Annotated in this window: 45 protein-coding genes and 1 pseudogene; 23 read left to right on the forward strand and 23 right to left on the reverse strand. The window is 72.4% G+C overall.

The genetic code is table 11. From position 1 onward, the window contains the following. Positions 1-2 precede the first annotated feature (2 nt). Entirely contained in the window at positions 3-440 is a 438-nt protein-coding gene (locus RIN80_RS08150) for a hypothetical protein (RefSeq protein WP_003992141.1), read from the reverse strand. Positions 441-947: 507 nt separating this feature from the next. Between RIN80_RS08150 and hemL the strand changes: the two genes are divergently transcribed. From hemL to ccsB, 7 genes are all read left to right on the forward strand, one after another. After that, positions 948-2,264 (forward strand): glutamate-1-semialdehyde 2,1-aminomutase, encoded by a 1,317-nt coding sequence (gene hemL / locus RIN80_RS08155; RefSeq protein WP_309094836.1) that lies wholly within the window; start codon positions 948-950, stop codon positions 2,262-2,264. Further along, entirely contained in the window at positions 2,261-2,983 is a 723-nt protein-coding gene (locus RIN80_RS08160) for a histidine phosphatase family protein (RefSeq protein WP_309094837.1), read from the forward strand. The genes hemL and RIN80_RS08160 overlap by 4 nt, the downstream gene beginning before the upstream one ends. Before the next feature lie 169 nt (positions 2,984-3,152). Continuing rightward, complete coding sequence (locus tag RIN80_RS08165) at positions 3,153-4,421, forward strand: hypothetical protein (RefSeq protein WP_309094838.1); 1,269 nt, start codon at positions 3,153-3,155, stop codon at positions 4,419-4,421. Positions 4,422-4,487: 66 nt separating this feature from the next. Continuing rightward, positions 4,488-5,111, forward strand: coding sequence for a TlpA disulfide reductase family protein (locus tag RIN80_RS08170; RefSeq protein WP_309094839.1), 624 nt, complete (start codon positions 4,488-4,490; stop codon positions 5,109-5,111). A 1-nt stretch (position 5,112) separates the two neighbouring features. Further along, positions 5,113-5,886, forward strand: a complete 774-nt coding sequence (locus tag RIN80_RS08175) for a cytochrome c biogenesis protein CcdA (RefSeq protein WP_309094840.1) — start codon at positions 5,113-5,115, stop codon at positions 5,884-5,886. Positions 5,887-5,889: 3 nt separating this feature from the next. Then, the gene (locus RIN80_RS08180) at positions 5,890-7,620 is read left to right on the forward strand and encodes a cytochrome c biogenesis protein ResB (protein WP_309094841.1); all 1,731 of its coding nucleotides are present in this window, start codon (positions 5,890-5,892) and stop codon (positions 7,618-7,620) included. Beyond that, positions 7,617-8,696, forward strand: a complete 1,080-nt coding sequence (gene ccsB / locus RIN80_RS08185) for a c-type cytochrome biogenesis protein CcsB (RefSeq protein ID WP_309094842.1) — start codon at positions 7,617-7,619, stop codon at positions 8,694-8,696. Before RIN80_RS08180 ends, ccsB begins: the two co-directional genes overlap by 4 nt. Positions 8,697-8,708: 12 nt before the next feature. Here the strand turns inward: ccsB and RIN80_RS08190 are convergent, their stop codons facing one another. Next, positions 8,709-10,121: a condensation domain-containing protein gene (locus RIN80_RS08190; RefSeq protein WP_309094843.1), complete on the reverse strand. Its 1,413-nt coding sequence runs from the start codon at positions 10,119-10,121 to the stop codon at positions 8,709-8,711. 228 nt (positions 10,122-10,349) lie between these two features. On the opposite strand from RIN80_RS08190, the gene RIN80_RS08195 reads away from it, so the two are divergent. Further along, entirely contained in the window at positions 10,350-11,150 is an 801-nt protein-coding gene (locus RIN80_RS08195; protein WP_309094844.1) for a GNAT family N-acetyltransferase, read from the forward strand. A 22-nt stretch (positions 11,151-11,172) separates the two neighbouring features. Here RIN80_RS08195 and RIN80_RS08200 read toward each other — a convergent pair whose 3' ends face one another. The 5 genes from RIN80_RS08200 to RIN80_RS08220 all read right to left on the reverse strand — a co-directional run bounded on the left by RIN80_RS08200 (position 11,173) and on the right by RIN80_RS08220 (position 16,558). Beyond that, on the reverse strand, positions 11,173-12,438 hold the full coding sequence (locus tag RIN80_RS08200) for an ArgE/DapE family deacylase (RefSeq protein WP_309094845.1): 1,266 nt from the start codon (positions 12,436-12,438) through the stop codon (positions 11,173-11,175). 123 nt (positions 12,439-12,561) lie between these two features. Beyond that, entirely contained in the window at positions 12,562-13,986 is a 1,425-nt protein-coding gene (locus tag RIN80_RS08205) for a HAMP domain-containing sensor histidine kinase (protein WP_309094846.1), read from the reverse strand. After that, a complete protein-coding gene (locus RIN80_RS08210; RefSeq protein WP_309094847.1) occupies positions 13,987-14,709 on the reverse strand; it encodes a response regulator transcription factor in 723 nt (240 codons plus the stop codon). 117 nt (positions 14,710-14,826) lie between these two features. Next, entirely contained in the window at positions 14,827-15,903 is a 1,077-nt protein-coding gene (locus tag RIN80_RS08215) for an LLM class flavin-dependent oxidoreductase (protein WP_309094848.1), read from the reverse strand. A gap of 22 nt (positions 15,904-15,925) precedes the next feature. Further along, positions 15,926-16,558: a TIGR03086 family metal-binding protein gene (locus RIN80_RS08220; protein ID WP_309094849.1), complete on the reverse strand. Its 633-nt coding sequence runs from the start codon at positions 16,556-16,558 to the stop codon at positions 15,926-15,928. A 62-nt stretch (positions 16,559-16,620) separates the two neighbouring features. On the opposite strand from RIN80_RS08220, the gene RIN80_RS08225 reads away from it, so the two are divergent. Both RIN80_RS08225 and RIN80_RS08230 read left to right on the forward strand, forming a co-directional pair. Beyond that, positions 16,621-17,535, forward strand: a complete 915-nt coding sequence (locus tag RIN80_RS08225) for an AraC family transcriptional regulator (RefSeq protein WP_309094850.1) — start codon at positions 16,621-16,623, stop codon at positions 17,533-17,535. 39 nt (positions 17,536-17,574) lie between these two features. Further along, positions 17,575-17,910 (forward strand): YnfA family protein, encoded by a 336-nt coding sequence (locus RIN80_RS08230; protein WP_309094851.1) that lies wholly within the window; start codon positions 17,575-17,577, stop codon positions 17,908-17,910. A 21-nt stretch (positions 17,911-17,931) separates the two neighbouring features. On the opposite strand, the gene RIN80_RS08235 is transcribed toward RIN80_RS08230, so the two are convergent. Beyond that, a complete protein-coding gene (locus tag RIN80_RS08235) occupies positions 17,932-18,366 on the reverse strand; it encodes a nuclear transport factor 2 family protein (RefSeq protein WP_309094852.1) in 435 nt (144 codons plus the stop codon). Positions 18,367-18,484: 118 nt separating this feature from the next. On the opposite strand from RIN80_RS08235, the gene RIN80_RS08240 reads away from it, so the two are divergent. Then, positions 18,485-19,261, forward strand: a complete 777-nt coding sequence (locus RIN80_RS08240) for an SDR family NAD(P)-dependent oxidoreductase (RefSeq protein ID WP_309094853.1) — start codon at positions 18,485-18,487, stop codon at positions 19,259-19,261. A gap of 14 nt (positions 19,262-19,275) precedes the next feature. Here RIN80_RS08240 and RIN80_RS08245 read toward each other — a convergent pair whose 3' ends face one another. Then, complete coding sequence (locus tag RIN80_RS08245) at positions 19,276-20,469, reverse strand: RtcB family protein (RefSeq protein WP_309094854.1); 1,194 nt, start codon at positions 20,467-20,469, stop codon at positions 19,276-19,278. A gap of 171 nt (positions 20,470-20,640) precedes the next feature. On the opposite strand from RIN80_RS08245, the gene RIN80_RS08250 reads away from it, so the two are divergent. The 3 genes from RIN80_RS08250 (at position 20,641) to RIN80_RS08260 (ending at position 23,835) form a co-directional block, all read left to right on the forward strand. Continuing rightward, positions 20,641-21,459 (forward strand): DUF3558 domain-containing protein, encoded by an 819-nt coding sequence (locus RIN80_RS08250; RefSeq protein WP_309094855.1) that lies wholly within the window; start codon positions 20,641-20,643, stop codon positions 21,457-21,459. 119 nt (positions 21,460-21,578) lie between these two features. Further along, positions 21,579-22,454, forward strand: a complete 876-nt coding sequence (locus RIN80_RS08255) for a DUF3558 family protein (RefSeq protein ID WP_309094856.1) — start codon at positions 21,579-21,581, stop codon at positions 22,452-22,454. Positions 22,455-22,578: 124 nt separating this feature from the next. Further along, on the forward strand, positions 22,579-23,835 hold the full coding sequence (locus tag RIN80_RS08260; protein WP_309094857.1) for a DUF2637 domain-containing protein: 1,257 nt from the start codon (positions 22,579-22,581) through the stop codon (positions 23,833-23,835). Between the two features lie 60 nt (positions 23,836-23,895). Here the strand turns inward: RIN80_RS08260 and lysS are convergent, their stop codons facing one another. Continuing rightward, the gene (lysS, locus tag RIN80_RS08265; RefSeq protein WP_309094858.1) at positions 23,896-25,641 is read right to left on the reverse strand and encodes a lysine--tRNA ligase; all 1,746 of its coding nucleotides are present in this window, start codon (positions 25,639-25,641) and stop codon (positions 23,896-23,898) included. 149 nt (positions 25,642-25,790) lie between these two features. On the opposite strand from lysS, the gene argS reads away from it, so the two are divergent. From argS to RIN80_RS08280, 3 genes and pseudogenes are all read left to right on the forward strand, one after another. Beyond that, complete coding sequence (gene argS, locus RIN80_RS08270; protein WP_309094859.1) at positions 25,791-27,554, forward strand: arginine--tRNA ligase; 1,764 nt, start codon at positions 25,791-25,793, stop codon at positions 27,552-27,554. Positions 27,555-27,745: 191 nt separating this feature from the next. After that, a pseudogene (locus tag RIN80_RS08275) lies at positions 27,746-27,913 on the forward strand (DUF2690 domain-containing protein); the annotation flags it as partial. A 184-nt stretch (positions 27,914-28,097) separates the two neighbouring features. Then, a complete protein-coding gene (locus RIN80_RS08280) occupies positions 28,098-28,883 on the forward strand; it encodes a DUF4253 domain-containing protein (RefSeq protein WP_309094860.1) in 786 nt (261 codons plus the stop codon). A gap of 10 nt (positions 28,884-28,893) precedes the next feature. On the opposite strand, the gene RIN80_RS08285 is transcribed toward RIN80_RS08280, so the two are convergent. Next, positions 28,894-30,123, reverse strand: coding sequence for a PLP-dependent aminotransferase family protein (locus RIN80_RS08285; RefSeq protein WP_309094861.1), 1,230 nt, complete (start codon positions 30,121-30,123; stop codon positions 28,894-28,896). Positions 30,124-30,319: 196 nt separating this feature from the next. Between RIN80_RS08285 and RIN80_RS08290 the strand changes: the two genes are divergently transcribed. Next, complete coding sequence (locus RIN80_RS08290) at positions 30,320-31,012, forward strand: hypothetical protein (RefSeq protein WP_309094862.1); 693 nt, start codon at positions 30,320-30,322, stop codon at positions 31,010-31,012. Between the two features lie 9 nt (positions 31,013-31,021). Here RIN80_RS08290 and RIN80_RS08295 read toward each other — a convergent pair whose 3' ends face one another. Together RIN80_RS08295 and RIN80_RS08300 are read right to left on the reverse strand one after the other, a co-directional pair. Beyond that, entirely contained in the window at positions 31,022-31,924 is a 903-nt protein-coding gene (locus tag RIN80_RS08295; RefSeq protein WP_309094863.1) for an SAM-dependent methyltransferase, read from the reverse strand. Positions 31,925-32,033: 109 nt separating this feature from the next. Further along, positions 32,034-33,497, reverse strand: coding sequence for a helix-turn-helix domain-containing protein (locus RIN80_RS08300; protein ID WP_309094864.1), 1,464 nt, complete (start codon positions 33,495-33,497; stop codon positions 32,034-32,036). A gap of 228 nt (positions 33,498-33,725) precedes the next feature. On the opposite strand from RIN80_RS08300, the gene RIN80_RS08305 reads away from it, so the two are divergent. Further along, a complete protein-coding gene (locus tag RIN80_RS08305; protein ID WP_309094865.1) occupies positions 33,726-34,448 on the forward strand; it encodes a DUF4232 domain-containing protein in 723 nt (240 codons plus the stop codon). 19 nt (positions 34,449-34,467) lie between these two features. On the opposite strand, the gene hemB is transcribed toward RIN80_RS08305, so the two are convergent. Next, complete coding sequence (gene hemB / locus RIN80_RS08310; protein WP_309094866.1) at positions 34,468-35,466, reverse strand: porphobilinogen synthase; 999 nt, start codon at positions 35,464-35,466, stop codon at positions 34,468-34,470. 211 nt (positions 35,467-35,677) lie between these two features. Here hemB and RIN80_RS08315 point away from each other — a divergent pair, with 211 nt between their 5' ends. Beyond that, positions 35,678-37,066 (forward strand): FAD-binding oxidoreductase, encoded by a 1,389-nt coding sequence (locus RIN80_RS08315; protein WP_309094867.1) that lies wholly within the window; start codon positions 35,678-35,680, stop codon positions 37,064-37,066. Between the two features lie 23 nt (positions 37,067-37,089). Here RIN80_RS08315 and RIN80_RS08320 read toward each other — a convergent pair whose 3' ends face one another. From RIN80_RS08320 to RIN80_RS08340, 5 genes are all read right to left on the reverse strand, one after another. Beyond that, positions 37,090-38,796, reverse strand: a complete 1,707-nt coding sequence (locus tag RIN80_RS08320; protein ID WP_309094868.1) for a bifunctional uroporphyrinogen-III C-methyltransferase/uroporphyrinogen-III synthase — start codon at positions 38,794-38,796, stop codon at positions 37,090-37,092. Next, positions 38,793-39,752: a hydroxymethylbilane synthase gene (gene hemC / locus RIN80_RS08325; RefSeq protein ID WP_309094869.1), complete on the reverse strand. Its 960-nt coding sequence runs from the start codon at positions 39,750-39,752 to the stop codon at positions 38,793-38,795. Before hemC ends, RIN80_RS08320 begins: the two co-directional genes overlap by 4 nt. Then, a complete protein-coding gene (locus RIN80_RS08330) occupies positions 39,749-41,503 on the reverse strand; it encodes a glutamyl-tRNA reductase (protein WP_309094870.1) in 1,755 nt (584 codons plus the stop codon). The genes hemC and RIN80_RS08330 overlap by 4 nt, the downstream gene beginning before the upstream one ends. After that, positions 41,500-42,264, reverse strand: a complete 765-nt coding sequence (locus tag RIN80_RS08335) for a redox-sensing transcriptional repressor Rex (RefSeq protein ID WP_309094871.1) — start codon at positions 42,262-42,264, stop codon at positions 41,500-41,502. The genes RIN80_RS08330 and RIN80_RS08335 overlap by 4 nt, the downstream gene beginning before the upstream one ends. Positions 42,265-42,576: 312 nt before the next feature. Further along, positions 42,577-42,846 carry a glutaredoxin family protein gene (locus RIN80_RS08340; RefSeq protein ID WP_309094872.1) on the reverse strand — a complete coding sequence of 90 codons (270 nt, stop codon included), beginning with the start codon at positions 42,844-42,846 and terminating at the stop codon, positions 42,577-42,579. A 169-nt stretch (positions 42,847-43,015) separates the two neighbouring features. Between RIN80_RS08340 and RIN80_RS08345 the strand changes: the two genes are divergently transcribed. From RIN80_RS08345 to RIN80_RS08355, 3 genes are all read left to right on the forward strand, one after another. After that, a complete protein-coding gene (locus tag RIN80_RS08345) occupies positions 43,016-43,933 on the forward strand; it encodes an HAD-IB family hydrolase (protein WP_309094873.1) in 918 nt (305 codons plus the stop codon). Positions 43,934-44,282: 349 nt separating this feature from the next. Next, positions 44,283-45,053, forward strand: a complete 771-nt coding sequence (locus RIN80_RS08350) for an ECF subfamily RNA polymerase sigma factor, BldN family (protein WP_031117141.1) — start codon at positions 44,283-44,285, stop codon at positions 45,051-45,053. Positions 45,054-45,288: 235 nt separating this feature from the next. Further along, entirely contained in the window at positions 45,289-46,536 is a 1,248-nt protein-coding gene (locus RIN80_RS08355; RefSeq protein WP_309094874.1) for a DUF5667 domain-containing protein, read from the forward strand. Positions 46,537-46,605: 69 nt separating this feature from the next. On the opposite strand, the gene RIN80_RS08360 is transcribed toward RIN80_RS08355, so the two are convergent. The 4 genes from RIN80_RS08360 to RIN80_RS08375 form a co-directional block, all read right to left on the reverse strand. After that, positions 46,606-47,664, reverse strand: coding sequence for a lysophospholipid acyltransferase family protein (locus RIN80_RS08360; RefSeq protein ID WP_309094875.1), 1,059 nt, complete (start codon positions 47,662-47,664; stop codon positions 46,606-46,608). A gap of 14 nt (positions 47,665-47,678) precedes the next feature. Continuing rightward, on the reverse strand, positions 47,679-48,740 hold the full coding sequence (locus tag RIN80_RS08365) for an NAD-dependent epimerase/dehydratase family protein (RefSeq protein WP_309094876.1): 1,062 nt from the start codon (positions 48,738-48,740) through the stop codon (positions 47,679-47,681). A 201-nt stretch (positions 48,741-48,941) separates the two neighbouring features. Beyond that, positions 48,942-49,040, reverse strand: a complete 99-nt coding sequence (locus RIN80_RS08370) for a 30S ribosomal protein bS22 (protein WP_003948845.1) — start codon at positions 49,038-49,040, stop codon at positions 48,942-48,944. Between the two features lie 156 nt (positions 49,041-49,196). Continuing rightward, positions 49,197-49,409 (reverse strand): helix-turn-helix domain-containing protein, encoded by a 213-nt coding sequence (locus tag RIN80_RS08375; RefSeq protein ID WP_004984898.1) that lies wholly within the window; start codon positions 49,407-49,409, stop codon positions 49,197-49,199. Between the last annotated feature and the right edge of the window lie 28 nt (positions 49,410-49,437).

The following is a 49,437-nucleotide window of genomic DNA, read 5'->3' on the forward strand; positions in this document are numbered from 1 at the left end:
GCTCAGGGCCACACCAGGCAATAAGCCTGATGCCCCGCCTCATGCAACCGGTGGCTGAAGTCCTGCCACTCGTGCAGCAGTTGGTACACGTTGAACGCGTCCCGCGGTCCGCCGCGGTCCGGGACCGTCGACCAGATGAAGGCCGCCGCTCCGACCGCCTCCTCGCCGATGCCGCGCAGGGGGTCGACGACCGTCATGGGGAGTTTGACGACGGCGTAGTCGGGGTGCAGGACGACCAGTTCCAGCGGCGGGACCTTGTGCAGGGGGACGCCCTCGATGCCCGTCAGGACCATCGCGGCCATGGTCTCCGGCTTGATCTTCGTGAACATCCCGTTCATGCCGAGCTCGTCGCCGCCGAGTTCCTCGGGACGCATCGAGATCGGGACGCGGGCCGCGGTGGCGCCGTCGGGCGCGCCGAAGTACTTGTACGTCACCCCCACCCGACCACCATTCCCGCTCCCGGCCCGAAGATCGCCCATTCGGCGTTCAGTACGTCCGTCGAGGCGCTCCGGTTCACTCGGCCGACCCTGTGCCTGACGTGTCTCCTGCGTGTCCTCCGCTTCGCGCCGGTGCCTTCCCCGCCGGGCACGTCGAGGACCCAGGTCATCAGTCCCCTCGCCCAGTCCGCCACCGCGATGCATATCTCCACCCGACTGCTTTTCTAGGACGCGTCGCCCCCGCCGCGCAACCCGATCATCGTGTCAGTGACCTCCCCCACGGCCGCCCGCCGAAACGTGCGCTGAAACATCTGTCCGCAGGGATCTTCGCAGCCTCCGACCAGCCTGGGGCCGCTCGAGCTGTGTGTATCAGGTCCCAGTCTCGCAGACGCCGGGAGCCGGGGGTCCGGTTGTCCCACGCCCGTGCCCGCGGCCCCCTGGCCTACCCTGAACAGGTCACTGGCACCCGGAGCCCGACTACGTCGGAGAAGGTCGGAGAAGTCGCAGGTCATGAGCGAACTGTCATATCCGTATGAAGCACCGGCCTCGCAGGCTCTGTTCGACCGCGCGGCCGCCGTCACGCCCGGCGGCGTGAACTCCCCGGTCCGGGCCTTCCGGGCCGTCGGCGGCACCCCCCGGTTCATGGTGTCCGGGTCGGGCCCGTATCTGACGGACGCCGACGGGCGGGAGTACGTGGACCTGGTGTGCTCCTGGGGTCCGATGATCCTCGGGCACGCGCACCCCGAGGTGATAGCCGCCGTGCAGGACGCCGTCGCCCGCGGCACGTCCTTCGGCACGCCCGGCGAGGGCGAGGTCGCGCTCGCCGAGGAGATGATCGCCCGGGTCGCGCCGCTGGAGCGGGTGCGGCTCGTGTCCAGCGGCACCGAGGCGACCATGTCGGCGATCCGGCTCGCGCGCGGGTTCACGCAGCGCACCAAGGTGATCAAGTTCGCCGGGTGCTACCACGGCCACGTCGACTCGCTGCTCGCCGCGGCCGGCAGCGGCGTCGCCACCTTCGCGCTGCCCGACACCCCGGGCGTCACGGGCGCCCAGGCCGGCGACACGATCGTCCTGCCCTACAACGACCTCGACGCCGTGCGCGAGGCCTTCCGGGCCCACCCCGGCGAGATCGCCTGCGTGATCACCGAGGCCTCCCCGGGCAACATGGGCGTCGTACCGCCCGCCGAGGGGTTCAACCAGGGCCTGAAGGACCTCTGCTCGGACAACGGCGCCCTGTACATCTCCGACGAGGTGATGACCGGCTTCCGGACCAGCCGCGCGGGGTGGTTCGGGGTCGACGGCGTGGTCCCGGACCTGATGACCTTCGGCAAGGTGATGGGCGGCGGCTTCCCGGCCGCGGCCTTCGGCGGACGCGCGGACGTGATGGCGCACCTCGCCCCGGCCGGGCCCGTCTACCAGGCCGGCACCCTCTCCGGGAACCCGGTCGCCACCGCCGCCGGCCTCGCCCAGCTGCGGCTGCTCGACGACGCGGCGTACGCGAAGGTCGACGCCGTGTCGAAGCAGATCCAGGGCCTGGTCACCGAGGCCCTGGCCAAGGAGGGCGTCGCGCACCGGCTGCAGACCGCCTCCAACATGTTCTCGGTGTTCTTCACCGACCGGCCGGTGCGCGACTACGAGGACGCCAAGGCGCAGGAGTCCTTCCGCTTCACCGCGTTCTTCCACGCGATGCTCGCGCACGGCGTCTACCTGCCGCCGTCCTCCTTCGAGTCCTGGTTCGTGTCCACCGCGCACGACGAGCGGGCCCTGCAGAAGATCGCCGACGCCCTCCCGGCGGCGGCCCGCGCGGCGGCGGAGGCGACGGCATGAGCGACGTGACGAACCCCAACAGCGACAAGAGCAGCAGCAAGAGCGACCAGGACATCACCGTCGTCCATCTCATGCGGCACGGCGAGGTCGCCAACCCGGACGGCATCCTCTACGGCCGGCTGCCCGGCTACCACCTCTCCGACCTCGGCCGCCGCATGGCCGACCGGGTCGCCGAGCACCTGGCCCCGCGGGATGTGACGTACGTCGTCGCCTCGCCGCTGGAGCGCGCGCAGGAGACGGCCGAGCCGATCGCCAAGGCGCACGGGCTGGACCTCGCGACGGACGAGCGGCTGATCGAGGCCGAGAACATCTTCCAGGGCAAGACGTTCGGCGTCGGGGACGGGGCGCTGCGCAGGCCCGGCAACTGGCGGCACCTGGTCAACCCGTTCCGGCCGTCCTGGGGCGAGCCGTACGTGGACCAGGTCGTGCGGATGATGAGCGCGCTGGGGGCGGCGAAGGACAAGGCCCGCGGGCACGAGGCGGTCGTGGTCAGCCACCAGCTGCCCATCTGGATCGTGCGGTCCTACGTCGAGCGGCGGCGGCTGTGGCACGACCCGCGCAAGCGGCAGTGCACCCTCGCCTCGCTGACGACCTTCACGTACCGGGGCGACCGGATCGTCTCCGTCGGCTACAGCGAGCCGGCCCGCGACCTCGTCCCGGCGCATCTCCTCGCGGGCGCGAAGCCGGTGAAGGGCAAGGACAAGGCGTTCGGCGCCTAGGGTCTGCCGGCCCACGACGGGCCTGACCCTTTCCGATCGCTTTTGACTCCTTCGTTACGGAATCTGCGCATTCAGACGGAACCTTCCCGACCGTCACGTCCTCTGACCGGGTGACCACCAGAGAACGTGACGGATCGGGGAAGCAATGCGCCCTTACTCCCGCAGGGGAATGCTCTCACTCGGCGCGGGAGCCGCCGCCGCTGTCTCGCTCGCCGGGTGCGCCGGCCTCACGGGGTCGGACGACGCGAGCCACGCCGACGGTTCCGGCGGTGACAGCGCGCAGGGCCGGCCGAAGCCCGGGCCCACCGCCCGCCCCATCGGCGACGGCTCCACCGCCTACACCGGCAAGCAGCCCCACCAGCCCGCCGCGCCCGAGCCGCTGGAGCCGGGTCAGGCGCCCCCGCAGTTCGTCGTGTTCTCCTGGGACGGCGCCGGCGAGGTCGGCAACGGCCTCTTCCCGCGCTTCCTGGACCTGGCGAAGGAGCACGGCGCGAGCATGACCTTCTTCCTGTCCGGGCTGTACCTGCTGCCCGAGGCGAAGAAGCGCCTCTACGACCCGCCGAACAACCCGCGCGGCGCCTCCGACATCGGCTACCTCACCGACGCGCACATCAGGGACACCCTGAAGAACGTCCGCCGCGCCTGGCTGGAGGGCCACGAGATCGGCACGCACTTCAACGGTCACTTCTGCGGCGAGTCCCGCGGCTCGGTCAAGAACTGGACGTCGCGGCAGTGGCGCAGCGAGATCGACCAGGCGAAGTCGTTCGTGAAGCAGTGGCGCACCCACACCGGCTGGACGGACCTGCCGGCGCTGCCGTTCGACTACGACAAGGAACTCGTCGGCGGCCGGACGCCCTGTCTGCTCGGCCAGGACAACCTGCTCCCCGCCGCCCGCGCGCTCGGCTGGCGCTACGACGCCTCCTCCCCGGGCGGCCGCCAGGTGTGGCCGGTGAAGCGGCAGGGCATCTGGGACCTGCCGCTGCAGCAGATACCCTTCCCCGGCCGCCGCTTCGAGGTCCTCTCCATGGACTACAACATGCTGGCCAACCAGTCCCTGAACTCCACGAAGGCCCCCGCGCACAACTACCCCCGCTGGCGCGAGCAGGCGGCCCAGGCTTACATCCAGGGATTCAAGCGGGCATACGAGACGAACCGGGCGCCGCTGTTCATCGGCAACCACTTCGAGCAGTGGAACGGCGGCATCTACATGGACGCCGTCGAGGAGGCCTTCAGGTACATCGCGCGCGAGAAGGACAAGGGCGGGGATGTGCGCCTGGTCTCTTTCCGGCAGTACGTCGACTGGATGGACGCGCAGCGGCCCGAGGTGCTGGCGAAGCTGCGGACCCTCGACGTCGGGCAGCAGCCGGCGGGCGGCTGGCGGGAGTTCCTGGGGGCCACCCCCACGGGCTCGGGTTCGCCCTCCTCCAACGCCGCCTGAAATGCGGTTTTCCGCCCGCAAGGGGGGTGGGCGAGATCCCCGGAACGGACATGCGAAACTTTTCACATGAGTGCCGCCAGCCGCGCCCCCCAGCGCTCGACCCGCACCCGCAGCCGCGCCGCCCTGCTCACCGCCGGTGCCGCGGCCGCCGCGCTGACCCTGTCCGCGTGCAGCTCCGGCGGGACGTCGGGCGGGGGCGGTGACACCAACTTCGTCCTGGGCAAGGACGGCATCGCCACGGCCGACAAGGGCGAGCGCGCGGACGCCCCGGACCTGTCCGGCAAGACCGTCGACGGCAAGCAGCTGGACGTCGACGACTACAAGGGCAAGGTCGTCGTCGTCAACGTCTGGGGCTCCTGGTGCCCGCCCTGCCGCGCCGAGGCCCCCGGCTTCCAGAAGGTCTCCCAGGACCTGAAGGACGAGGGCGTGCAGTTCGTCGGCATCAACACCCGCGACACCAGCACCGGCCCGGCCCTCGCCTTCGAGAAGGCCTACGGGGTGACGTACCCGAGCCTGTACGACCCGACGGGCAAGCTGATGCTCCGGTTCGAGCGCGGCACCCTCAACCCGCAGGCGATCCCCTCCACCCTCGTCTTCGACCGGGAGGGCCGGATCGCCGCCCGCTCCCTCCAGGCGCTGAGCGAGGAGAAGCTGCGCAAGATGATCGCCCCGGTCCTCGCGGAGAAGTGACGTGACCTCCGCAGTCACCACGCTCGCGGCGACGGGCTACAACGGCACGGTGCTCAACGGCGCCCTGCTGGCGGCCCTGCCCATCGCGCTGCTCGGCGGTCTCGTCTCCTTCTTCTCCCCGTGCGTCCTGCCGCTCGTCCCCGGCTACCTCTCCTACGTGACCGGCGTCACGGGCACCGACCTGGCCGAGGCCCGGCGCGGCCGGATGGTCGCCGGCGCCTCCCTGTTCGTGCTCGGCTTCACGGCCGTGTTCGTCTCCTCCGGGGCGCTGTTCGGCTACTTCGGCGACACGCTCCAGGCCAACCGGGGCGTGCTGTCCAAGGTCCTCGGCGGGCTCATGATCCTCATGGGCGTGTTCTTCATGGGGCTGATGCCCTGGATGACCCAGCGCGAGTTCCGCCTCCACAAGCGGCCGGTGACCGGCCTGGTCGGGGCGCCGCTGCTGGGCGCGCTGTTCGGCATCGGCTGGACGCCCTGCATCGGCCCCACCCTCGCCTCCGTGCTGGCGCTCTCCTCCAACCAGGGCAGCGCGGGGCGCGGCGCCATACTGACGGTGGCGTACTGCCTCGGTCTCGGGGTGCCCTTCGTGCTTGCCGCGGTCGCCTTCCGCAAGGCGCTGGGCGCCTTCGGCTGGGTCAAGCGCCACTACGTCTGGGTGATGCGCATCGGCGGCAGCATGATGATCATCACCGGTCTGCTGCTGCTGACCGGCGCCTGGGACCGCATCGTGCAGGAGATGCAGACCTGGTCCAACGGCTTCACTGTGGGGATCTGACCGATGAGCAAGACCAGCACCACCGACCCGGCCCCCGCCGGCGGCCCCGAGGACACCGACCTCGGCGACGCCGGAGCCCAGCTGTCCACCGCGCCGAAGGAGGAGTCGCCCAGCCTGCCCTCCCTCGGGGTCGTCGGCTGGGCCCGCTGGTTCTGGCGGCAGCTCACCTCCATGCGGGTCGCGCTGCTGCTGCTGTTGCTGCTGTCGCTGGGCGCGATCCCCGGCTCGCTGATCCCGCAGACCGGCATCGACGCCACCAAGGTCGCCGAGTTCCGCGAGAAGAACCCCACCCTCGGTGACGTCTACGACAAGCTCGGGCTGTTCCACGTCTACAGCTCGGTGTGGTTCTCCGCTATCTACATCCTGCTGTTCGTCTCGCTCATCGGCTGCATCGTGCCCCGCACCTGGCAGTTCGTCGGCCAGCTGCGCGGCCGCCCGCCGGGCGCGCCCAGGCGGCTGACCCGGCTGCCCGCCCACACCACATGGCGCACCACGGCCGAACCCGAGCAGGTCCGCGCCGCCGCGCTCGCCCTGCTGAAGAAGCGCCGCTTCCGCGCGCACCTCGCCGGTGACGCGGTCGCCGCCGAGAAGGGCTACCTGCGCGAGGTCGGCAACCTCGTCTTCCACCTCGCCCTGATCGTGATGCTGATCGCCTTCGCCTGGGGCCAGCTGTTCAAGGCCGAGGGCTTCAAGCTGGTCGTCGAGGGCGACGGCTTCTCCAACACCCTCACCCAGTACGACGACTTCAAGTCCGGCAACCTCTTCACCCAGGACGACCTGAACCCCTTCAGCTTCCGCCTGAAGGACTTCGAGGGCACCTACGAGATGAGCGGCCCCAACCGGGGGACCCCGCGCACGTACCAGGCGACCGTCGACTACAGCGAGGGCGCCTACGGCAAGGACCGGCACAAGACCATCAAGGTCAACGAGCCGCTCACCATCGGCGACACCAAGGTCTACCTCGCCGCCCACGGCTACGCCCCGGTCGTCACCGTCCGCGACGGCAAGGGCCGCGTCGTCTACCGCGACGCCGTGCCGCTGCTGCCGCTGGACGGCTTCGCGACCTCCTCCGGCGCCATCAAGGTCATGGACGGCTACCGCAACGCCAAGGGCGAGAAGGAACAGCTCGGCTTCCAGGCGTTCTTCGTGCCCACCTACAACGGCGGCGCGATGGTCTCCCAGTTCCCGGCACTGATGAGCCCGGTGCTCGCGCTGAACGCGTACCACGGCGACCTGGGCGTCGACTCGGGCCTGCCGCAGAGCGTGTACCAGCTCGACAAGAAGAACATGAAGGAGTTCAAGAACTCCGAGGGCGAGTTGCTGAAGAAGCTGCTCAAGCCCGGCCAGACCATGCAGCTGCCGAACGGCGCCGGCTCGATCACCTTCGAGAAGGACGTCAAGGAGTGGGCGCAGTTCCAGATCACCCAGCAGCCCGCCAGCGGCTGGGCCCTGGGCGGCGCCGTCGCCGCGATCTTCGGACTGGCCGGCTCGCTGTTCATCCAGCGCCGCCGCGTCTGGGTCCGCGCGGTCCGGGGCGCCGACGGCGTCACCGTCGTCGAGATGGCCGGCCTCGGCCGCAGCGAGTCCGCGAAGGTCCCCGAGGAACTGGGGGACCTCGCCGGGACCCTGTACGACCAGGCGCCCGCAGCGCCCGACCCCGCAGATTCCCCCGACCCCGACCAGGAGCCGGGCACCACGACCCCCGTACCTGCCGAAGGGGCTGAGAAGCAGTGACGCTCGCCGCCGCGACGAACGAGAACCTCGCCAACATCAGCAACACGCTGATCTACTCCGCGATGGCCGTCTACACCCTGGCCTTCTTCGCGTACATCGCCGAATGGCTCTTCGGCAGCCGCAGCAAGGTCGCCCGCACCGCGGCCGCGCTCACGGCGACGCCCGCGGCGAAGAAGGCGCCCGCCGTCACGGTCAGCCAGGCGGGAGGCACCGCCGTCCTGGAGCGCCCGAAGGTCACCGTGCGGGCCGCGGCCGGCCAGCGGGACGTGCCGGACGGCCCGGGGGCGCACGGCGGTGACGAGCAGGGCGACCTGTACGGCCGGATCGCCATCTCCCTCACCGTGGTCGCGTTCCTCGTCGAGCTCGGCGGCGTCATCGCCCGCGCGGCCTCGGTGGAGCGGGCCCCGTGGGGCAACATGTACGAGTTCAACATCACGTTCTCCACGGTCGCCGTCGGCGTGTACCTCGGCCTGCTGGCGCTGAAGAAGAACGTCCGCTGGCTCGGCCTGTTCCTGACCACCACCGTCCTGCTGGACCTGGGCCTCGCCGTCACGGTCCTGTACACGGCGAGCGACCAGCTGGTCCCGGCCCTGCACTCGTACTGGCTGTACATCCACGTCTCCACCGCGATCTTCTGCGGCGCGGTCTTCTACGTGGGCGCGGTCGGCACGATCCTGTACCTGTTCAAGGACTCCTACGAGAACAAGCTCGCCAGCGGCGGCCGTCCCGGCACCTTCGCGACCTCCGTGCTGGAGCGGCTGCCCTCCGCCGCCTCCCTGGACAAGTTCTCGTACCGCGTCAACGCCGCCGTCTTCCCGCTGTGGACCTTCACGATCATCGCGGGCGCGATCTGGGCGGGCGACGCCTGGGGCCGCTACTGGGGCTGGGACCCCAAGGAGACCTGGTCCTTCATCACCTGGGTCGCCTACGCCGGTTACCTGCACGCCCGCGCCACGGCCGGCTGGAAGGGCCGCAAGGCCGCCTACCTGGCCCTGCTCGCCTTCGCCTGCTGGCTGTTCAACTACTACGGCGTGAACATGTTCGTGTCCGGCCTGCACTCGTACGCGGGCGTGTAGCCCGGGGGCGGCTCACCGCCTGGTGTGGGGGGCGCGGTCCGCGACCGACAGGATGATGTCGCGCAGCCGGTCGGCGTACAGCCGCAGGTTCTTGTGCGCGACGTCGGTGTCCGGGAGGCGGGCCGCGAACCACAGCCCCTCGTGCAGCCGGGTCACCCAGGCGCAGACCTGGTCGCCGTAGGACACCCGGATCAGGCCGTAGGCGTGGCGCTCGGTCCAGGTCGTGGAGTCCGGGATGTCCCGGGTGTCGGTGTACGACACGATCGAGTACATGTCGGGGGAGGTCGGCCGGAAGTCGGCGCCGAGCAGCCGCAGCACCCGGGCGAGCGGCATGCGGGCCAGCGGCCGGGCGGCGTGCAGCGCGTTGCGCACGGTCGTCAGCGCGGCCGGGAAGTCGGGCGTGCGGGCCACGGGCACCTCGATCGGCGCGCCCCCGACGTACCAGCCGACGGAGTCCGAGTACGCCGACCTCGCCCGCGTGTGGAAGGGCACCACGGTGCGGTAGACGGGCTCGCCGCCGATCTCGTGGACGATCAGGGCGGTCGCCGCCAGCAGCCCGACCAGGGTGCCGCCGCACGGACGGCAGTACGCCTCGAACGCGGCGGCGGCGTCCGCGTCCACGAGCATCTCCCGCATCAGCTTCTGGGTGGGCAACCCGCCCTCGGGCTCGAGCCCGAGGTCGACGGGGAAGCCGGGCAGCCGCCCGTCACAGCGCCGGATGAACTCCCGCCAGCGGGCGACGATCTCGTGATCGGCGTCGATCCGGTCCGCGTCCGCGCGCTCGGCCTCGCAGAAGTCGACGTAGCTGCTGACCGGCGCCCGGTCCGGGGTGCGGCCGGTGCGGTGGGCGGCGTACAGCTCGCGGATCTCGGCCGGCATGCGGTAGATCGAGAACGCGTCGACGTTGCTGTGGTCGAAGGCCATGTACACGCTGGTGCTGTCGTCGCGGACGACGGCCGTGTAGATGAGGTTGGGCCAGCGCAGGGCGTCCGCCGTGGTGTCGAAGCGGTCCTGGAGGTGCTGGGCCAGGGCCGCGGGGTCGGTGAAGTCGCCGACGTCCTCGCGGTGCAGGGACACGGAGTCCGCGTCGAGCGTGAAGCGGCGGATCGAGTCGCCGGGCCCGCCCGCCCAGCGGAATCCGCTGCGCAGCGTCTCGTGCCGGAGCGTCCAGCCGCGCAGCGCCGCGCCCAGCGCGTCGAGGTCGGCCCGGCCGGGCAGGTCGAAGGCCGCGCCGATCCAGGTCGGCACGAACAGGCCGTCCTCGCGCACCGACCGCGCCGTCCGCAGGTGGGACTCCTGGATGTAGGCGGGCGGCCGGGAGTCCTCCGGCAGCGCCTTCGCCGTCGCGACGGTGGCCGGACTGAGGGTCCATTCGACAAGTCGTCCAGGCCGGACCTCGCAGCGCTGGATATCAGACATTCGCACAGGGCGGCTCCGTTCGCGGTTGGGACAGACCCGACCAGCACAATGGCGAGCCGGCTGCCGGACACACGGCCTGGCGCCGTATTTCAGGGGAACGGATGGCATCTCGAACGGCGATCCGAGACCGTGCCGTTGCCCCCGGTTGACGATCTGGCCGGTACCCGTCCCCGGGCCGTGGCGGGCGTGTACTGTCCGTGCGGCTCGCGCCCTTCCGACAACCTTGGGGGTCTCATGCACCGTCGCGCGGACTCGGTCGAATCGATGGAACAGCTCGCCCTGGTCTGGCGGGCGATGGTGCTCGACCGTGACCCGCGCTCCGACGTCCGCGACCTGCCGGGGATCGCCGTGCGGTGGGCCGACTGCCGGTTCGCGTTCTGGAACTGCGTCACGCTGACGGACGTCGGCGCGGACGCCGCGCTGATGAAGCAGCGGCTCGACGAGGCGGCGCAGGTGATGCGGGCGAAGGAGCGGCCCGGGTTCCTGTGGGTCTTCGAGGACCTCCTCGACGAGCAGGCCCGTGCGGGGCTCGGGGAGGCCGCCGACGCGGCCGGGCTCGCCTACGCCTTCCCCGGCACCGGCATGGCGGCCGACCTGCCGTCCCTGCCCGAACCGGCCCACCCCGAGCTGACGTTCACCCGCGTCACCGACGACGAGCGGCTGCGGGCCTACGCGGACCTCAACGCGCGGGCCTACGGCTTCCCGCTGGAGGACGGCCGCGACGGCCTGGCCGGCTCCGCGCTGTGGAAGAGCGGGGTGCACGCCTATCTCGGCCTGCGCGACGGCGTCCCCGTCACCTGCGCCGCCACCGTGGCGGCCCAGGGTCGCCTTTTCGTCATCCTCGTGGCCACCGACCCGGCCTGCGAACGCCGGGGCTACGGGGAAGCGGTGACCCGCAAGGCCCTGTACGAGGGGGCCCGGGCCACCGGGCTGACCCGGGCGACCCTGCACGCGACGGCGGTGGGAGCGCCGGTGTACCCACGGATCGGTTTCGAGCCGAACTCACCGATCCGCTTCTACGGGCTCAAGGGGTAGCCGGCCCGCGCCCGGCTGTCGCTCACTTCGTCCCCACCGTCCGCAGCACCGCCACCACCAGCGCCCGGGCCACCGCCAGCGTCTCGCGTATCGACACCCGCTCCCCCGCGCTGTGCGCCACCTGGATGTCTCCGGGCCCGAACTGCAGCGTGGGGATGCCGGCGGCGGCGTACAGGCGCAGGTCGCTGCCGTAGGTCGCGCCGCGTTCGCGCAGGGCGGGGCCGCCCGCCGTGTCGGACCAGGCGCCGCGCAGGACGCCGGGCAGCCGGTGGCCGTCGGGCAGGCGGCCGGGGGCGAACTGGCCGCCCGGCCAGGTCACGGCCGGCGGGTGGGCGCGCAGCCACGGGTCGGCGGCGCAGGCCTCGGCCACGCACTCCTCCAGGGCGCGGCGCGCGTCGGCCGGGTCCTCGTCGAGGCGCACCCCCAGCCGGCCCTCGGCGACGAGCAGGTCGGGGACGCTGCTCGCCCAGTCGCCGGAGCGCACCGTGCCGACGGACAGGGCGTAGGGGAGGGGGTACTCCGCCAGCAGCGGGTCGGGGTCGGTGTTGCGTACGGTCTCCAGGCGGGCCAGGGCCCGGTGCAGCGGCAGGTACGCGTCGATCGCGCTCACGCCCCGCTCCCGGGAGCCGGCGTGGGCGGCCCGGCCGGGCACGGTGAGGCGGAACGTCAGGGCGCCCGCGTTGGCGGTGATCAGGGTGCCCGCCGTGGGCTCGGCGATGACGCAGGCGTCGCCGCGGTGACCGCGCCGCAGGGTGCCGAAGGCGCCGAGGCCGCCGTCCTCCTCGCCGACGACGAAGTGCGCGGCGACCCGGCCGCGCAGGCGGATCCCGGCCGCGCGGATCGCGCCCAGCGCGGCGAGCTGCGCGGCGATGCCGGCCTTCATGTCGCAGGCGCCGCGCCCGTGCACGACGTCCCCGGTCACCCGGGGCACGAACGGGTCGCCGTCCCAGGCGGTGAGGTCGCCGGGCGGTACGACGTCGACGTGGCCCTGGAGGATCAGGGTGGGCCCGTCGCCGCCGTCGGGTGTCGTGCCGACCAGGCCCCACGCCTCGTCGCGGGGCGCCTCCGTGCCCGGGAAGTCCGGCTCGGCCCGCAGGGCGGGCAGGTCCATGGACCACAGGTCGGTCTCCAGGCCGAGCCACTCCAGCCGGCCCGCCAGCTGGTGCTGCAGCTCCGACTCGGCGGCGCTGCCGGTCACGCTGGGCACGGCGATGAGTTCCTGCACGGTCCGGGCCAGGGCCGCCTCGTCGATCTCCGCCAGGGCGGCGGCCTCCTCGTCACTCAGCACGCTGCCGGTCCTCCCCTCGCCCCGGGGCGCGCCGCTCGCGACCCCACCCCCGGATATCTGCTCGGGCGGGGACGTCCGTGAACACGCGTGCGGGGAACGGCTGTGCCGGCGTCGCGTCGGCGGTCAGCCCTCCGGGGTCAGCCCGCCGACCGTGAACCCGATCACCGTTCCGCCCCCGTCCCGGCGCAGCGCGAACGGCGCGCCCCCGTGCGCGAGGGCCACCTCCCGCACGATGGACAGGCCCAGTCCGGAACCCGGCAGGGAGCGGGCGTCGGCGGCGCGGTAGAAGCGGTCGAAGACGCGGACGAGGTCGCTGTCCGCCATGCCGGGTCCGCGGTCGAGGACCTCGACGCGGATGGTGCCGGGCCGGGCGGGTCCGGCGACGACGATCTCGATGGGGGCCGCACCGCCCTGGTCGAACTTCACGGCGTTCTCGACGAGGTTGGACAGCGCCCGGGTCAGCATCCCGGGCCGCCCGTCGGTCGTGGTGTCGCCGACGGCGCGCAGCAGGATCCGCCGGCCGCTGCGGCGGCGGGCGTGGGCCGCCACCTCCTCCGCGAGGTCGGCGATGTCCACCCGCCGCGGCGGTTCCGTGTCGGACTGCCCGGCCGCGAGGTCGACGAGCTCGTTGACCAGGTCGGTCAGCTCGCGGGCCTCCTGGCCGAGGTCGGCGACCAGTTCCTCGCGGGTGGCGGGCGGGAGTTCGTCGATGCGGCGGAGCAGGGAGATGTTCGTCCGCAGGGAGGTCAGCGGCGTGCGCAGCTCGTGGCCGGCGTCCTGGACCAGGCGGCGCTGGTCCTCCTCGGACTGGGCGAGCCGGCCCAGCATGCGGTCGAAGGCCCGGCCCAGCCGCCCGACCTCGTCGTGTCCGGCCACGGGCACCTGGACGCCGAGGCGGCGGGTGCGGGCGACGTCCTCGGCGGCGTCGGTGAGCACGACCAGCCGGCGGGTGATCCGCCGGGCCAGCCACCAGCCGAACAGCCCGGCGCCGAGCACCACCGCCGCCATCAGCACCAGCGTGCGCTGCTGGAGCGCCCGCAGCAGGTCCTCGACGTCGCTGAACTCCTGCGCGACCTGCACGGCCCCCCGGCCGTCGCCGAGGGAGACGGTCGCGACGCGGTAGACGTCGTCGCCGACGTCGACGTCCTTGTGCTGCACCACCCGGCCGGATTCGGCAGCGGCGGCGATCCGCACGTCGGCGCCGACGACCGGCAGCCCCGGGCTGCCCCGGTCGACGACCCGCCCGTCCGGGCCCAGCACCTGCACGTCCGTGCGGGCGGGCCGCACCAGGTCGTGTCCGGGCGCGGCGGAGGAGAAGTCACCGGGGGTCATCCGGTTCTCGCTGACCTCGTCCCGCAGGTCCTGCACGACCTCGTCGAACACGGTCTGCTGGTCCACCCGCACCAGCCGCGCGGCCGCGCTGTACGACAGGATGCCGACCAGGATCGTCACGGCCGCCGTCACCGCCGCGAACGACACCGCGAACGTGGTGCGCAGCGAGACCAGCTTCGGCCGGCGTCCGGCCCACAGCCGGCCGAGGCGGCCCACTCAGTCCTCCCGCAGCACGTAACCCACGCCGCGCACCGTGTGGATCAGCTGCGGCGCGCCCGGCTCGTCGAGCTTGCGGCGCAGGTAGCCGACGTAGACGGCGAGGTTCTTGGAGCCGGGGCCGAAGTCGTAGCCCCAGATGCGGTCGTAGATCATGGAGTGGTCCAGGACGATGCCCGCGTTGCGGACCAGCAGCTCCAGCAGCTCGAACTCGGTGCGGGTCAGCTCCAGCTCGCGCGTGCCCCGCCAGGCGCGGCGGGCCTGCGGGTCCATGCGGATGCCGGCGGCCTCGATGAACCGCTCCTGCACCGGCCGGGGCGCCTCGGCGGGCGGGGCGGCGCTCACGGCGGCGACCGGGCTGGTGCGGCGCAGCAGGGCGCGCAGCCGGGCGAAGACCTCCTCCACGTCGAAGGGCTTGACGACGTAGTCGTCGGCGCCCGCGTCCAGGCCGGCGATCCGGTCGGCGGTCTCCACGAGCGCCGTCAGCATCAGGATCGGCGTCCGGTCGCCCTCGGCGCGCAGCACGCGGCACACCTGGAGCCCGTCGATGCCGGGCATCATCACGTCCAGGACGAGGACGTCCGGGCGGTTGCGGTGGGCCTGCGCCAGGGCCTCGACCCCGTCGGCGACGGCCATGACGCGGTAGCCCTCCAGGGTCAGGGCGCGTTCCAGGGCGTTGCGGATGGCGCGGTCGTCTTCGGCGAGCAGCACTGTGTGGGGCACGCGTCCAGTGTGCCCCGCCGCCGGGTCCGCGGGAGGGGACGAGCTGCGCCGGGGCGTCCTTCTTACTGCCCTCTCACCAGGGGCGGCACGGCCGCGGACCGGGTGCCCACCGCCCTCTCACCCCCGGGTCCCGGCGAGCCGGGAGGCGTGCGTCGGGGCGTCGGGCACGTCCGCCGGGCGGCCCACGGCGAACTCCTTGCGGAGCACCGGCACGACCTCCTCGCCCAGCATGTCGATCTGTTCCAGCACGGTCTTCAGCGGCAGCCCGGCGTGGTCGATCAGGAACAGCTGGCGCTGGTAGTCGCCGGCGTACTCGCGGAAGGCCAGCGTCTTCTCGATGACCTGCTGCGGCGAGCCGACGGTCAGCGGCGTCTGGTCCATGAACTCCTCCAGCGAGGGCCCGTGCCCGTAGACCGGCGCGACGTCGAAGTAGGGCCGGAACTCGCGGACGGCGTCCTGGGCGTTCCTGCGCATGAACACGTGCCCGCCGAGGCCGACGATCGCCTGCTCGGGCGTGCCGTGGCCGTAGTGCGCGTACCGCTCCCGGTACAGCTCGACCATGCGCCGGGTGTGGTCGGCCGGCCAGAAGATGTTGTTGTGGAAGAAGCCGTCGCCGTAGAAGGCGGCCTGTTCGGCGATCTCCGGGGAGCGGATCGAGCCGTGCCAGACGAAGGGGGGCACGCCGTCCAGCGGGCGGGGCGTGGCGGTGAAGCCCTGCAACGGGGTGCGGAACTTCCCCTCCCAGTCCACGACGTCCTCGCGCCACAGCCGGCGCAGCAGGGCGTAGTTCTCGATGGCCAGGTTGATGCCCTGGCGGATGTCCTGCCCGAACCAGGGGTAGACCGGACCGGTGTTGCCGCGGCCCATCATCAGGTCGACCCGGCCGTCGGCCAGGTGCTGGAGCATCGCGTAGTCCTCGGCGATCTTCACCGGGTCGTTGGTGGTGATCAGGGTGGTGGCCGTGGACAGGATCAGCCGCTCGGTGCGGGCGGCGACGTAGCCGAGCATCGTGGTCGGGGACGACGGCACGAAGGGCGGGTTGTGGTGCTCCCCGGTGGCGAACACGTCCAGGCCCACCTCCTCGGCCTTCAGCGCGATCGCGACCATGGCCTTGATCCGCTCGCGCTCGGTCGGCGTCCGGCCGGTGGTGGGGTCGGGCGTGACGTCCCCGACGCTGAAGATCCCGAACTGCATGGTCGCTCACCCTCCAGGTTGTTTATGGTTCAACTATACCTGGGGAGCGCCGGAGCGCGCGGGATTGTTCCCAGGACGGATTCCTGCCGGTCCGCGCCAGCAGCCGCTCGAACGCCGACGCGCCCGCGGCCTCGGGCACCGGCTCCCCGAAGACGCCCATCCTCCGGGCCGTCGGCGCCAGCTCCTCCACCGCGCCGGCCAGCTCCGCCACCACCGCCTCGTCGGCACCCGGGTCGTCCTGGCCCGTCGCCCGCGCCAGGTCCCACACGTGCACGGTCAGATCGAGCAGCGCCATCGAGCCGACCAGCCGCGCGGGCATGCCCATCCCGCCGGTCGTGCCCTCCTCGGCACCGGGCGCGGACCAGGCCGCCACCAGCCGCTCCGCCTCCCCCGCCAGCCGCTCCCGCCACTGGGGGTCCGCCGCGACCACGTCGGCCGGCTCCCCGAAGTCCGACGCCTCCTTCGCGGCCAGCCGCTGGAACTGCACGACCACCTGGAACAGATGGTTGACCAGGGCTTGCACGTCATACTCGGCGCACGGCGTGGGAGCGGCGAGCGCCTCGTCCCCGATGCCCCGCACCACCGGAACCGCCCGCTTCCGGGCCAGCTCCAGCAGCTCTCCGATGCCGTACGTCCGCATGTCGTTGGTGTCCATGCCCCGACCGTAGGAAGACCCGGGGCTGCCCTTCTTGAAGAAACGCGACGTACGATCCGGCCATGGAGGCACCCCGCCACGACACCCGCGGGATCGTCGACCCGTCCGGCCTGCTCAGCCGCGTGCGATTCCGCCGCCACGAGCCCGCCGAACCGCTGCGCCGCCACGTCGAGTGGTACTGGCTGATCGACTGGGACCTGCCCGCGCCCTACGCCTCCCACATCGTCCCGCACCCGGCCGTCAACCTCACCTTCCAGTGGGACGAGGACGAAGGACCCCCCTACGCCGAGGTCACCGGCATCGCACTCGGGCTCTACACCCGGAAGCTGACCGGCCGCGGCCGGGTCTGCGGGGCGAAGTTCCGCCCGGGCGGCTTCCGGCCGTACACGCCCGAGACGCCGGCGTCCCACTGGACGGGCCGCGCCCTGCCCGCCCAGGAGGTGTTCCGGCAGATCACCGAGGACACCGCCCGTTCCATCGTCACCGGCGCCGACGACCGCGCCCGGGTGGCCGCCCTCGACGCCTTCCTGCTCTCCCTGCCCTGCGCCCCGGACCCCCAGGCCGACCTCGCGATCGACCTCGTCCGGCGCATCCGCGCCGACCGCACCGTGCGCCGCGTCGGCGACTTCGCCCGCGCGCAGGGGCTGTCGGTGCGCGCGCTGCAACGCCTCTTCGCCGCCCAGGTCGGCGTCAGCCCCAAGTGGATCATCCTGCGCTACCGCATCCACGAGGCCCTGGAACAGGCCGGCACCCGCAGCGACGTCGACTGGGCCGCCCTCGCCGCCGACCTCGGCTACGCCGACCAGGCCCACCTGGTGCGCGACTTCACGACGACGGTGGGAGTACCGCCCACGGCCTACGCGGCGGAGACCGGAACCGGGCGCTGGAACCGTCCCGCACCGAGGCCCGGGGCCACCCCCGGCCCCCGCACCACAGCGACCTCGGCCGCACCGGCCGCACCGGCCACCGGGACCTGACGCCGGACGGCACCACACCGACATGGGAAGCTGACCGCCATGTCCGTGCTCCGCTCCGCCGCCCTCTTCGTCCTCGCCGCGCTGCTGGAGATCGGCGGCGCCTGGCTGGTCTGGCAGGGCGTACGCGCACACAAGGGCTGGCTCTGGGCAGCCGGCGGCGTCCTCGCACTCGGCGCCTACGGGTTCGTCGCGACGTTCCAGCCCGACGCCCACTTCGGCCGCGTCCTCGCCGCCTACGGCGGGATCTTCGTCGCCGGCTCGATCCTGTGGGGCGTCGTCGCGGACGGCTACCGCCCGGACCGCTGGGACATCGCGGGCGCGCTGATCTGCCTCGCGGGCATGGCGGTCATCATGTACGCCCCGCGAGGGAACTGACCGCGGCCCCGGCCCGGTGCCTCAGAACGGCTCGTCCGGCAGCAGACCCAGCTGCCCCAGGAAGTCCATCTCGTCGAAGTACAGCCGGTAGTCGACGATCCGCCCGTCCTTCACGGTGGCGATGTCCACCCCGCGGATCCGCACCTCCTTCTGCGTCGGAGGCAGCGTCTCACCGTTGGGCAGCTCCAGCGGCCCCGTGTTCCGCCCGCTGTAGACGCCCTCGTCGATGGCCGTGTCCCCGGCCTCGTAGGAGTGCAGCGTCCGGTACGTCGCGCCGGGAACCGCCTCCGTCATCGTCCGCCAGTACGCGACGATGGCGTCGCGCCCGCGCAGCTCGCCCTCGTCGGGGGTGAAGGCGACCGCGTCCTCGGCGTACAGATCGGCCACGACCTCCAGATCCGGGTGTGTGGTGACCGCGTCCGTGAGCCGGTCCATGACCTCACGTGCCTCGCCCATGATCCACCTCCAGGGAAACAGGGGATCACCCGCCCTCATTCTCCCACCGCGGGCCCCTTCTATCCTGGCCGCACACCCGGCGCAGAAGCCGGCCGGCCCGCCCACCCGAGGAGCTCCCATGGCCACCGCCGCCCCGTCCGCAGCCTCCCGCATCGCCGTCGTCACCGGTGCGAGCAGCGGCATCGGCGCCGCCACGGCACGCCGACTCGCCGCCGCGGGTTACCGCGTGGTCCTCACCGCGCGCCGCAAGGACCGCATCGAGGCACTGGCCGAGGAGATCAACCAGGCGGGCCACCAGGCCACGGCCTACCCGCTGGACGTCACCGACCGCGCGGCCGTCGACGAGTTCGCCACGGCCTTCAGGACGATCGGCGTCCTGGTGAACAACGCGGGCGGCGCACTCGGCGCCGACCCGGTCGCGACCGGCGACCCGGCCGACTGGCGGGCGATGTACGAGACGAACGTCATCGGCACGCTCAACCTCACCCAGGCGCTGCTGCCCAAGCTGATCGCGAGCGGCGACGGCACGGTCGTGGTCGTCTCCTCCACCGCGGGCCACGCCACCTACGAGGGCGGCGCCGGCTACGTCGCCGCCAAGCACGGCGCCCACGTCCTGGCCGAGACCCTGCGCCTGGAGATCGTCGGCCAGCCGGTCCGCGTCATCGAAGTCGCCCCCGGCATGGTCAGGACGGAGGAGTTCGCCCTGACCCGCTTCGGCGGCGACGAGGAGAAGGCGGCGAGGGTCTACGCGGGCGTGGCCGAGCCCCTCACCGCCGACGACGTCGCCGACACGATCACCTGGGCGGTCACCCGCCCCGCCCACGTCAACATCGACCTCCTGGTGGTCCGCCCCCGCGCCCAGGCATCGAACACGAAGGTGCACCGGGAGGCGTAGGGCCGGCCGTCCGGTCAGCCCTTGACGCAGACGACCTGCTTGATCTGCGCCACGACCTCCACGAGATCGCGCTGCTGGTCGATGACCTGCTCGATCGGCTTGTAGGCGCCCGGGATCTCGTCCACGACGCCGGAGTCCTTGCGGCACTCCACGCCCCGCGTCTGCTCCTCCAGGTCCTTCGTGGAGAACCGGCGCTTGGCCGCGGTGCGGCTCATGCGCCGGCCCGCGCCGTGCGACGCCGAGTTGAAGGACTTGTCGTTGCCGAGGCCCTTCACGATGTACGAACCCGTGCCCATGGAGCCCGGGATGATCCCGTACTCGCCGGAGCCCGCCCGGATCGCGCCCTTGCGGGTCACGAGCAGGTCCATGCCCTCGTACCGCTCCTGGGCCACGTAGTTGTGGTGGCAGGAGATCTCCGGCTCGAAGGTCGGCCTGGCCTTCTTGAACTCCTTGCGGACGACGTCCTTCAGGAGCGCCATCATGATCGAGCGGTTGTACTTCGCGTACTCCTGCGCCCAGAACAGGTCGTTGCGGTAGGCCGCCATCTGCGGGGTGTCCGCGACGAAGACGGCCAGGTCCCGGTCGACCAGACCCTGGTTGTGCGGGAGCTTCTGGGCCACGCCGATGTGGTGCTCGGCCAGTTCCTTGCCGATGTTGCGGGAACCGGAGTGGAGCATCAGCCAGACAGAACCGGTCGTATCCGTACAAACCTCGACGAAGTGATTCCCACCGCCGAGCGTTCCCATCTGCTTTGTGGCGCGTTCGGAACGGAACTTGACTGCCTCCGCCACCCCTTCGAACCGCCCCCAGAACTCGTCCCACCCCGCCGTGCCGAACCCGTGCAGCCGCCCGGGGTCGACCGGGTCGTCGTGCATGCCGCGGCCCACCGGGATCACCTGCTCGATCCGCGACCGCAGCCGGGACAGGTCTCCGGGCAGGTCGTTGGCCGTCAGGGACGTCTTCACCGCCGACATGCCGCAGCCGATGTCGACGCCGACCGCCGCCGGGCACACCGCGTCCTGCATGGCGATGACCGAGCCGACCGTCGCGCCCTTGCCGTAGTGCACGTCGGGCATGACGGCCAGGCCCTTGATCCACGGCAGCGTGGCCACGTTCCGCAGCTGCTGGAGCGCCGAGTTCTCGACGGTGGCCGGATCGGCCCACATCCGGATCGGTACCTTCGCACCAGGTATCTCTACATACGACATAGCGTCCTCAATCCCCCGTAAACGAACAGAAGTCCTCAAGAGCGAATACCGGCGCCAAGGTCGACGAAAGGGATTCCGGACCGGCGTCCACGGCAGTGCGTGCGATACACATTGTGTTCATCGGCCGCCCCACGGCGGCAAGCCGATTTCCGCGTCGTAAGGAGCCACCACGTGCAACGGAAGGCGTACGCGTCCGGTATCGCCGCGCTCCTCGCGGCGTTGCTGGCCGGCTGCACCGGCGGTTCGGGCGACGGTGACGTCACGGACGGCTCCAACCCGGGCGACACCGGCACGGCCTCCCCCGCCGCCGAGCCCGGCCGCTACCGCACCCTGCCCGAGCCCTGCACCGCGGTCGGCGAGGGCACACTCGACGAACTCCTGCCCGGCATCCGGCAGATCGCCGACGCCGAGCAGCGCGAGAAGGCCTACGAGGGCGAGCCGACGACGACGTTCGACACCGACCGCAAGGTCGGCTGCCGCTGGAAGGTCGACTCCCGGGACGCCACGGACCACCTGCTCGTCGACTTCGAGCGGGTCGTCTCCTACGACAACGCCGTCAGCGACGACAGCCAGGCCGAGCAGCTGTTCGCGGAGCAGGAGGCGGCGGCCCACCTGCCCGAGCCGACGACCACGGAGTCGGCGGTCACGGGCAGCACCCCGGCGGGCGGTGCCTCCGAGGCCCCGAGCGGCTCCCCCTCCCCGTCCGGCTCCTCGTCGCCCCCGGCGTCCGCCTCCGCGACCCCGACGGAGCTCCGGCCGCGCGTCCTGGAGGACCTCGGCGACGAGGCGTTCCTCGACGACGAGCTGTCCAGCTCCGGTTCGACCGCCAAGCAGCGGACGGTGACTGTGGCGTTCCGCACGTCCAACGTCATCGTGACCATCGAGTACGCGGAGCAGCCGGCCACCGTGGGCGCGGTCCCGGACAGCAAGGAAATGCAGGACAGGGCCCAGAAACTGGCCTCCCGGCTGGCGGATTCGCTGAGCGCCTGAGGCCCTTTCACAGCCCGTTCACGGGTGCCCGCGAAGCGTCCGAAGGAAGAACACACCGTCGGCTCACCGCGTACCGTGACCACTCGGACCCGTTCCGACCGCAGGGAACCACGAGCGTCATGAGTGAAGGAACCATGCAGCGACGAGAAGAGCGACAGCAGCGAGCGAAGCGCCTGAACCGCGTCCTTGTCTGCGCGGCCGCCGTCCCCGTGATGCTGGTCGCCGCCGGCTGCTCCTCGGACTCCGGCTCCGGCGACAGCACGGACAAGGCCGAGAAGGCCGCGGCGTCGGCGTCCGCGAGCCCGTCGCCGACCGTGGAGGCGGCGGCGTACGGCAAGCTCCCGGAGCCGTGCAAGGCGTTGTCGAAGAAGACGCTGGAGGACCTCGTCCCGAAGGACAAGTCCGGCAAGGAGGGCAAGTCGGACGACATCTCCACGCGGGCCGGCTGCTCGTGGAACAGCCTGGACAACAACGGCGTCAAGGGCTCGCAGTTCCGCTGGCTGAACGTGTCGATGCTGCGCTTCGAGTCGGACGTCACCCGCGGCCCGGCCGACAAGCAGGCCCAGGAGTACTACGAGAAGCAGGTCCAGGACGCGCAGGCGGCCGAGGGCGCCAAGGGCGTCGAGTCGGAGCCGGTGCCCGGGACGGGCGACCAGGCGACGGCCGTCCACTACGACCTGAAGAAGAAGGAAGGCACCTTCAAGCAGCAGACGGTCGTGGCGCGCGTGGAGAACGTGGTCGTCACCCTCGACTACAACGGCGCGGGTCTGGCCGGCGACAAGACGCCGAGCGCCGACGAGCTGCTGAAGGACGCGAAGAAGGCCGCCAAGGAGGCCGTCGCGGCGGTGTCCGAGGCCAACGGCGCGGGCGGCGGCAAGGCGAGCGGCTCCCCGTCGAAGTCCCCTTCCCAGTCCCCCTCGAAGCCGGCGTCCAAGGGCGCTTCGGACGAGCCCTCGAAGGGCGCGTCGAAGTCGCCGTCCAGGAAGAGCGCGTAGCGGAGCCGGACAGGCCCGGCGGGATCCGGCCACCCGTTCCCCGTACACATGTGCCACCCTGTTGCGCGCAACAACACGCAAGGGGAGGGGAGTACGGGTGGCCGCGCCACTGCAGCTGACTCGGATGCACCGCGTTCTCATCGGCGTGGTCGTGGCCGGTGCCGTGATCATCGCCGGCATCGGCTTCGCCGGTTCGTACGCGGCGGTCCGCGAGTTGGCCCTCAAGAAGGGCTTCGGGGACTTCTCCTACGTCTTCCCGATCGGCATCGACGCGGGCATCTGCGTCCTGCTGGCCCTGGACCTGCTCCTGACGTGGATCAGGATCCCGTTCCCCCTGCTGCGCCAGACGGCCTGGCTGCTGACGGCGGCGACGATCGCCTTCAACGGCGCCGCGGCCTGGCCGGATCCGCTCGGCGTGGGCATGCACGGGGTGATCCCGATCCTCTTCGTCGTCTCGGTCGAGGCGGCCCGGCACGCGATCGGCCGCATCGCCGACATCACGGCCGACAAGCACATGGAGGGCGTCCGCCTCACCCGCTGGCTGCTCTCCCCCATCCCGACGTTCCTGCTGTGGCGCCGGATGAAGCTCTGGGAGCTCCGCTCCTACGAGCAGGTGATCAAGCTGGAGCAGGAACGCCTGGTGTACCAGGCGCGGCTGCGCTCCCGCTTCGGGCGTGCCTGGCGCAGGAAGGCGCCGGTGGAGTCGCTGATGCCGCTGCGGCTGGCCCGCTACGGCGTGCCGCTGGCGGAGACGGCCCCTGCGGGCCTGGCGGCGGCGGGCATAGAGCCGGCGCTGATCCCTCCGCCCCCGCCGCAGGCGGAGGTGGGACCGGACCGGCGTGGGGCGGGGTCGGCGCCCGACCCGCGCAGGGCGGCGCCGGCCGGCGAGCAGCGTCTGGAGCTCGACAGCGGTCCCGAGGCCGAGTACCCGGACCAGGAGCCCGAGCCGGAGCAGAGCCCGTGGTTCAACACCCCGCGCGAGGTCGAGTACCAGGGCGGCTACGACCCGGACTACGACCCGGCCGAGCACTACGCGCAGTGGATCGCGGAGCAGCAGGAGGCCGAGCGGTACCAGCCCGAGTACGACCGTGAGCCGCCCTCCGCGGAGGACACCGGCAGCTTCCCGATACCGGTGGGCCCGAACCGTACGCGCGAGCTGGGCGAGGGCGGCGGCACGCCCCCGGCCCCGGAGCCGGACGAGGAGGCGTACTACCAGGTGTTCCGCCAGTCGATCGACGGCAGCTACCCCACCCCCCGGGGGCTGGGGGACAACATCCAGGCCACCTACGGCACGACGCTGAGCCCCGGTGAGCTGAAGTCCCTCGTGGAGCGCTTCCAGAAGCGTCACTCGGCGGAGCTGGAGGAGGACCACATCGCCTGACGGCGGGGCGAGACGCGAAGGAGGGGCCCTCGTCGAGGGCCCCTCCTCACTGTCCGCCCGTCACGCGCCGAGCAAGGTCCGCACCCGCTCCTGCCCCACCGCCAGCAGCAGCGTGGGCAGCCGCGGCCCGGTGTCCCGCCCGACCAGCAGGTGGTACAGCAGCGCGAAGAAGGACCGCTGGGCGGTCTTGATCTCCGGCGGCAGTTCCTTCGGGGTGGCGTCGGCGGAGAACCCGGCCTGCACCTTGGGCACGCCGTAGACGAGGTGGGTCAGCCCGTCGAGCGACCAGTGGTCGGCGAGTCCGTCGAGCAGCAGCCGCAGCGACTCGCGGCTCGGCTCGTCGAGCGACTTCAGCAGCTCGGCGTCGGGCTCGTCGCGCACGATGGTGCGCTGGTCGGCCGGGACGTGCGCGTTGATCCACGCCTCGGCCTTGTCGTAGCGGGGGCGGGCCTCGTCCAGCGAGGTCAGCGGCTGCTCCGGGTCGAGCTCGCTGAGGATGCGCAGCGCCTGGTCCTCGTGCCCGGCGGTGATGTCCGCGACGGACGCGAGCGTGCGGTACGGCAGCGGCCGGGGCGTGCGCGGCAGTTCGCCGGCGGCGGTGCGCACCGCTCGGGAGTGCGCGGCCATGTCGGCCGGCAGGGCGCTGCCGTCGGCGACCTTGGCGTCGAGCCGGTCCCACTCGTCGTAGAGCCGCTGGATCTCCTGGTCGAAGGCGACCTTGAAGGACTGGTTGGGCCGGCGGCGGGCGTAGAGCCAGCGCAGCAGCTGCGGCTCCATGATCTTCAGGGCGTCGGCCGGGGTGGGCACGCCGCCCTTGGAGGAGGACATCTTCGCCATGCCGGAGATGCCGACGAAGGCGTACATCGGGCCGATCGGCTGCTTGCCGCCGAAGATCCCGACGATCTGCCCGCCGACCTGGAACGACGAGCCGGGCGAGGAGTGGTCGACGCCGGAGGGCTCGAAGACGACGCCCTCGTACGCCCACCGCATCGGCCAGTCGACCTTCCAGACCAGCTTGCCGCGGTTGAACTCGCTGAGCCGGACCGTCTCCGAGAAGCCGCACGCGGTGCAGGCGTAGGTCAGCTCGGTGGAGTCGTCGTCGTAGGACGTGACGGTGGTGAGGTCCTTCTCGCAGTTGCCGCAGTACGGCTTGTACGGGAAGTAGCCGGCGGAGCCGGAGCTGCCGTCGTCCTCGGCGGCGGCGCCGGAGCCCTCGGCGGCCTCCAGCTCGGCCTCGTCGACCGGCTTCTGCCCCTGCTGCTTCTTGGCGGGGGCCTTCTTGGTGCGGTACTGGTCGAGGATGGCGTCGATGTCGCCGCGGTGCCGCATGGCGTGCAGGATCTGCTCGCGGTACGCGCCGGAGGTGTACTGCTCGGTCTGGCTGATCCCGTCGAACTCCACGCCGAGCTCGGCCAGCGACTCGATCATCGCGGCCTTGAAGTGCTCGGCCCAGTTCGGGTGCGCGGACCCCTTGGGCGCGGGCACGGACGTCAGCGGCTTGCCGATGTGCTCGGCCCAGGAGTCGTCGACGCCCGGGACGCCGGCCGGGACCTTGCGGTAGCGGTCGTAGTCGTCCCAGGAGATCAGGTGGCGCACCTGGTGGCCCCGGCGGCGGATCTCGTCGGCGACGAGGTGCGGGGTCATGACCTCGCGGAGGTTGCCGAGGTGGATGGGGCCGGACGGGGAGAGACCGGACGCGACGACGACGGGTTTGCCCGGGGCCCGGCGCTCCGACTCCTCGATGACCTCATCCGCGAAACGGGAGACCCAGTCGGTGGTCTCGGTGCTCTGAGCCACGATCGGCACGTCCTTCTTTCTGCATCGGGCAGCCGGTACGGTCGCACGGCTGACCGCATCATTGTCCCAGACCGCCTCGCGCCCGGAAAAACGGCTTTACCCCCATGGGATACTGGCCGTGTCTATCGATTCCCTCGAGGAGAACGGCACCCTTACCTATGGCCTCGGTCACGTCCCTCAGCGACTCCGTCCACCAGCGCCTCGCGGCGGCCCTGTCGGCGGCCCTGCCGCAGGCCGGTTCCGCGGACCCGCTGCTGCGACGAAGCGACCGGGCCGACTTCCAGGCCAACGGGATCCTGGCCCTCGCCAAGAAGGCGAAGGCCAACCCGCGGGAGCTGGCGACCCAGGTCGTCTCCCGGGTGGAGTCGGGTGAGCTGATCGGGGACGTCGAGGTCTCCGGGCCCGGCTTCCTGAACATCACGGTCACCGACCGGGCGATCACGGAGAACCTCGCGGCGCGCTGGGCCGACGACACCGGCCGCCTCGGCGTGCCGCGCGCCGAGCGGCCCGGCACCACGGTCATCGACTACGCCCAGCCGAACGTGGCGAAGGAGATGCACGTCGGGCACCTGCGCTCCGCGGTGATCGGCGACGCGGTGGTGCAGCTGCTGGAGTTCACCGGCGAGCACGTGGTCCGGCGCCACCACATCGGCGACTGGGGCACCCAGTTCGGCATGCTCATCCAGTACCTGGACGAGCACCCGCACGAGCTGGACCACGGTTCGGCCGAGGTGAGCGGCGAGGAGGCGATGTCGAACCTCGACCGCCTCTACAAGGCCTCGCGCAAGCTGTTCGACTCCGACGAGGCGTTCAAGACGCGCGCCCGGCGCCGGGTGGTGGACCTCCAGGCGGGCGACGAGAAGACCCTCGCCATCTGGCAGAAGTTCGTCGACGAGTCGAAGATCTACTTCTTCTCCGTCTTCGAGAAGCTGGACATGGAGATCCGCGACGCGGACATCGTCGGCGAGTCGGGTTACAACGACATGCTCGCGGAGACCTGCCGCCTGCTGGAGGAGTCGGGCGTGGCGGTCCGCTCCGAGGGCGCGCTGTGCGTGTTCTTCGACGACGTCAAGGGCCCGGACGGCAAGCCGGTCCCGCTGATCGTGCAGAAGTCGGACGGCGGCTACGGCTACGCGGCGACCGACCTGTCGGCGATCCGCGACCGCGTGTTCGACCTCAAGGCGGACACGCTGGTGTACGTGGTGGACGCGCGTCAGTCGCTGCACTTCAAGATGGTCTTCGAGACGGCGCGCAGGGCGGGCTGGCTGAACGACGACGTGAAGGCGTTCCAGCTGGCCTTCGGCACGGTCCTCGGCAAGGACGGCAAGCCGTTCAAGACGCGTGAGGGCGAGACGGTCCGCCTGGTCGACCTGCTGGACGAGGCGATCGACCGTGCTTCGGCGGTGGTCCGGGAGAAGGCCCAGGACCTCTCCGAGGAGGAGATCGCCGAGCGGGGCGCCCAGGTGGGTGTCGGCGCGGTGAAGTACGCGGACCTGTCGACGTCGGCCAACCGGGACTACAAGTTCGACCTGGACCAGATGGTCTCGCTGAACGGCGACACGTCGGTCTACCTGCAGTACGCCTACGCCCGTATCCAGTCGATCCTGCGCAAGGCCGGCGCCTCCCGCCCGGCCGCGCACCCGGAGCTGCAACTGCACGCCGCGGAGCGGGCGCTGGGCCTGCACGTGGACTCCTTCGCGGAGACGGTGGCGGAGGCGGCCCGGGAGTACGCCCCGCACAGGCTGGCGGCGTACCTGTACCAACTGGCGTCGCTGTACACGACGTTCTACGACAAGTGCCCGGTGCTGAAGGCCGAGACGCCCGAGCAGGTCGAGAACCGCCTGTTCCTGTGCGACATCACGGCCCGCACCCTCCACCGGGGCATGGCGCTGCTGGGCATCCGGACGCCCGAGCGGCTCTGAGGCCCGGCCGGGACGGACGGACCGAGGGCGGCACTCCCCCGTGAGTGTCGCCCTCGGCGTTTTCGGAAGTCTGGGTGGACCAGGAGCAGTTGGCGCACGTGTGGGACTTCATGTAGCGGCTCACGCTGCCGGTCTCCTTCCCGGCGCCCCGCTGCCGGGGGAGCGCCTGCGGGGGCGGGAGCCCGATGCTCATGACGTGCGGCACGGACCCGTTCACCCTCGCCTCGCACCGCACGTCGACCGGGGCCCACCTCGAACTGCGCCACGGGGCCCGGTGCGGGGCCGGGTGGGCGCGGACGTGGAGCACGCGCATCGGCGACCGCCTGGAGCTGGAGGCAGCCGGTGGCGGCCGGCCGTCCACCGCCGGGATCACCGACGGCCTGGCCGCGCAGTCGTACCTCTACACGCCCATGGCGGCGGCCCGTTGCGGCACGGTGCTCCGCGCCTGCTGCCGCCCCGTGACGGGAGCCGGCGCGAGTGCTTCGAGGCACGCCCGTGAACCGGCCGGCCGCGTTGTCAGTGGCCGGCCCTACAGTCACCCGCATGGCGACTCTCCCGAACCCCCTGCCCGCGCTGGCCGCGGACCCCGGCGGCCGCGCGCTCGGACTGCGCCTCCCCGCCGGCGCGCTCGTCGACACCACGGCCGCGGGGCCCTGGCACGAGCCGTTGCTGTGGTGCGCGCGGGAGCGCGCCCGGCCGGGTGAGCGGGAGCTGCTGGAACCGGCCAGGCGCCGGGGCCTGCTGCCGGTCGTGCTCGACGTCGGCGACGGTCACGGCGGCCCGGACCGCTGGGAGCTGGCACCCGCCGACGTGTCGTACCCGGGGGACCACGACGCCGAGGAGGTCCTGGCGGAGTACTGGCAGGAGCACGCGGTAAACGGCGCCCCCTGGCCGGGCGCGGACACCGCGCCGCCCGCCGGCCGGGACCCGGACACGGTGGCCGCCGATGCCGCGGACGCCCTCCTGGACGACGGCGGCCCCCTCAAGGAGCCCCGCCTGGCGCTCGTCCCGGCCCGCCGCAGCGCCGACATACCGGCGGCGATCGGCTGGACCGGCGCGGTGCACCACGAGGCGGACCCGGCCCGGCTCGGCGCGGTGCTGCGCGACTGGGAGGACCGCTTCGGCATACGCGTCACGGCGCTCGGCTTCGACCACCTGCTGGTGTCGGTCGCCGCCCCGCCCGTCACGCCCGCCGACGCGGAGGCCGTCGCCGCGGAACACTTCGCGTTCTGCCCGGACAACCTCCGGCACGGCGCCGGCCCGTCCCTGCGGGCCTACGCCGAGCACCAGGTCCTCGGCCGCAGCTCATGGCACTTCTGGTGGGACTGACCCGGGCGGCCTAGAGGGTGTCCGGGGCACCGTCCCGCAGCCCCTCGCCCAGTCTGCGCAGCCCTTCGGCGATCTCCTGCGGGGCCTGCGTCACGAAGCACAGCCGCAGGGTCGTCCGGTCGGGCCGGCCCGCGTAGAAGGGGGCGCCGGGGACGTAGGCCACGTCGTGGCGCACCACCCGCGGCAGCAGCGCCGTCGTGTCGTACGGCTCCGGCAGCCGGGCCCAGAGGAACATGCCGCCCTCGGGCCGGTTCCACACCGAGCCCTCGGGCAGCGCCCCGGCCAGTCCCGCGAGCAGGGCGTCCCGGCGGGTGCGATAGACCCCGGCGACGCGTGCGACGTGGGCGTCCAGGTCGTGGTCGGCGAGGTACCGGGCGGCGGCGAGCTGGTTGACGGTCGGGGTGTGCAGGTCGGCGGCCTGCTTGGCGACGGCACAGGCACGCCGCAGTTCGCCGGGCGCCCGCAGCCAGCCCAGCCGCAGTCCGGGTGCCATGACCTTGGAGAAGCTGCCGAGCAGCACCGTGCGGTCCTCGGCGCCCGGCCGGGAGGCGATCCAGGGGACGCGTTCGCCCTCGTAGCGCAGTTCCCCGTAGGGGTCGTCCTCGATGATCCACAGTCCGCGCCGGGCGGCGACGGCGGCCACGGCCGCGCGCCGTTCGGCGGGCAGCGTACGGCCGGTGGGGTTCTGGAAGGTGGGCACGGTGTACAGCAGCTTGGGCCGTTCGCGCACCACCAGGTCCTCCAGCGCCTCCGGATCGAGCCCCTGCTCGTCGCCGGGCACGGGCACGACCCGGGCTCCGGCGAAACCGAAGGCCTGGAGCGCCGCCAGGTAGCAGGGGTTCTCGACGAGGACGGTGTCGCCGGGTTCGAGCAGGGCGGTGGCCAGCAGGGAGAGGGCCTGCTGGGAGCCGGTGGTGACGAGCAGGTCGTCGGGCCCGGTGGGCAGTCCGCGGGCGGTGGTCCGGGCGGCCAGGGCGGCCCGCAGTGCGGGCTCGCCCTCGGTCGTGGAGTACTGCAGCGCCCGCGCGGGCTGCTCGGCCAGCACCGCCCGGTAGGAGTGGGCGATGCCGTCCGCGTCGAACAGCTCCGGCGCCGGCAGCCCGCCCGCGAAGTTGATCACTTCCGGTCGCGCGGTGACGGCGAGGATGTCCCGCACGGGAGAACCACCGACCGCCCGCGCCCGCGCGGCGAGCGGCGGCACGGACGCGTGGACGGCGGCAACGGGCTCGGCGACGGTCATGACACGGCTCCTTCGACAGCGGCGACGACGTGCCCCGCAGCCTAGAGACATACATGCTGTCTACAAGGAAGACTTCCGGGATACGGACACGGCACCCACCGGGCGGCAGCCGACCGGCGAGACCCGGCCGACCGGTGCGGCTCCCGCGCCCGTACGCTCGTCCGTCGGCAGGCCGGTGTCGACGGAGAGGGAGCGCATGGCAACGGGCAGGGACGGACACGGGCCCACGCCAGGAGCCGCCCGAGCGGCCCGGCCCACCGGGACCACTCCGCTCCGGCGCCGTACGGGCCCGGTGCACTGGTTCCTGTTCACCGGCGCGTGCGTGACGGCCTCCGTGACCCTGGTGTGGTGCGCTCCGGTGGTGCCCCTGCCGGGCTTCCTGCGCGGCCCGGTCTTCGTCACCTGCGCACTGGTGATACCGCTGGCACTCGTCCTGGTGCCCGGCGTCGCGCTCCGCCACGTCCGGCACAGGAAGACGCCGAAAGCGGCCATCGGGGCGCTCGTCGTCACCGTCCCCGCCGCCGTCGTGCTGGCGATCGTCACCCAGCAGGCGGCCGAGGAGCGTGCGCTGCGGGATCGGGGCCGGTGGACCGAGGCGGTCGTCGTCGACGTCCACCGCGGCAAGACCGACGAGTGTGCGCTGCGCACCCGCGGCGGCCGGGACATCTCACCCGAGATGACGGACGGCTGCGACCCGCAACGGCTCGATCCGGGCGACGCACTGCGCGTGCTGTACGACCCCGAGGGCGCGTCCGCACCGTTGGAGGACGAGGACACCGCCGTGGACCTGGATCCCGGCGCGTACGCGGGAGTGGCCGGCGGCCTGGCGGCGCTGGTCCTCGTGGCGGGCACGTGGGGCTGCGGACGGCTGAGCCGGGGGGAGACGTAGGGCCCGGTCTCAGCCCTTGGCCCCGACCGCGGCGTAGACGTTGATGTCCGCGTCCGTGACGTCGTCGATGTCGCGGTAGCGCACCTTCTCGATGTCGTCGAGCCCGGCGAGGAAGGCCTCCTCCGGCTGCTCGGGGACCGGGGCCGCGTGGTCGGGCCGCCAGCGGTGCGCGGGGACGACGCCCGGGTCGGCGATCTCCAGCCCGTTGCCGGTGAAGAACCGCTCGACCTCGGCCCGGGAGCGCAGCACGAAGGTGAACCCCCGCTCGGTGAAGGTCCGCTGGACCGCGCGGATGTTCTCGGGGTTGAGGTCCTCGGTGAGATGACTGAGCACCAGCCGGCTGCCGGCGGGCAGCGCGTCGAGCACCTCCCCCACCAGCGGATACGCCTCGTCGTCCGCGACGAAGTGCAGGACGGCGACCAGGCAGAGCGCGACCGGCCGGTCGAAGTCCAGGGTCTTGGCGGCCTGTTCGAGGATCCGGCCCGGGTCCCGCAGGTCGGCGTCGATGTAGTCCGTGCGCCCCTCGGGCCCGCTGGTCAGCAGGGCGCGCGCGTGGGCGAGCACGACGGGGTCGTTGTCCACGTACACGACCCGCGAGCCGGGCGTGATCCGCTGTGCGATCTGGTGCACGTTCTCCGCGGTCGGCAGCCCGGTCCCGATGTCGAGGAACTGCCGGATGCCGTCCCGCTCGACCAGCTGCGTCACCGCGCGGCGCAGGAAGTCCCGGTTGTGCCGCACGTCGAGGTACCCGCGCGGGTTGGCGGCGAGCGCCGCGGCGGCCGCGTCCCGGTCCGCCGGGTAGTGGTCCTTGCCGCCGAGGAAGACGTCGTAGACCCGCGCCGGGTGCGCCTTGCTGCTGTCGATCCTCCTGCGCAGCTCGGCGGGGTCCTGACTGAGGGCGTCACCGGACATGGACGTCTCCTGGGGGCTGGGTGGTCGTCGGCGACCACTTGGTCGGCCAACGACGTAACGACCTGCGTGACGTGCGGGTGCCCGCGGCCTCACGGGCACCCGCCGGCCGTCAGGACGCGCCGGTCGTCCCGGCCTTCACCCACTTCTCGCCGCCCAGCGGGAACTCGTAGGCCGGGCGCCCGTTGTTGCCGCTCGTGCGGAAGGGCCGGCCCCTGTCGTCCACGGTCAGCGTGCCCTGCCGGCTGCCGCTGGACCACCGCAGCTCCAGGTACCAGCTGACGTCGTAGGCGGAGGCGTCGGCCCGGATGTAGTAGACCTCCGGGTCGGACTCGCTCACCTTGAACGGGAAGTCGTCGTGGCCCGCCTCCGGCACGACGGCCGGCCGCGCCGCGTCGAGGGCGACCGTGAACAACCGGGTCGGCACACCACCGCCGCAGCCCACGCCCGGATAGCCCATGGCGTAGTCGTTCCAGGCGAGCGGGGCGCGTTTGCCGGCCATGCGGACCGTCAGCCCCTTGAGGACCACCGTCTCGTCCCCGGTCCCCTGCACGGTGACCTTCAGCAGTTGCTCCCCCGACGGAACGGCGTCCATCGCCGCCACCCAGCCCGGCGCGTCCTGCTCCAGCGGCGGCGGCACGACGCGGTCCGGCGGCAGATTCACCAGGTAGCGCTGGGAGCAGGGGTCCTCCCAGGCGTGCGGCTCGGTGTCGACGGAGAGCGGAGCCGGGCCGGAGGCGGGGGCGGTGTCGCGGCCGGGGCGTGCGGCGCCGGTGGCCGGGGCCGAGGGGCCGGAGGACGCGGCGGCCCCCTTCGCCTTGTCCTTGTCCTTCCCCTCTTCCCTGGCCGGGCCGGAGGGGGAGGAGGAACGGCCCGGGGGTGACACGGAGGCGACAGCGGAGCCGCCGGGCCGCGCGGCCGAGTCCGGCGCGGTCGCCGACCCGTGCCGCTCGTCCCCGTCGGTCCCGCCGGACGGCACGGCCACGGCGAGCCCGACCCCGCCGAGCACGACGGCCAGGGCCACACCGGCGAGCACGGCGGGACGCGGCCGACGCGGACGCCGGCCGGCGGACCCGCCCGACAGCACCTCGCCCGCCCGTTCCGACCGCCCCTCGTCCGCAGCGCCCTCACCTGAACCGCCCGGGTCCGGACGGCCCCCGCCCGAGCCGTTCTCCTCCTGGACGCCCTGCTCCAAGACCGGCTCCGGATCCCCCTCTCGATCCGGACCCCGAGCTGGATCCGGCTCCCCCGGCGACGGACGGTTCTCCACGGGCTCCTCATCCGCGACGGACCCGGAATCGTCGGCGCCCGCTCCCCCCTTCCGCCCCCGCCCCGCATCCGCCAGCACCCACCGCCGGTGCAGCTCCACCAGCTCCCGGGGCGACGCCTTGCACAGCCGCGCGAGCCGCTCCACGGGCGCGTAGTCGGCCGGTACGGCGTCCCCGTTGCAGTACCGGTGCAGCGTCGAGGTACTCATGTGCAGCCGCTTGGCGAGCACCCCGTAGCTCAGCCCGGAGCGCTCCTTCAACTCCCCCAGCAGTGCCGCGAAATCACCCGCGGCCGTGCTCTCCGACACTGTTCCTCCAGCCCCCGTGTCCCGTTCCACCGTTCCAGGGAACGGTCGTTTCCCCTGGTCAATGGCCGTGCGGGCGTTCCAGCGTCCCTGATCGCCCGCCGAGTGTGGCGGCCGGGACGCATCACCCCACAAGCTCTGGTCATCCAAGCACGCCACTCCCGGCCGACCGGTCGAGCGGCCCGCCCGGGCCCACTTCCCCACCGCTCTTTGTCCGAAAGGAACCCAGCCATGCGCAAGTACCACGCCCTCCCCGTCGCCCTCCTGGCCGCCCTCGCCCTCACGGCGTGCGAGGACGGCACCGGCACCCGGAACGAGGGTGCGGCGGCGAGCACGTCGATCACACCCGGCACGAGCGCTACGGGCGCCACCCCGGGCGAGCGGGAAGCAGGTGCCACCCAGCAGCCTCCCGGGGACACCACCGGGACCGCGGAGACCGCCGGCACCACGGGAACCACGCAGACCACCGGCAAGACCGGCACCACCGGCAAGGGCACCGAGAAGGCCGGGAAGCCGGCCGACCGGACGCGCGTCTCCTGCAACGGCTCCAACACCACCGTCACGGCCCAGCCGGTGCCCCGCCCCCTCAACCACATGCTGATCACGGTCAGGAACACCGGCTCGGCGAACTGCGACCTCACCTACCACCCGGTGCTCCGCTTCGACGAGATGCAGTGGGCCCCGCAGGCGATCGAGGACTCCAAGCCCCAGGCGGTGACGACCCTGGCCCCCGGCGAGTCCGGCTACGCGGGTGTCCTGCTGTCGGCGGCCGACGGCAGCGGCGAGGCCGGCACCACCGGCCGCAAGCTCACGGTCGGCTTCCAGGGCCGCACGCCCAACAGCGACGGCGGCCCCGCCGCGCTCCCCGCCCTGCCGGCCGAGGGCGTGTACTACGACAGCACCCTGCGGGTCACCTACTGGCTGCGCGACATGGACCAGGCCCTGTCCTACTGAACCGCCCTGCTGAACCGCCCTACTGATCCCTCAGCTTCTGGGCCACTTCGGTGGCCCAGTAGGTGAGGATGTTGCGCGCCCCGGCCCGCCGGATGCCGGTCAGGGTCTCCATGATCGCCCGGTCGCGGTCGATCCAGCCCTTCTCGGCGGCGGCCTCGATCATCGAGTACTCGCCGGAGATCTGGTACGCGGCGACGGGCACGTCCACGGCGTCCGCCACCCGGGCGAGGATGTCCAGGTAGGGCCCGGCCGGCTTGACCATCACCATGTCGGCGCCCTCCTCGAGGTCGAGGGCGAGTTCGCGCAGGGACTCGCGGGCGTTGGCGGGGTCCTGCTGGTAGGTCTTGCGGTCGCCCCGGAGCGAGGAGCCGACGGCCTCGCGGAAGGGCCCGTAGAAGGCGGAGGCGTACTTCGCGGTGTAGGCGAGGATGGCGACGTCCTCCCGCCCGATCTGGTCGAGGGCGTCCCGGACGACCCCGATCTGCCCGTCCATCATCCCGCTGGGACCGACCACATGGGCCCCGGCGTCGGCCTGCACCTGGGCCATCTCGGCGTACCGCTCCAGGGTCGCGTCGTTGTCGACCCGCCCCTGCGCGTCGAGCACCCCGCAGTGCCCGTGGTCGGTCGTCTCGTCGAGGCACAGGTCGGACATGACGAGCAGGTCGTCGCCGACCTCGGCCCGCACGTCCCGCAGGGCGACCTGGAGGATGCCGTCCGGATCGGTCCCCGGCGTCCCGAGCGCGTCCTTCTTCGACTCCTCCGGCACGCCGAACAGCATGATCCCGGAGATGCCCGCCGCGACCGCCTCCGCGGCGGCCTTCTTCAGACTGTCCCGCGTGTGCTGCACGACCCCGGGCATGGCCGTGATCGGCACCGGCTCGCTGACGCCCTCGCGCACGAAGGCGGGGAGGATGAGGTCGGCGGGGTGCAGCCGGGTCTCGGCGACCATCCGACGCATCACGGGGTTGCTCCGCAACCGCCGCGGCCGCGCACCGGGAAATGATCCGTACGTCGTCATGCCCTCTACGCTACGCCCGCCCCGAACGCCCCGATGCCGACGCGATGTCGGAGCCCTGCGGCCCACTCACCCGACCAGGAGCCCCGCTTCCCGCGATGCGCCCACCACTCCCGAGGTCCATCCTGAAAGCAGCGAACACAAGGACCCCGACGGCCCGTCCCCCACTCCTCGCCGCCGCCGTCCCTCCGTACCCGCCCCCACGGAGGACGCGATGACCGCCCCGCACCACACCCCCGACCTCTTCGCCCTCTCGGACATCGCCGGTCCCGTCCTGCGCCCCGGCGACGACGCCTACGCCGACGAGGTCACCGGCTTCAACCTGGCCGCCCTCCACACCCCGGACGTCGTCGTGGGGGCCACCGGCACCGACGACGTCGTCGCCGCGATGCGCTGGGCGCACGCCACCCACACCCCGGTCGCCGTCCAGGCCACCGGCCACGGCGCCAACTTCCCCATCGAACGCGGCCTGCTCATCACCACGTCCCGCATGACGGACGTCCAGGTCGACCCCGCCACCCGCACCGCGCGGATCGCCGCGGGCGCGAAGTGGAGCCACGTCCTGGCCGCCGGCGCCCCGTACGGCCTGGCCGGCCTCTGCGGCACCTCCACCGACGCGGGCGTCGTCGGCTACACCCTCGGCGGCGGACTGCCGGTCCTCGGCCGGGCCTACGGCTACGCCGCCGACCTGGTCCGCTCCTTCCAGGTCGTCACCCCGGACGGCCGGCTGCGCGAGGCGGACCCCCACCACGAGCCGGAACTGTTCTGGGCCCTGCGCGGCGGCAAGGGCAACGTGGGCGTGGTCACCTCACTGGTCACCGGACTGCTCGCCCTGCCCCGCCTCTACGGCGGCGGCCTCCACTGGCACGCCGAGCACACCGCATCCCTGCTGCACGCCTGGTCGGAGTGGACCCGCACGGTCCCGGACGAGATGGGCAGCATGTTCTCGGTGCTGCGCCTGCCGCCCATCCCGCAGCTGCCGGAATCCCTGCGCGGCGGCTTCTGGGCCCGGGTCGCGATCGCCTGGCCGGGCGAGACGGCCGAGGGCGAGGCACTGGTCGCCCCGCTGCGCCGGGTGGCCCCCGTGGCGGTCGACATGGTGGAGGAGATGGACTACGCGGACCTGGACCGCATCCACATGGAACCCCAGGACCCGCTCCCGGCACGGGAGTGCTGCATGCTCCTGCGCGACCTGACCCCGGACGCCATGAGCGCGTTCCTGGAGCAGGTCGGACCCGCGGCCGGGGTCGACCACCCGCTGCTCGTGGCCTCGCTGCGCCACATGGGCGGGGCACTGGCCCGCCCGGCCCCCGTCGAGGACGCCGTCTGCGCCCGCGACGCCCGGTACTTCATGGAGTCGGTCGGGATCATGCCGGCGCCCCCGGTGGCGGAGGCCGTCGAACAGGCGACCCGCCGCCTCTACACCGCCATGGCCCCGTACGGCACCGGCCGCACCATGGTCAACATCCACGGCACCCCCGGCGACGAACAGGACATCGCCCGCGCCTGGACCCCGGAGGTCTACGCCCGGCTGCGTCACGACAAGGCCACCTACGACCCGGACAACCTGCTGCGCTACGGCCACGCGGTGACCCCCGCGTAGCCGCAGCCACCCAGCAGGTCCGCCTACGTCGTCGACCGCCGGCGCCGCGCCCCCGGCCGCCGCTCGCTCGGGCGGGTCACCGGGTCCCCGGCCTCCAGGGCCGCGGCCCGCCGCTTCGCGCCGAAGTCGGCCAGGGCCTCCGCCAGCTTGAGCACGGACGGCTCCGGAGCCATGACGTCCACCCGCAGCCCGTGCTCCTCGGCGGTCTTCGCCGTGGCCGGGCCGATACAGGCGATCACCGTGACGTTGTGCGGCTTGCCGGCGATGCCGACCAGGTTCCGCACGGTGGAGGACGACGTGAACAGCACGGCGTCGAAGCCACCGCCCTTGATCGCCTCGCGGGTCTCCGCCGGCGGCGGCGAGGCCCGCACGGTCCGGTAGGCCGTGACGTCGTCGACCTCCCAGCCCAGCTCGATCAGACCGGCGACCAGCGTCTCCGTGGCGATGTCGGCACGCGGCAGGAACACCCGGTCGATCGGGTCGAAGACCGGGTCGTAGGGCGGCCAGTCCTCCAGCAGACCGGCGGCCGACTGCTCCCCGCTCGGCACCAGGTCGGGCTTCACGCCGAAGGCGATCAGCGCCTTGGCGGTCTGCTCGCCCACGGCCGCGACCTTGATGCCCGCGAAGGCACGCGCGTCGAGCCCGTACTCCTCGAACTTCTCCCGCACGGCCTTGACCGCGTTCACCGAGGTGAAGGCGATCCACTCGTAGCGGCCCGTGACCAGGCCCTTGACCGCGCGCTCCATCTGCTGGGGCGTGCGCGGCGGCTCGACGGCGATGGTCGGCACCTCGTGCGGCACGGCCCCGTACGACCGCAGCTGGTCGGAGAGCGACACCGCCTGCTCCTTCGTGCGCGGCACGAGCACCTTCCAGCCGAACAGCGGCTTGGACTCGAACCACGCGAGCTGGTCGCGCTGGGCGGCGGAGGAACGCTCACCGACCACGGCTATCACCGGCCGGCCGCCCTCGGGCGAGGGCAGCACCTTGGCCTGCTTCAGCGTCTGCGCGATCGTGCCGAGCGTGGCGGTCCAGGTGCGCTGCCGGGTGGTCGTACCGGCGACGGTGACCGTCATCGGGGTGTCCGGCTTGCGCCCGGCGGAGACGAGCTCGCCGGCCGCCGCGGCGACGGAGTCCAGCGTCGTGGAGACGACGACCGTGCCGTCCGACGCCCCGACCTCCGTCCAGCACCGGTCCGAGGCCGTGCGCGCGTCGACGAAGCGCACGTCGGCGCCCTGCGCGTCCCGCAGCGGCACACCGGCGTACGCGGGCACACCGACGGCGCTCGCGATACCGGGCACCACCTCGAAGGGCACCCCGGCGGCGGCGCACGCCAGCATCTCCTCGGCCGCGTACGTGTCGAGGCCCGGGTCACCGGACACGGCACGCACGACCCGCCTGCCGCCCCGCGCGGCCTCCATGACAAGATGTGCGGCATCCCGCACCGCGGGGACGGGCGCGGTGGTTGACGTGCCGTCAACTACCGTCAGCTGGGGCGTTCCTGTGCCCGGAGCCGGATCCTGGGAAGGATCCGCGTCCGTGTGCACCTCGGAGACGCCCTGCCTGGCGTGCTGACGTACGACGTCGAGCACTTCGTGCTCGGCGACGAGGACGTCCGCGTTGGCCAGTGCCTCGACGGCGCGCAGAGTCAGCAGTCCCGGATCTCCGGGTCCGGCACCCAGGAAGGTGACGTGCCCGTGTTCAGGACCGGCGGAAAGGGTGGTGGGGCTCACTGTGCTCGCTCCCCCATCAGACCGGCCGCGCCCTGGGCGAGCATCTCGGCCGCGAGTTCGCGACCGAGCGCCATTGCCCCGTCGTGCGTCTCGGGCACGGGACCGGTGGTGGACAGCTGCACCATGCGCGTGCCGTCGGTGGTCCCGACGACGCCGCGCAGGCGCATTTCCTTGACAATCTGCCCGTCGGCCAACAAGTCGGCCAAAGCGCCCACCGGGGCGCTGCAGCCGGCCTCCAGGGCGGCGAGCAGGGACCGCTCGGCCGTCACGGCGACCCGCGTGAACGGGTCGTCGAGTTCGGCGAGCGCGGCGACGAGGTCCGCGTTGCCCGCGGTGCACTCGATCGCCAGGGCCCCCTGGCCGGGGGCGGGCAAAACCGTGTCGACCGACAGGAAGTCGGTCACCTCGTCACCGCGGCCGATCCGGTTCAGCCCGGCGGCGGCCAGCACGACCGCGTCGAGCTCACCGCTGCGCACGAACCCGATGCGGGTGTCGACGTTGCCGCGGATCGGGACCGTCGCTATGTCCAGGCCGTGGCTGCGCGCGTACGCGTTGAGCTGGGCCATGCGGCGCGGCGAACCGGTGCCGATGCGCGCCCCGGCGGGCAGGTCGGTGAACTTCAGGGCGTCCCGGGCGACGATGACGTCGCGCGGGTCCTCCCGCTCGGGCACGGCGGCCACGACCAGCTCGTCGGGCTGCGTGGTCGGCAGGTCCTTCAGGGAGTGCACGGCGAAGTCGACCTCGCCCTTGAGCAGCGCGTCGCGCAGGGCGGTCACGAACACGCCGGTGCCGCCGATCTGGGCGAGCGCCTCACGCGAGACGTCGCCGTACGTGGTGATCTCGACGAGTTCCACGGGCCGCCCGGTCACCCGGCTCACGGCCTCGGCCACCTGGCCGGACTGGGCCATGGCGAGCCTGCTCCGCCGGGTGCCGAGCCTCAGCGCCTTGTCAGTCATGCCGGGCCTCGGTCTCTCTGGGTGGTGCTGTCCTCGGCTCGGGAGACGGCGGCCACCGTCTCGGGGTCGAGGTCGAACAGGGTGCGCAGCGCGTCCGCGTACCCGGCGCCGCCGGGCTCGGCCGCGAGCTGCTTGACCCGCACGGTCGGCGCGTGCAGCAGCTTGTCGACCACGCGCCGCACGGTCTGGGTGATCTCCGCCCGGTGCTTGTCGTCGAGGCCGGGCAGCCGTCCGTCCAGGCGGGCGATCTCGCTGGCCACGACATCGGCGGCCATGGTGCGCAGGGCGACCACGGTCGGCGTGATGTGCGCGGCCCGCAGCGCCGCCCCGAACGCCGCGACCTCGTCGGAGACGATACGCCGGACCTGGTCCACATCGGCAGCCATCGGAGCGTCCGCCGAGGCCTGCGCGAGCGACTCGATGTCCACCAGCCGCACCCCGGCCAGCCGGTGCGCGGCCGCGTCGATGTCGCGCGGCATGGCCAGGTCCAGCAGGAACAGTACGGGTTCGGGCCGCTGCGGCTCCTCGGCGGGCTCGGGCCGGCGCCGCTCGGGGATCCGCCCGACGCTGGCCACGGTCGCGGCGAGCGCGGCGATGGCGTCGGTGTCCGCGGCCGGGTCGAGCGTGCCCGTGGCCCCCGGTCGGGCGGTGCCCCGCTGGGCGCCGCCCGCCGTGCCGTTGTCGACCCACGCCGCGTGCTGTTCCAGGTCGGCGGCGGCCATCCCGGCCACCGCGGCCTCGCCCAGCACGGAGAACCCGGCGGTGCCCTGCACCGCGGACAGCTCCAGCGGGCAGCCGTCCTCGCCGCCGAGGGCGGTGGCGGGCGCACCGCCCCGCTGCGCGCCCGGCCCGGCCGTGCGGGCGGCGCCGCCCGGCGTCGGTCCGTCACCGCCGGCCGGCGGCGCGGGCGTACGGCCCTCGACCGCCTGCGCGACCGCCTCGGCCGTCAGGACCAGGCCCGTCGCGCCGGTGCAGGAGACGGCGACATCGGCACGTGTCAGCTCGACCGGCACCGATTCCATCGGGACCGCGCGGGCCAGCACGTCCGTGTCGTCGCCCTCGGACAGGATCTGCGCGAGCCGCTCGGCGCGGTCGAAGGTGCGGTTGGCGACGACGATCTCGGCGACCCCGGCGCGCGCGAGCGTGGCCGCGGCCAGGGAGGACATCGAACCGGCCCCGATGACCAGGGCCTTCTTGCCCCGGGCCCATTCCTGGACGTCGCCGCCCCGGGCCAGCTGCTCCAGGCCGAAGGTGACCAGGGACTGGCCGGCGCGGTCGATGCCGGTCTCGGAGTGGGCGCGCTTGCCGACCCGCAGGGCCTGCTGGAACAGGTCGTTCAGCAGCCGGCCCGCGGAGTGCAGCTCCTGCGCCCGGGCCAGGGAGTCCTTGATCTGGCCGAGGATCTGCCCCTCGCCGACGACCATCGAGTCCAGCCCGCAGGCCACCGAGAACAGGTGGTGGACGGCCCGGTCCTCGTAGTGCACATAGAGATAGGGAGTGAGTTCCTCCAGGCCGACCCCGCTGTGCTGGGCGAGCAGCGTGGACAGCTCGGCGACACCGGCGTGGAACTTGTCCACGTCGGCGTAGAGCTCGATGCGGTTGCAGGTGGCGAGGACCGCGGCCTCGGTCGCCGGTTCGGCGGCGACGGTGTCCTGGAGCAGCTTGACCTGGGCGTCCGCGGGGAGCGAGGCCCGCTCCAGGACGCTGACCGGGGCGCTGCGGTGGCTGAGTCCGACGACGAGGAGGCTCATGCCGGCATCACGGCGGGCATGTCCCCGTCGGGTCCCTGGTCGGCGGACTCGCCACGGGCGGCGACGGCCGGGACGCCACCGTCGGAGGCGGCGGCCTCCTCGCCGGCCTTGCGCTGCTCGTGGAAGGCGAGGATCTGCAGCTCGATGGAGAGGTCGACCTTGCGCACGTCGACGCCCTCGGGCACGGACAGCACGGTCGGCGCGAAGTTCAGGATGGAGGTGACACCGGCGGCCACGAGCCGGTCGCAGACCTGCTGGGCGGCGCCGGCGGGGGTGGCGATGACACCGATGGACACGCCGTTGTCCTGGATGATCTTCTCCAGGTCGTCGGAGTGCTGCACGGGGATGCCGGCGACGGGCTTGCCCGCCATGGCCGGGTCGGCGTCGATCAGCGCGGCGACCCGGAAGCCGCGGGAGGCGAACCCGCCGTAGTTGGCGAGGGCGGCGCCGAGGTTTCCGATACCGACGATCACGACCGGCCAGTCCTGGGTGAGTCCCAGTTCGCGGGAGATCTGGTAGACGAGATACTCGACGTCGTAGCCGACACCCCGGGTGCCGTACGAACCGAGGTACGAGAAGTCCTTGCGCAGCTTCGCGGAGTTGACCCCCGCCGCGGCCGCGAGCTCCTCGGAGGAGACCGTGGGCACCGAGCGCTCCGACAGTGCGGTCAGCGCGCGGAGGTACAGCGGAAGCCGGGCGACGGTGGCCTCGGGAATCCCTCGGCTGCGGGTCGCCGGTCGGTGAGTTCGGCCAGTTGCCACGGTGCTCCTGCGGGTAGAGCGGGGCTGTAGGCGGTCATACGTCCCTACATGACCGCCCCGTCGAATGCAGGCTATGTCTTTGTGAACGCGTGCACAAAGATGGTGTCCGATTTGCCCGCCCAACGTGACCGGGCTCACGCGCCCCCGGCGCACGGGTGTGGAACCGGCGCACAGGCACCACCGTTCCTTGTCTTCTGGGGGCAAAACCACACACTTCCTCAGTGAATCCCGCCCCCGAGACCAAGTCACCATCGATCCTAAGCGACGTTCCGGCCACTTTGTACTGCTCGGTCAGTCCGCTCACGGCCGGGCTCAGCCGGTCAGCGCCCTGCGCAGGCGGTCCTCGTTCACACGCCAGAACGTGTGCTGCTCACCGTCCACCAGGACGACCGGGATCTGCTCCCAGTACCGGTCGTGCAGTTCCCGGTCCTCGGTGATGTCCTTCTGCTCCCAGGGCACGCCCAGGTCGGCGCAGACCTTCTCCACGACGACCTGTGCGTCATCGCACAGATGGCAGCCGGGTTTGCGGATCAGCGTGACGAGCCGGTCCCGAGGGGGCTCGCGGCGGAAGAGAGGGCTCATTCCGCCATTGTCGCGCGCCCGCGAACGAGCGGAAGCCCCGCGGAAGACCAGCGGACGCGCCGGACGCGCCCGACCCGCACGACATCTTTAACGACACGCTCGCCGAGAGTTCACAGGGTCCAAACCTCTCGACTCCGGAACCCCCGAACAAACTGGCTATGCTCACGCCATGGCCGCTCTCGGATGGCTCACCCCCCGTAGGCGCTCCGCCACGGCGCGGAGCGTTTTGGCAGGCGAGGCCTCGGCGGAGGCAGCACGCAAGTCCTCACAGGAAGCCGCCGCCACGACCGAGGAACCGCAGTTCCCGGTCCACGGCGACGACCGGGCCGCCGCCTTCTTCGACCTGGACAACACCGTCATGCAGGGCGCCGCCCTGTTCCACTTCGGACGGGGCCTGTACAAACGGAAGTTCTTCGAGACCCGCGAGCTGGCGAGGTTCGCCTGGCAGCAGGCGTGGTTCCGGCTGGCCGGCGTCGAGGACCCCGAGCACATGCAGCAGGCCCGCGAGTCGGCCCTGTCCATCGTCAAGGGCCACCGCGTCGCCGAACTCCAGTCGATCGGCGAGGAGATCTACGACGAGTACATGGCCGAGCGCATCTGGCCCGGCACCCGCGCCCTCGCCCAGGCCCACCTGGACGCCGGCCAGAAGGTGTGGCTGGTCACGGCCGCCCCCGTCGAGATCGCCACGGTCATCGCCCGCCGCCTCGGCCTGACCGGCGCCCTGGGCACGGTCGCCGAGTCCGTCGACGGCGTCTACACCGGCAAACTCGTCGGCGAGCCGCTGCACGGCCCAGCCAAGGCCGAGGCCGTGCGCGCCCTGGCCATCGCGGAGGGCCTCGACCTGCGCCGCTGCGCCGCCTACAGCGACTCGCACAACGACATCCCGATGCTCTCCCTGGTCGGCCACCCCTACGCCATCAACCCCGACTCCAAGCTGCGCAGGCACGCCCGCGAGCTGGACTGGCGCCTGCGCGACTACCGCACCGGCCGCAAGGCCGCGAAGGTCGGCATCCCCGCCGCCGCGGGAGTCGGCGCGGTGGCCGGCGGCACGGCGGCCGCGATCGCCCTGCACCGCCGCCGCCGCTGACCGGTCGATCAAACCGGGACACCTTCGTTTACGGGATGACAAACCCCGTAAATCCAACTGGCGTACCCCCACAACCTCGTGTCCAGTCCTCTTGGCTGGACACGGCCACAACACGCCCTGGACTCAGCCCCAATCCGAACCATTCCGATCAACAACCGCTCACACTCCGGTACTTGATCCGGCGTCAATCGGTTACGGAAGCGACGTAACCGATGATTTGAGCAACTCGGTGTAGCAGCGCCTGTACGAAGCGTTATTCTCCTCAGACGCAAACCGGTACCCCTCCGTCGCTACGACGGGTGAAAGGTCCCGCACTGCACGTGATGGAAGCTCTGCCTCTGGGAGTCCCGTGTACCCACACGTCGGGGTTGACGCCTCGGGCCTGGCTACGCTGCGCGCAACGGTCCTCGACCTGTTGCGCGGCTTCGTCCCCACCGCGTACGCCGTCCCCGCATTCGCCACCGCCGCGCCCGTCGGCCCGTGCTACGCACTGGCCGACGGCAGCGCCGCGGTCGGCAGACGAGGCCGCCCGTCCGGGGCGGCCACCGCCCGCCGCCCGGCGGCGGACAGCGACAGCGCCCGGATGATGGACCTCGTCGAGCGCGCCCAGGCCGGCGAGGCCGACGCCTTCGGGCGCCTCTACGACCAGTACAGCGACACCGTCTACCGGTACATCTACTACCGGGTCGGAGGAAAGGCGACCGCCGAGGACCTCACCAGCGAGACCTTTCTGCGCGCCCTGCGCCGCATCGGCACCTTCACCTGGCAGGGCCGCGACTTCGGCGCCTGGCTCGTGACGATCGCCCGCAACCTCGTCGCGGACCACTTCAAGTCCAGCCGCTTCCGGCTGGAGGTCACCACCGGCGAGATGCTCGACGCCAACGAGGTCGAGCGCTCCCCCGAGGACTCCGTCCTGGAGTCCCTCTCCAACGCCGCCCTGCTCGACGCGGTACGGCGGCTCAATCCCCAGCAGCAGGAGTGCGTGACGCTCCGCTTCCTCCAGGGCCTGTCCGTCGCCGAGACGGCCCGTGTCATGGGCAAGAACGAGGGCGCCATCAAGACCCTCCAGTACCGGGCCGTCCGCACCCTCGCCCGGCTCCTCCCGGAAGACGCCCGCTGACCGCCCGCACACACGGCGACCGTCAACTCACAGTCCGTGAAAGTCCGTTGACTTCGGCATCCGATCCTCCGGCGTCCGTAACCCAAGTGCCGCGCCACTCGTTGTGCGGGATGCAGGCTCCCTGTGGTCACCCCCTGGCCGGCTTCGATCACCTGATCGTGTGGTTGTAGTCAGGGTGTGCAACCCTCAGGACCCCCTGGGGAGTCGACCGTCATGACGAGAGGAGGTGCCGCCAGTGATCGCGAACGTATCGGCGCACCGGCGGGCGAACGCCTTCGCCCAGGCCCTGGAGGAGTCCGAGCCGGGCACGGCGGCGGCCGAGCAGTCCGAGGGTGCGGCACCGGCCCCGGCGGCCGCGGAAACGACCGAGGGGGGCCGCCTGCTGGCGCTCGCCTCCGGTCTCGGCGCGCTGCCCAAGCCGGAGCTCGACCCGGAGGTCAAGGTCGTCCAGCGGGCCCAGCTGGTGGCCGCGTTCGAGGCCATGCTCCAGGAGGGCACCGCCGGAGGCGGGGCGACGGACCGCGCGGTCCCCGAGCAGCGCTCCACCCGCGCCCGCGGCGCTCACCGCGCGGGTTCCCTGAAGAAGTTCCGGCCGCGCTCCCGCCTCGCCAAGGGCCTCACCGCGGGCGGACTCAGCGTCGGCGTGGCCGCGAGCGCCTTCGGCGGAGTCTCCGCCGCCAGCTCCGACGCCCTGCCCGGCGACTCGCTCTACGGCCTCAAGCGCGGCATCGAGGACGTCAAGCTGGGCCTCGCCGACGGGGCGGACGAGCGCGGCCGGGTCTACCTCGACCACGCCTCCACGCGCCTCAGCGAAGCCCGCCGCCTGATGGAGCGCGGCCGCAGCGGCCCCCTGGACCACGAGTCCCTGGGCGAGATCCGCCGCGCCCTGTCCGGGATGCGGCACGACGCCTCCGAGGGCCACCGGCTGCTGAGCGAGGCGTACGAGCGCGACCCGGACTCGCTCGGCCCCATCCAGGCCTTGTCCGCGTTCTCCAGCTCCCACCGCGCGGCCTGGGGCGAACTGCGCGAGAGGCTCCCCGTCCAGCTCGGGGACGTCAGCGACCAGGTGTCGTCCGTGTTCGACGCCATAGAGGAGGACGTCGCCCCGCTGCGCTCCCTGCTGCCCGAGCCCCCGGCCACGGGCGGCGGCCACGGCAAACGGCAGGGCGCCTCCGAGTCGGCCCCCAGCGGCTCCTCCGGCACGGACCGTTCGACCCGTCCCAGCGACGGCGCCGGCCGGCACAGCGAGGAGAGCGGCACCGGCAGCGGCAGCCCCAGCCGCTCGGCCGGCTCCGGCAGCGAGGAGGACGGCCTGCTCGGCGGCAACACCGGCGGTCTCCTCGACCCGCCGAAGGACACCCAGGAAAGCACCTCCCCGTCAGCGGACGGCACCACTCCCGCCCCCGAGCCGGATGTGACGCTCCCGCCGCTCCTGCCGGGCCTGCTGCCCGGACTGGGCATCGACAGCGAGGACGCCGACTAGCCGGCGGTACGACGACGGGGCGCCCCCTCACTGGAAGGGGGCGCCCCGTCGTCCTGCCTCGGTCATCAGTCAGAAGAACACCGACCGCCGCTGCACCAGCAGCTTGTACAGCGTGTGCTGGATCTGCTCCCTGACCTGGTCGGTCAGGTTGAACATCAGCATCGGGTCCTCGGCCGCCTCCGGCGGATAGCCGTCCGTGGGGATCGGCTCGCCGAACTGGATGGTCCACTTGGTGGGCAGCGGGACCGCCCCGAGCGGACCCAGCCACGGGAAGGTCGGCGTGAGCGGGAAGTACGGGAAGCCCAGCAGCCGGGCGACCGTCTTGGCGTTGCCGAGCATCGGGTAGATCTCCTCGGCCCCGACGATCGAGCAGGGAATGATCGGCGTCCCGGCGCGCAGGGCCGTGGAGACGAAACCGCCGCGGCCGAAGCGCTGCAGCTTGTAGCGGTCCGCGAAGGGCTTGCCGAGGCCCTTGAAGCCCTCCGGCATCACCCCGACCAGCTCGCCCTGCTCCAGCAGCCGGGACGCGTCCTCCGCGCACGCCAGGGTGTGACCGAGCTTGCGGGCCAGCTCGTTGACCACCGGCAGCATGAACACCAGGTCCGCCGCGAGCAGCCGCAGGTGCCGGCCCGCCGGGTGGTGGTCGTGCACGGCGACCTGCATCATCAGGCCGTCCATCGGCAGCGTCCCGGAGTGGTTGGCGACGATCAGCGCGCCCCCCTCGGACGGGATGTTCTCGACGCCCTTCACCTCGACCCGGAAGTACTTCTCGTACAGCGGGCGCAGCAGGGACATCAGGACCTGGTCGGTGAGCTCCTCGTCGTAGCCGAAGTCGTCGACCTCGTAGTCACCGGTGAGGCGGCGGCGCAGGAAGGACAGGCCGCCCGCGATCCGCCGTTCCAGGCCGCCCGCGCCGTCCCCGGGCCGCTCCGGCCGCTGTTCCTCCGCTGTCACGGGAACATCATCATCCTGCTCGGCGGCCCTGGTGGGCAGGGGCTGCACCTCCCGGACCGGCGCGGACTCCGTGCCCGGGCGGCGGTTCCCCCCGCTCCGGCGCCGCTGGGGGCGCTGCGCGGCGCTCCCCCGGGACCGGTCGTCGTCGAACGGAATGACCTTGGCATCCGCCATCGTTGATGCGCTCCTCAGTTGGCGCTCTGCGTCGGGGGCTGACCGCCGCCCGCGAGGGGCAGCGCGGCGATCCGGTCGACGGCCGCCGCGACGGCCTCCGGCGGAAGCAGTCCGGGGCCCTGGCTGCGGGCGAAGTCCGCGAACGTCTCCGCGGTCGTGTACTTGGGCTGGAATCCCAGTGTCTCGCGCATCTGGCCCGTGGACACGACCCTGCCGTGGGTGAGCAGGCGGATCTGCTCGGGCGAGAAGTCCGACATCCCCAGCGTACGCACCAGCGAGCCCGCCCAGGTGACCGCCGGGAGCAGCAGGGGCACGGTGGGACGCCCGAGGCGCCGGGAGCACTGGGAGAGCAGCAGCACGCCGTCGCCGGCGATGTTGAAGGTGCCGCTGTTGAGCGTGCCCCGCCGCGGCTCGTGCGAGGCGATCCGCAGCACCTCGATCACGTCGTCCTCGTGCACGAACTGCAGCCTCGGGTCGTAGCCGAACACCGTCGGCAGCACCGGCAGCGCGAAGTACGAGGCGAGCGGGGTGTCCGCGGCCGGGCCGAGGATGTTGGCGAACCGCAGCACGCAGACCGCCACGTCGGGCCGGCGGCGCGCGAAGCCCCGCACATAGCCCTCGACCTCCACGGTGTCCTTGGCGAAACCGCCGCTGGGCAGGGACTTGGGCGGGGTCGTCTCGGTGAAGACGGCCGGGTCTCGGGGCGCCGAACCGTAGACGTTCGTACTGGACTTCACGACCAGGCGCTGCACGGACGGGGACTTCTGGCAGGCGCCGAGCAGCTGCATGGTGCCGATGACGTTGGTCTCCTTCAGGGAGGCCCGGTTGCCGCTGCCCAGCGGCGTGCCCGTCACGTCCAGGTGGACGATCGTGTCGGCGCCCGTCTCGGCGAGCACCCGCGCGATGCCGGGCTGGCGGATGTCGGCCTGGACGAAGTCGGCACCGCCCAGGTGGTGCTCGGGCGGCACCGCGTCCACGGCGACGACCCGGTCCACGTCGGGGTCACGCTGGATCCGCCGGACGAACCGGCCCCCCAGCTGGCGGGCCACTCCGGTGACGAGCACGACCTTGCCCAAGATCAGCGCCTTCCTTCCAGGAACCTCTTGTCCCGCCGCGTTCCCCGTGGTGCCAACTTAGCGGGTCGGCGTCGCGCTGTGATGACCGCCCGATGCGCGAAGTGACGGAAGCAGCCGGACGGCGGGAGCGGACATGCGTGTGGCCCCCCACCCGCGGGTGGGGGGCCACAGCAACGCTCTCGCGGTGTCCGCGTCGCGAACTTACTTCTTGTTGCGACGCTGGACGCGCGTGCGCTTGAGCAGCTTGCGGTGCTTCTTCTTCGCCATCCGCTTGCGCCGCTTCTTGATAACAGAGCCCACGACTACCCTCGCTCACTTCTCATCACTCGGTTGTTTGGGCGCCATGGGCCCACACGACCTACGAGGGGCTAGCCTACCCGCCCGAGCGCTGAGGTCGTAATCGAGGGGGCCGAGGTGGTCCCGAGTGCCCTGTGAGGGACCACCCCGCCCCAGCCGTCAGGCCGTTTCCACCCCCACGTAGCTCTCGCGGAGGTACTCGTGAACCGCTTGCTCCGGGACGCGGAAGGACCGCCCCACACGGATCGCGGGCAGATGACCGCTGTGCACCAACCGGTACACGGTCATCTTCGACACTCGCATCACCGAGGCGACTTCCGCCACGGTAAGGAACTGAACCTCGTTCAGAGGCCTCTCGCCAGCTGCAGCCATGACACACCTGAACCTTCCGCACTCGACG

The sequence above is a fragment of the Streptomyces sp. genome, assembly GCF_031181705.1.
GTDB lineage: Bacteria > Actinomycetota > Actinomycetes > Streptomycetales > Streptomycetaceae > Streptomyces.

Bases quoted from the DNA above. Each gene is read 5' to 3' on its own strand.
- RIN80_RS08215 (WP_309094848.1), bottom strand. From the start codon at position 15,903: ATGCAGTTCGGGATCTTCAGCGTCGGGGACGTCACGCCCGACCCCACC.
- RIN80_RS08330 (WP_309094870.1), bottom strand. From the start codon at position 41,503: ATGAGCCTCCTCGTCGTCGGACTCAGCCACCGCAGCGCCCCGGTCAGC.
- RIN80_RS08375 (WP_004984898.1), bottom strand. From the start codon at position 49,409: ATGGCTGCAGCTGGCGAGAGGCCTCTGAACGAGGTTCAGTTCCTTACC.
- RIN80_RS08170 (WP_309094839.1), top strand. From the start codon at position 4,488: ATGAGTGCCGCCAGCCGCGCCCCCCAGCGCTCGACCCGCACCCGCAGC.
- argS (WP_309094859.1), top strand. From the start codon at position 25,791: ATGGCCTCGGTCACGTCCCTCAGCGACTCCGTCCACCAGCGCCTCGCG.
- RIN80_RS08230 (WP_309094851.1), top strand. From the start codon at position 17,575: ATGTCCGTGCTCCGCTCCGCCGCCCTCTTCGTCCTCGCCGCGCTGCTG.
- RIN80_RS08290 (WP_309094862.1), top strand. From the start codon at position 30,320: ATGGCAACGGGCAGGGACGGACACGGGCCCACGCCAGGAGCCGCCCGA.
- RIN80_RS08315 (WP_309094867.1), top strand. From the start codon at position 35,678: ATGACCGCCCCGCACCACACCCCCGACCTCTTCGCCCTCTCGGACATC.
- RIN80_RS08280 (WP_309094860.1), top strand. From the start codon at position 28,098: ATGGCGACTCTCCCGAACCCCCTGCCCGCGCTGGCCGCGGACCCCGGC.
- hemC (WP_309094869.1), bottom strand. From the start codon at position 39,752: ATGACTGACAAGGCGCTGAGGCTCGGCACCCGGCGGAGCAGGCTCGCC.
- RIN80_RS08305 (WP_309094865.1), top strand. From the start codon at position 33,726: ATGCGCAAGTACCACGCCCTCCCCGTCGCCCTCCTGGCCGCCCTCGCC.
- RIN80_RS08225 (WP_309094850.1), top strand. From the start codon at position 16,621: ATGGAGGCACCCCGCCACGACACCCGCGGGATCGTCGACCCGTCCGGC.
- RIN80_RS08160 (WP_309094837.1), top strand. From the start codon at position 2,261: ATGAGCGACGTGACGAACCCCAACAGCGACAAGAGCAGCAGCAAGAGC.
- RIN80_RS08360 (WP_309094875.1), bottom strand. From the start codon at position 47,664: ATGGCGGATGCCAAGGTCATTCCGTTCGACGACGACCGGTCCCGGGGG.
- hemB (WP_309094866.1), bottom strand. From the start codon at position 35,466: ATGACGACGTACGGATCATTTCCCGGTGCGCGGCCGCGGCGGTTGCGG.
- RIN80_RS08180 (WP_309094841.1), top strand. From the start codon at position 5,890: ATGAGCAAGACCAGCACCACCGACCCGGCCCCCGCCGGCGGCCCCGAG.
- RIN80_RS08235 (WP_309094852.1), bottom strand. From the start codon at position 18,366: ATGGGCGAGGCACGTGAGGTCATGGACCGGCTCACGGACGCGGTCACC.
- RIN80_RS08245 (WP_309094854.1), bottom strand. From the start codon at position 20,469: ATGTCGTATGTAGAGATACCTGGTGCGAAGGTACCGATCCGGATGTGG.
- RIN80_RS08255 (WP_309094856.1), top strand. From the start codon at position 21,579: ATGAGTGAAGGAACCATGCAGCGACGAGAAGAGCGACAGCAGCGAGCG.
- RIN80_RS08285 (WP_309094861.1), bottom strand. From the start codon at position 30,123: ATGACCGTCGCCGAGCCCGTTGCCGCCGTCCACGCGTCCGTGCCGCCG.
- hemL (WP_309094836.1), top strand. From the start codon at position 948: ATGAGCGAACTGTCATATCCGTATGAAGCACCGGCCTCGCAGGCTCTG.
- RIN80_RS08220 (WP_309094849.1), bottom strand. From the start codon at position 16,558: ATGGACACCAACGACATGCGGACGTACGGCATCGGAGAGCTGCTGGAG.
- RIN80_RS08260 (WP_309094857.1), top strand. From the start codon at position 22,579: ATGCACCGCGTTCTCATCGGCGTGGTCGTGGCCGGTGCCGTGATCATC.
- RIN80_RS08295 (WP_309094863.1), bottom strand. From the start codon at position 31,924: ATGTCCGGTGACGCCCTCAGTCAGGACCCCGCCGAGCTGCGCAGGAGG.
- RIN80_RS08195 (WP_309094844.1), top strand. From the start codon at position 10,350: ATGCACCGTCGCGCGGACTCGGTCGAATCGATGGAACAGCTCGCCCTG.
- RIN80_RS08340 (WP_309094872.1), bottom strand. From the start codon at position 42,846: ATGAGCCCTCTCTTCCGCCGCGAGCCCCCTCGGGACCGGCTCGTCACG.
- RIN80_RS08165 (WP_309094838.1), top strand. From the start codon at position 3,153: ATGCTCTCACTCGGCGCGGGAGCCGCCGCCGCTGTCTCGCTCGCCGGG.
- RIN80_RS08345 (WP_309094873.1), top strand. From the start codon at position 43,016: ATGGCCGCTCTCGGATGGCTCACCCCCCGTAGGCGCTCCGCCACGGCG.
- RIN80_RS08240 (WP_309094853.1), top strand. From the start codon at position 18,485: ATGGCCACCGCCGCCCCGTCCGCAGCCTCCCGCATCGCCGTCGTCACC.